The organism is Reichenbachiella sp. (assembly GCF_033344935.1).
Classification (GTDB): Bacteria; Bacteroidota; Bacteroidia; order Cytophagales; family Cyclobacteriaceae; genus Reichenbachiella.
In genome coordinates this window covers 3,862,843-3,920,513 of the sequence record NZ_JAWPMM010000001.1, presented here as the reverse complement: position 1 = coordinate 3,920,513, position 57,671 = coordinate 3,862,843, and the positions used below count along the sequence as shown (strand labels likewise).

Sequence of the window (57,671 nt, the reverse complement as noted above, 5' to 3'; positions counted from 1 at the left end):
TTGCTCCTTATCGAATGAATAGCTTCTCCATTGGACGCTATTTTGTTGCATCGCCTCAAAAAGACTGCTCCATTGAGAAGCTTGCACTGAATTTATGGAATCGTTGGCGATGCTTTCTTTACTTAAAAGGAATAGTGCCAAAGACGGGTTTTCTAGCTTTTGATAGGCATGCGCCAAATCTGCTGAAACGTTAGGGTAGTAGGATTCACGGGCGGCTTCCAAATATTTTGAAGCCAATAGCGGTGCATCCAGTTCTAAGCACCATTTACCCAGAAGTGCATTCCATTTTCCGGACTCGTCCTCATAAACCTCCTTGAGTTGATATATAATTTCAATCGCTTGGGCTATTTGACCATTCTGGTAAAGGTTCAGCGCTTTAACAATAGTCAATTCCTTTCTGAATGCGGCATTGTCAGGGGCATCCAGAAATGGGTCTATGAGTTGCAAAAATTCCGGGAGCTTATTTTGATAACAATAAAGCCCAAGATTTTTCAAGTAGCTGTATGTAAATAAATTAAGCGCTATCGAAGGCGGTTGGGTAATGAAGTAGAGGTTCGTTGTGTCATGGCTAATCAATTGATGCGCCAATGTATTACTCTGCAAATCAAACCTTTCTAAGTTTTGGTTATTGTCAGTTTTGACTTCCCATCCATGCATGCTGGCCACGGCTTTCTGATTAGCATCAATGACAGCTTGTTTCCATGATCCAGGTGTACTGTTTTCCAAATAATAAAGGGCTGAGTCTATGACATTGGTTTTGTTGTACAGCAGCGCAAGATTATTTTGTAATGCCCAGTTATTGGGAAATTCTTTTAATCCATCTTGATAGGTGAACAGTGCATCAAAAAATCGACTGCTGTTTTCAAACTCTTTGCCAAGCGATGCATAGGCAAAGCTGGTAGGATTGCTTTTTATTGAATTTTTGAGATAACTCAATCGTTTGAGTGGTTCGTTTTCTTGTTGAGCAAGCTGGTAATTACCATGATGGTTGTAGGTGTTTTTAGATACACTTTCTTGATAATAGTATTTGGCAACAGACTCATTTTCTAACGACAAATTCAAGTCGCCCAGACCATTGTAATACCCTGCCATTCCCAGATACAAACTGGAAAAGTGCGAGCGGAAGAAAAGCGCAGCCACAACAATTAGGCCCGCAATTCTCGATGAGATATAGGGGAAATTATCCTCCACATAGGCAAACTGGTGAACGGGCAGATTTTGTTGCAACTGGGTAATGAAATTGAAAATGATGTACAGGAAAAACATCAGTCCAAATCCAATGTGGCTATATAGAATAATGTTTCGCATGGATTCTATAAAAGCGTCATTGCCATGAAAAGATTGATAGGCCATCGTGATGAACGTCACAAGCCCTAATCCAAGGTATAGAAATGCCGTGTATGGATAATGCGGTAAAAATCGAGCATATAGGTTTTCTCGTGACTTGATACCCCAAATCCCTAATACCGAAGAGCAAGCGATCAACACAAACTCATTGAGGTAGTATATGTCCCAATCCAAATAATGTACTCTGTATAAATAGAGCACAATAAGATTGAGTAAATAAGCCGTGCTTAAAATGAGGAAATGAGTGGTGTTGTTGGAGGCAGATTTTGCATACGGTGTAGTCAGAGAGAGTATGGCGAATATAATTTCGTGCCCAATGATTAGGATAAAAGCCACACAAATCAATATCGCAGGCAAATAGGAAAACCGTGCAAGAAATAGTAAAGGAGTTTCATAAGTACTGCTAAAATGTATCAAACAAAACACCAAAGCCATTAATCCCGTGAATGTCAAAAACCTCAATCCCATTCCAATGTTTTCATTGATCGCATTGAAATAATAGGAGGCCGGAACGAACAGTAGCAATACTATAATGATCGCTGTCTGATTGTAAATGTCAAAGAAGCCGACGTTGCCTATACCACTGAGTACTACTAGCAATATCCAAAGTCCCACACCGATGTAATACCAGAACTTTTCAAGGTAAGTGGAGATAGTTAAACAGCCTATCAAACAGATGTAAAGAAGACCGAGATAGACGTAAGTGTAAGCTGAGGGTAGTATTTTTGATCCGCCAAACACTTTTTGGAAGATCAAGGGCAAGTCAGTGTTGATTGTGCTTTCTATAAACTCAGAATGATTGGAAAAAACAGGAAAGGATAAGTTTTCTATATAACCTGTCAACTTCCAATAATAAAATGGACTTAAGCCTCCCCATTCTATCGCCAAAAAGCTGATGATAAAAATCAGAAATACAGATAACAGTATTTTAAAAATGAGTTTGAATGAGGAATCCCATTCATTCCAGAAAGCAAATTTGTTCATAGATTACTTGAGTACCTTAGGTACAATGAAATGGCCTTGATCACTCTCAGGGGCGTTTTTCAATGCCTCATCTCCAGAGAAATAGTTATTGGCCTTGTCTTCTCTCAATTGAATAGGTTCTTCATTGACGTTGCCTAGTGGTTCAACATTCGATGTGTCCACTTCTTCTAGTTTCTCCACCCAATCGAGGATATCACCCAGGTCTTCACCCATCTTCTCTTGTTCTTTTTCGGTAAGCTCGAGCCTGGAAAGGTGAGCCAATTTTTGAACAGTTTTTTTATCTATTGCCATTTGAATTTACACTAAGCCCCAAATTTAACAAAAGATGTGTGTTGGGCGACTAGTCCTAAGAACAAAAAGGCATCTACTGATGATAAACAACGCTAACAGCAACCTCCACCGTCGTAGAAATAGGTGGATTCGGTAATGTGAATATCGTCTCTTTCCAAACTCGCTAAGGCTCCAGCCGTCTTATCACACACAGCTAGCGGTTGATTTTGTATCAAAACGTGTCCTTTTTTATCATCCAAGTATTCTTCTTTTCCATAGTAAATGGCTGCCTTGCCAGTAAAAACACAAGGGCCATCATCTGGCATGGGGTCTTTGATGGCGCAAACTTCGAGACTTTCTATAATGATGTTTTCATCAATGTCGTAGTGGTTAGGAGACAGGATTCTATAGGGTCTTTTGGCTCGGATTTCTACTGTACCAAATCCTACATCAGTCAGCATTTTTATGTAATCTTTCATGGGGATGGAGCCACTCAGGCAAAGTGCCCTGAGTTTTTCATCTTCTTTTAAATGCTCTGGCATGTATTGGTCGCAGATTGGATCAGACATCACCAATCGACCATGCGGCTTCAAAACCCGATACATTTCTTGAAGTGCCTTTTTGAGTTCGTCGGCTTTGAAGATGTTAAACAAACAGTTTTGTGCAGCTACATCAATCGATTCATCCGCTACTGGCAAATCCAAGGCGTCTCCTTTTTTCAACTCTACAAAATCGCTGCTAAACCAATCATTTTCCGCTTCGGCTTGCTTGAAGTTTTGTTTGGAGGCTTCCAGCATCTCATCTACGACGTCCACGCCTAGGACACCACCTTTTTTTCTGCTGAAGTAGGAAAATTGTAATAACTCCATACCACCACCAACACCTACATACAAGATGTTTGGATGGTTGACCAAGTCCCTCGGGTGGACCGTCGTGCCACAGCCATAGTTCATCTTTTGCATGATCTTCGGCATGCTGAGTCCTGGTAGTTGCCAGATAGGAGAGGTGGTGCAGCAAAGGCCTATGTCTGGAGTAAGTGCTGCGGCTTTATATACGTCTTTGGTGGTTTCTAAATAACTCAATGGATAATGATTAAATAAAAGTGAATAATAAAATAGTTGTCAAAGCCATACTTTTCACGTGTTTAAATGTTTCTCCTCAAGCCGGACAGGCTCTTACTTTTTGCATTGCCAAAAAAGTAAGCAAAAACGCTAGAAAATTTCAAAACTCACTTCGTTCAAACAGTGAAATTTTCAAATTGATTATGTACCTGCAATACCACTACGTGGTAACTCCCCCACAACTAGACCCTGCGCCAGCGGTACAGCCATAGCAATGATTGTTCAAGATAATTTCTCTTTTAGTTAGCAAGTCAACATTAAAATCTCTGATGTGGTTCGGAGCGCCGTGATTTAATTTGAGATCCAGCATCTGGTTGAAGTCGCAATCAAACAAATAACCATCCCAGCCAATGGATATCGTATTTCTACACATCACGCCATCTACGGCTGCAGGATTGAAGGCATCAATCAGCTTCTGCATGTAGTCTTCGTAGTTCTCTGAAGCCACTAGATAATCCAAAAATCTTGAGATCGGTAAATTGGTAATCGCATACAATTCGTTGAATGCGATATCATAACCATCCTTCAGCTTTCGTTTAAATTCTGCTTCTAAACCGGCTTGATCGGCTGGTAAGAACGCACCGGATGGATTGTATACCAAATTCAATTTCAAATCTGAATCAGCCAAGCCATACCCTACATTATTTAGCATTTTTAATGCTTGGATAGACTTTTCAAAGACACCTTCTCCTCGCTGTGCGTCTGTACGGCGAGCAGAGAAATGAGGCAATGAGGATACAACTTCAACTTTGTGTTTTTTGAAGAACAGTGGCAGGTCGTTGTACTTTTTGCTGGCTAAAATGATGGTGAGGTTGCAGCGGACGATGATGTGCTTGCCGCGCCTCGAAAGTTCCTCTACAAACCAGCGAAAGTCGGGGTTCATTTCGGGCGCACCACCAGTCAAATCAATGGTAGATATATCTGATTGGTCCAGCGCATCAAGACATAGCTGCATGGTCTCGCGGGTCATGATCTCTTTGCGATCTGGGCCAGCATCTACATGGCAATGTTTGCAAACTTGGTTGCACATTTTTCCCAGGTTCACTTGGAATATGTCAATGCTAGTGGGTTTAAAAGACGATTTGCCTAATTCTTCTAATCGGTGAGAAAAACTGACCTGTTCCAAATCTTCAAGAATAGCAATTTGCTTGTCTGTATGACTCAGCTGATGGTCTTGCCCCTGTAGTGATATTTTTCGCTCTTTTAGCATTAATTTAATTTACTGTTCAAAGTCTCAAAAGACATATTGACCGTCATCACGAGTGAAACGAAGTGATCTTAATCTCGATTACGGTATTATTGATAAGATTGCTTCACCGTGTTCGCAATGACGGAGCGTTTTTGAGGCTTTTTAATTCATTTCACATCGTCAAATCATCAATTTTATTCATCATCTGCACGCCATGCACCAGCAAAGCACCGCTTTTGATGGCCGCTGCCACATGAATGGCCTCCATCATCTGGGTTTCGTCAGCACCCTTTTCCAGCGAATCTGAAGTGTAGGCATCTATGCAGTACGGACATTGCACGGCATGAGATACAGCGAGTGCGATCAGCGACTTTTCTCTCTGCGTCAAGGCACCTTCTTTGAATACGTCGCCGTAGTAGTCGAAGAATTTCTTACCTAGTTCCGGTTGCAGTTCTGTGATATTGCCAAATTTCTTTAGATCCTTAGGATCGTAGTATGTCTTATCCATGTTTGTATTGGTTATTTGTAGGCAGGTGAAATTTAAAATCTTGAATTTAAAATTTCTATCCCAATAACCATTAGTGATGGGAAATAATTCCAATTATTAGTTGAAAGTCATCCCTAATTGTCATTTCGACGATAGGAGAAATCTTAACGTCATCATTTGCGGAATTGATTTCGATAAGATTTCTCTCTTCACCTTCCTCCGGTCGGATCGTTCGAAATGACAAAGAACTACGTCATGGCCCGGTGATAGTACTACTTATCTGTCTGATTTCTGCTTGGTTAATGTCATCCCGTAGCTTGCGGAGGGATCTCCTTAGTATATGGCAGGCTGCAAGCTTCTGAGGAGATTTCTCCAGTCATCCGACTGTCGTCGAATTCCTTGCGAAATGACAATTTGATTATAATCAATCAGAGTCCCTTTCAGGTGACTCTGAGGGTGTTGAAAAGAACCATGTCATAGCCCGGCGATAGTCCGGGCTATCTGTCTGCTTAGTGCAGAAGGAAGCGTTGCATTTGCGCTAACCGCTAGCAGATCACCCGAATGGCTCGTGTGATGACGGTAGAAGTGATTAGTTTCAGAAATTAATTCGCCCCTTTCATCTCCTCATACTTAAAACTAAGAAGTGAAAGCAAGTCCCCAAAACGATCGACCATGGTTTGGTCTTCCGGGTCGATGTTTCTTTCTGCGATTTTGAGGAGGAGGAAACCGTAGATGCCGTTGAGGCAGATTTGGATCTCGTCGCGGATCGCGCCCTTGGCGTGGCTCATGTTGTTTTCGATGAAGGGTAGGGCTTTTTGGTAGACACCGTAGTAGTTTTCGTCATCAGCTTTAAGTTGGTCGTGGAGTTTGCTGAGTGTAGCGACCAGCTCATTCACTTCCTGTAAATGACCTTTTTCTTCGATCCCCTGATCCTTCATTTTTTGCATGAATTCTTCGTAGTGGTTGACCTCAGCCAGTTTCTCTTTGTCAGAGATGGGGAAGAAATTAATCACCTGATTGCCAAACTTTTCCAGATCAAAATGATAGGCTCTCATCAAATCTTCTTTGCGATAGATGGAGATGATATACTCTGAAATATTGTTGGATTGCTCGGTCATAACTGACTTATTATTAATTAATGAAAAACTACCTGTTCATCTTTGAATCAGAATGCAAAACTGAACTAAACTTTATCTATTTTTGCATTCGTTTTTGAAAAAAATGGAGAACATAAGAAATTTCTGCATCATTGCACACATTGATCACGGCAAGAGCACCTTGGCGGATCGTTTATTACAGCACACCGGGACGGTTTCGGATCGAGACATGCAAGAGCAATTGCTCGATGACATGGACTTGGAACGTGAGCGTGGCATTACGATTAAAAGTCATGCCATTCAGATGGGCTACCACTTTGAGGGTAAGGATTATACCCTCAACTTGATCGACACCCCAGGTCACGTAGATTTTTCTTACGAAGTTTCTAGATCTATTGCTGCCTGCGAAGGGGCATTATTGATTGTAGATGCTTCTCAAGGTATCGAAGCACAGACTATTTCCAATTTGTATTTGGCACTAGAGCATGATTTGGAGATCATACCAGTGCTCAACAAAATTGACCTTCCAGGCGCTATGCCTGAGGAAGTGTCGGATCAAATCATAGATTTGATTGGGTGCGACAAAGAAGATATTATCCACGCCAGTGGAAAAACAGGAATAGGGGTTGATGATATCCTTGCCGGAATTGTGAACCGTATTCCAGCACCGAAAGGCAAAAAAGAAGAGCCGCTGCAGGCCATGATTTTCGATTCTGTTTTCAACTCATTTAGAGGAATCGAAGTAATCTTTCGGGTTTTCAATGGCTCGATCAAAAAGGGAGATAAAGTAAAATTTGTGGCGACTGGCAAAACTTATGATGCAGACGAAATCGGTATTCTCGGATTACAGCAGAAGCCTCAGCAAGAAATTTCAGCCGGAAATGTGGGCTACCTCATTTCTGGAATCAAGGTAGCGAAGGAAGTAAAAGTGGGGGATACCATCACTCACGTAGATCGCCCTACTCAGGAGATGATCAAAGGTTTCGAAGACGTGAAGCCGATGGTATTTGCGGGTATCTATCCTGTAGAAACTACGGACTACGAAGAACTTCGAGCATCTATGGAAAAACTTCAGCTCAACGATGCTTCGTTGATCTGGGAACCAGAGACATCAGCCGCCTTAGGTTTTGGATTCCGATGTGGATTCCTCGGTATGCTGCACATGGAGATCATTCAGGAGCGTTTAGAGCGTGAGTTTGATATGACTGTGATCACCACGGTGCCATCGGTGCAGTTCAAAGCGCAGATGACAGACGGATCGGAGATTTTTATCAATGCACCGTCGGAAATGCCTGACCCGAGTAGAATCAAAGACATTGAAGAGCCGTACATCAAAGCGCAGATTATTAGCAAGGCCGATTTTGTGGGGCCAATTATTTCTCTTTGTATGGACAAAAGGGGAACGATACAGAATCAGGTGTATCTGACTTCTGAGCGTGTAGAGCTGACTTTTGATATTCCGTTGTCTGAGATTGTATTTGACTTCTTTGACAAGTTGAAGACGATATCGAGAGGTTATGCTTCTTTAGATTACGAATTGACGGGCTTGAGACCTTCAAAATTGGTGAAGCTAGATATCATGCTCAATGGCGAGCCAGTTGATGCACTTTCTGCTATTGTCCACAGAGACAAGGCGTACGAATGGGGCAAGAGACTGTGTGAAAAACTAAAAGAATTGATTCCAAGACAGATGTTTGAGATTCCGATCCAGGCGTCTATTGGAAATAAGATTATCGCAAGAGAAACGGTGAAGGCAATGCGTAAAAACGTATTGGCCAAGTGTTATGGCGGTGATATTTCGCGTAAGCGTAAATTGCTAGAAAAGCAGAAGAAAGGTAAGAAGCGTATGCGTCAGGTCGGAAATGTAGAAATTCCGCAGGATGCATTTATGGCGGTATTGAAATTGGATTAAAGTCAAAATTCCTCATTGACCCAAAGCAAACAGGAAAACAAGAAAAGATGGCTACAATAATCGATGGTAAAAAGATATCTGCAGATATCAAATCAGAAATCAAAGCACAAGTAGACGAGCTCAAGGCTAAGGGCAAGCGAGCGCCTCATTTGGCTATTATTATTGTGGGCGATGACGGTGCCAGCCACACTTATGTAGGAGGGAAAATCAAAGCCTGTGCTGCTGTGGGATTTGAATATACGTTGATGCAGTTTGCCGAGAGCATCTCTGAAGAGAAGCTGCTCAAGCATGTGCATAACCTGAATACTGACGATGATATTGATGGGTTTATCGTTCAGTTGCCACTGCCTGCGCATATCTCTGTGGATAAAGTGACCGAAAGTATTTCTGCTGAAAAAGATGTGGATGGATTCGTTAATGAAAACTTTGGCAGTATTACCTCTGATCATCCGAAATTGATGCCAGCTACGCCTTTTGGTGTCATGGAGCTGTTGAAGCGATACGAGATTGAAACAGAAGGAAAAAATTGTGTGATTGTAGGTGCCAGTCGTTTGGTTGGGGCGCCTTTGGCTCTAATGCTTTCAAAAGAAGGAAATGCTACAGTCTCACTTTGCAACAAGTACACCAAAGACTTGGCCAATCACACGAGACAGGCGGATATACTAATTTCAGCTGTAGGGTTGCCAGGGTTGATCACCAAAGACATGGTGCAAAAGGGCGCTGTAGTCATCGACGTGGGAACCACACGAGTAGAAGATGCATCAAAGAAATCAGGTTTTAGATTGTCTGGCGATGTGGATTACGAAGAGGTGGAGGCAATTGCGAGTCACATCACACCTGTACCTGGTGGTGTAGGTCCGATGACCATCGCTTCTTTGATGATTAATACGCTACAAGCTGCCAAGAAGAACCTGCTGTAAGTTTGACCTTCATTCCCAAAATATCAGAGAAGCTACCCATTATGGAGATTTTTTACTCCATCCAAGGGGAGGGTTTTTATTCTGGTAAACCAGCCATATTCGTGAGATTAGGCGGATGTGATGTGGGCTGTGTCTGGTGCGATGTGAAAGAATCCTGGAATGAGGAGGATCATCCTTTTTTCACTATTGACGAAATCATAAAAGAACTCAGTCAGTATCCATGCAAAACTTTGATTATCACTGGTGGAGAGCCTTTGATGTATGATTTGAGTGCATTGACTTCCCGATTGAAATCAGAAGGCTATCGATTGCATATAGAGACTTCAGGCGCTTATCCGATGTCAGGTACATGGGATTGGGTTTGTTTTTCTCCAAAGAAGTTCAAAGCACCGCATGAATCTGTTTATAGTCAGGCGCATGAATTGAAAGCCATCGTTTTCAATAAGTCAGACTTTAAATTTGCTGAGGAGCATGCAGCGAGAGTAGAAGAAAAATGCATGTTGTATTTGCAACCAGAATGGGGCAAAGCCGATCAAATGACAGAAAAGATCATTGACTACGCCAAAGCGCATCCACAATGGAATATTTCATTACAAACGCACAAATACCTCAATATTCCATAATATCTTCGTTATTGCATAAAACGAGTCTTATGAGAATTGCCATTACCACCTTATTTTTCCTTACTTGCTTTACTGTATTTGGCCAATACACGAAGTATCACACCACCGACAAAAGGGCTGAGAAGTATTACGAAGAGGCTCGACAGTATCTGAAAAGAGCGCAGTTTCGAGAAGCTTTTGAGCCTTTGCAAGATGCCTTGGATAAAGATCCTAATTTTATCGAGGTTTGGTTGGCTATGGGTAGTGCCAATTATCGTTTAGGTAGATATGATGAAACCTTGGCGGCTCTTCAAAAGGCATTGGAGATTGATCCAGATTATCCTAAATCTATCTATGCTTATTTTCTGATTGGTGAGATTTACTTCAAACAAGCTAATTATGAAGACTCCAAGGCTTACTTAGGACATTATCTATCACGAGACGACACCGAGATCCAGAAGCGAAAGCAGGCAGAAGTGATGGTTGATAATTGTCAATTTGCTTTGTCTGCTATGGAAACTCCTTTTGAATACAATATTCAGATTTTGCCCGATCACGCCAATACATTCGCGCTACAATATTTTCCTGTGCTTTCTGTGGATCAGAAAAAAATCTACTTCACTCGTAGAGAGGGATTATCTGTTCAGCATGACGAGGATATCTTCTACAGCAATAAATTGGAAGACGGAAGCTGGTCAGTGCCTGTGTCGGTTTCGGAAAATATTAACTCCGCTTACAATGAAGGTGCGGCGTCTCTTTCTGCAGATGGGCGAATGCTAGTGTTCACTTCCTGTGATGGACGCAGGGGATTTGGAAGTTGTGATATATATGTTTCGTATAAGGAGGGTGATAACTGGTCAACCCCAGAGAATATGGGTAATATGATCAACTCTGCGGCATGGGAAGCTCAAGCTTCACTCTCAGCTGACGGACGCACGATATATTTTGTTTCTAATAGGCAAGGAGGGTTTGGTCGAAAGGATATTTGGTCTTCTTCTAAAAACAAGAAAGGAAAGTGGGAAGAGGCTGTAAATCTTGGAAAAAAAATTAACACAAATAAAGACGAAATATCGCCCTTTATTCATGCAAACGGTGAGTCGATTTATTACTCTTCAAACGGTAAAGTTGGGCTAGGTGGATTGGATATTTATATGAGTGAAAGGACTGATTCTATTTGGTCTGAACCGGTGAATTTAGGTTACCCTTTGAACGATGCGCATGACCAATTGTCGCTTTATATTTCCTCCGATGGAGAGAAGGGTTACTACACCATAGAAAAGAAAGATCGAGGCAACTTTGAAAGTAAATTATACAGCTTCGATCTACCAGATAGCTTTCGTGTTTCTAATCGGAGTTCCTATCTAAAGGGGACAGTAAGAGATGCCGAGTCGGGTGCTCCACTTCAGGCAAATATTAAGTTGTATAAATTGAATAATGAGAAATATTATTCTGAGCTTTTATCAGATAAGAAGACCGGAGACTATACGGTTGTATTATCTGAGTCTAACCAGTATGGACTCTATATTTCCTCTCCTGGCTATTTATTCCAAGATTTTTCATTTTCATTCGATGATATTAATGGCTTTGATTCGAATCTTTTGGATATCAATTTAGAGCCTGTTAAGGTGGGGAAAACTACAGTTTTAGGAAATATATTCTTTGACTTCAATGAGTTTTCTTTGCAGCGAAAATCTATGTCAGAGCTAAAGGAAGTTTATGATTTTCTTAAACAAAACCCTGGTGTGAAAGTGGAAATATCTGGTCACACTGATAATGTGGGGTCGGCCGAATACAACATGGAGTTGTCAACCAAAAGAGCCAAGTCTGTGTATGATTTTTTACGATTCAAAAGGATCAGTGAAGAGCAGATTTCATACAAAGGCTACGGGCAAGGCCATCCAATTGCCCCCAACGATAATTTGGAGAATCAATCTAAAAATAGAAGGATTGAGTTTAAAATCTTAGGAATATCTGGTGATTAAGAATAATAAATTTGGGTTTGCCGTTTTCACCCTATAATTCTCTTTTCTTATAGAAATGTCCGTGAAATAACGTTTCTATTTTTTTGTCTTAGCCCTGTAAGGGTAAAAATGTTACACGCTTTTATAGGCCCGTTAAACATATTTTATCATTTAAAACTAAGACAATATGAAAAAACTACTACTAAGTATCATGTTGCTGTCTGCACTCATAGGTGAGTCGTGGGCGCAAGATCGTACCGTGTCTGGAAAGGTGTCATCCAAAGATGACGGATCTACCTTACCGGGTGTTACGGTCATCCTGAAGGGAACCACGAACGGAACTACTTCGGATTTGGACGGTAATTGGAAATTGAGCGTTCCTTCAGAAGGAGGCATACTCGTATTTTCGTTCGTAGGTATGTCAGCACAGGAAGTGGAAGTTGGTAATCGATCTGTAATAGACATTTCAATGGAAACGGACGCACAACAATTATCTGAGGTTGTTGTTACCGCACAGGGAATTGAAAGAGATGTTAGGAGTTTAGGATACTCTGCTTCTCAGGTAAATTCAGAAGAGGTAACCCGAGGTAGAACCACAGATGTTATGAGTTCTTTACAGGGAAAGGTAGCAGGTGTTAATATCACAACAGCATCTGGTGCTCCTGGAGCGTCTACTAAAGTGATTTTGAGAGGTTATTCTTCTATTGGAGGGTCAAACAACCCATTATATATTGTAGATGGTGTGCCAATCAACAATAGTTCGAATAATTTCAATGCCACAACTTCTGCTACAGATGTAAACAGAAATCAGGATTTTGGTAATAGAGCCAATGATATCAATCCGGATGATGTGGAGTCTGTGACAATATTGAAAGGAGCGTCAGCTACAGCACTTTATGGATCTAGAGCTGCCAATGGTGTAATTGTAATTACCACCAAAAAAGGAAAGTCTCAAGATGGAGTTAGAGTAGCATTTTCAAGTTCCGCTACATTCACTCGCCCATTGAGATTGCCACAGCTTCAAAATGAATTTGGTCAAGGTTGGAGTGGTCACTATGCTTCTGAAGAAAACGGAAGTTGGGGACCAAGATTAGACGGAGAAGATAGATTGTGGGGTAATGTGGTAGATAATAGCCAGCAGATCAAGAGTTTCGAAGCAAGAGATAATTTGAAGGATTTTTATGAGACCGGTACTTCATATATCAATACTGTTTCCTTAAGTGGAGGTAATGATTTAGCAACTTATTACTTGTCTTACGGAAATGTAAAGCAAGATGGTATTGTGCCTGGAGATGCTGATGTGCTGGACAGAAACACAATATCGCTCAGAGGAACTTTAAAAGGTGATAAGTTAAGTGCGACCACTAGTATTAATTACTCTAATAAGAAACAAAGTGTAATTACTACTGGACAAGGTGGAGCAGGTACTACCACTTTTCAAGAATTAATTCAAGTCCCTAGGGATATGAGTATTGTTGACTTTAAAGATTATAATGATCCATTTTATAATTTGGATAATTTTTATACTCAGTATGCGCAAAATCCATATTATTCCATCAACGAAAATGGAAATTCATTCAATGAAGATAGAGTTTATGGAAAAGTTGGGCTAACCTACAAATTTACAGATTGGTTAAACGCAACTTATAGGGTAGGAGCCGATGTAGCCAATTCTCAAATTAAAGATTGGATTGCTATAGCTAATACCACACCTGGTTCGCCTAATGGAACGGTAACAGATATACCGGGACAGGTAATGGATCAAACCAGATTCGCAAAAGAAATTGACCATACTTTCATGGTCAATGCATACAAGAATATCACTAATGATTTCAGTCTTTCTGGACTTGTTGGCTTAAACAACAACGAAAGAGAACTTAGAAACCAGACTCAAACAGTTTCTGGATTGGATATTCCTGGTTACTATAATATTAGCAACAGTTCTGCTACTCCTGTAACTACAACTTTTAATTCTAAGAGAAGATTGATTGGCGTATATGGTCAGTTGGAGGCTTCTTATAAGGACATGTTGTTTTTAACTGCTGTAGCAAGAAACGACTGGTCTTCTACACTTCCAAAGAATAACAATTCGTTCTTTTACCCTGGGGTCAACGCAAGTTTTGTATTCTCTGAAGCAACTTCAGTTTTAGATGGAATTTTGTCATTTGGTAAGGTTAGAGCAAGTTGGGGACAAACAGGTAATGATGCATTGCCTTACGCTGTAGAATCTGTCTTGATCCCGGGTCAAGTACTCTTGCCATTTGGTAGTATTAATTTGCCATTCAATGGAGTGAATGCATTTGAGGTTTCAAATATTATTGGAAACCCATCTTTACAGCCAGAGATTACTTCAGAATACGAGATTGGCGCTGATTTGAAATTCTTCAATAATCGATTCGGAGTAGATATAGCTTATTATAATCGATCTACAACTGATCAGATATTGAGAGTAAATGTACCAGTATCTAGTGGCTATACGCAGCAAACTAAGAATATCGGGGAGGTAACCAATCAAGGGATAGAGTTGATGGTCACTATGACGCCAATCAAAACTTCCAATTTTACCTGGGATATCTCGTATAACTATACCAAAAATAAAAACGAAGTGGTCTCATTGACTGATGGGTTGGAATATTTGGTATTACACTCTGCCTATGGTATAGAAATGAGAGCTGTGCCTGGTAAACCAATGGGTGTGATCTATGGACACACAGAAGCTACAACTCCTGATGGAGAAATTATTGTGAATGGTGCAGGTATTCCTACAGTTGCTGACGACAAAGTGGAATACGGAAATGTAAATCCAGATTACACCATGGGGTTAGCTAATTCATTCAAATACAAAAATTTCCGGTTGAATGTGAATTTTGATTACAGACATGGTGGTATCATGTACTCATATACTCAACGTTTGACCATGTTCGTAGGTAATGCTACAAATACGTTGTACAATGAAAGACGTCCTTGGATTGTGCCTAACTCTGTTGTGGATAATGGCGATGGAACTTACTCTGAAAATACAACCGCTGTTGACATGAGTAATGTGAATAGTTTCCATAATCAATCGGATAACCAAAGCAGAAGTAGAGACCATATGCACAGCAAGACTTTCCTTAAACTAAGAGAAGTTTCATTGGGCTATTCTTTTCCAAAGGCATTCTTGGATAGGACACCGCTTTCTAGTTTAGATCTAAATGTAGTAGGTAGAAACTTACTATTGTTTACTCCTGATAGCAATAATCTGATAGACCCTGAGTCTACTACTTTTGGTAATGACTTACTCGGCGAATTTGGAGAATTTGGTGTGGGTCCAACTACTAGAAGTTTAGGTTTTAGCTTAAAGGCTACATTTTAATTAGGTCATATATTTAATGAAAATAATTATGAAAAATATTATAAATATAGGGCTTGCCATGGCCATGCTATTCATGGTGTCCTGTGAAGATTATTTGGATGTAAATACTGATCCAAATAACCCGACAGATGCAACGCCTGGACTCATATTTCCAGCAGCAACATTGTCTGTGGTGAGTGTGATTGGGGGGGATTATGCCATTACTGGCAATCTCTGGTCTCAGTTTTACACACAAAACAATGCGGCAAACCAATACAAATCAATTGATGGCTTTAATATCATCTCTACATTTCAGGGGGCTAGGTTCCAGGAATTGTATGCTGGTGCATTGAATGATTTGAAGTTTGTAAAAACAAAAGCGACTGAAAGTGAGGATTGGAGCTACTATGTGATGGCGACAGCCTTAGAAGCTTACACTTTTCAAATTTTAGCTGATTTGTATGATGAAGTTCCTTTTGATGATGCTTTGTTAGGTGATGAAGGAAATTTCTCTCCTGAGTATCGAAATGGACAAGCTATTTATGATTCTCTGATTGTAAGATTGGACAATGCACTAGCCAAGGATTTGAATGCTATTACAGTTACCAATCCTGGTTCGTCTGATTTGATATTTGGAGGAGATATGGACATGTGGATTCAATTTATTAACACGCTTAAATTGAAAATATACATGAGACAGACTGAAGCAAGACCATCGGTTGCAGAAAGTGGCATTAACGCTTTGTATAGTGCTGGAGTAGATTTTCTTGATGCTTCTGCAGCGGTAGACGATTTTGCTGATCAGGCGAATGCAAGTAATCCACTGTATGAGCAAGATAGACGTCAGCTGAATACAGAGAATAACCTGAAGGCTAGTACAACATTTGTCGATTTCATGACAAATAATGGGGACCCTAGATTAGTTCATCTTTTTGATGTTCCTGTAAACGGTGGAGCTATCACTGGAATGCGTCAAGGAGACTTCAATCTTCCTACAACAGATTTGGATCCTGATAATGTTTCCAGAGCAACTGTTACTGCCCTTGATCCTGTTTATTTCTTCACATTGTCTGAAAGTTTGTTTTTACAAGCTGAGGCAGCAGCTAGAGGTTATGGTACAGGGAATGCGACAACTTTATACAACGCTGCCATTACAGCATCCTTTGATATGTATGGTGAGTCGGCAGCAACTTTTATTGGAACTGGTGGGGCATATGAGTATCCAGCTGGAACTGAAGCTCAAAATGTTGAAGCTATCATGATGCAAAAGTGGGCATCTAATGCTAGAGTCAATGGTTTAGAAGCATGGTTTGATCATTTAAGAACAGGTTATCCAATTGAAAGTACAGATCCAAATTCTTTTGTTTCTGGTCAGTTGAATTATCCAGTAAACGGAGTTACAGGTGGAAGATACCCAAGAAGATATCTTTTCCCTGATAGAGAAGTGAGTAGAAATCCTAATACGCCAGCTCAAAAGGATATTCACACAGCTGTTTGGTGGGATCAATAATAGAATGGGAATCTTAAAAAGTATAAAAATGAAAAATATAATATATATAGGATCTCTTCTTTTAATTTTCGCCCTTTCTGGGTGTGAGGGAGATCTAGAAACGGAAGGCGTTTCAAGAACGACATATTTTGCAAACTTCGAGTTTGAAGGAGAGGAAGTGGAGTATACCACACCAGGAGCATTTACTGATCCAGGAGTGATCGCAACAGAAGATGGAGCCATGTTGGAACATACAACTAGTATATCAGGACTTTATACTGGTTATTCTGATTCTGATGTGGCGGTAATGGATATTTATTCATTTACGTATACAGCGATTAATAGCGATGGCTATCCTGGTAGCGCAGTAAGAACTGTCTATGCTATGAATCCAAACGAGGATATGACGGTTGGTTTGGAAGGCGTATATACAGCGTCGACTGTTCGAAATGATGGAAGTACGTCATCGGATATTGAAGTTTGGATTTCTAAAACAGGAACAAACACTTACACATTGTCTCATGCTTCCGGAGGATTTTATAGTGAAGGTTTTGGATATGGCGATGGGTACAGAGCTGGTGGAGCAACAGTCACCATCAATGACTTGGCTTCTAATGATTTCACCACTACTCAAGGTTTGTATCCCGCATGGGGAAACACCATAACGATTCAGAACTTTGATGTGAACGCAGGTACTAATACAATAACCTACGATGCCATTTCAGATTTTGCATCTGGTAGAACTTGGGTGGTTACATTAGTTCAAACGCCTTAATATTTAGTGTATTTTAAAATAGAAAATCATGAAAAATAAAGTATATAAATTGTTCGTAATTGTTATTTCAATGGGAATAATTACAGCATGTGAATTGGACGATCCTGAAATCGAATATACAGCTGTTACCGAATTATCAGGTGAATGGTATGTTCAATATGAATATCAAGAGACTGATGGATCTTGGACTAATCCACATTGGGGATACTATACAGTGATCACCTCGAATACAGCTGACAATTCTGAAGCCGAAATGCTGATTAACGATACCGAAGGATGGGGAACCATGTACAAAGTTACTGTTAATGGATTTAATTTTTCCGCTACTGAGGCATCAGAATTATCAGGTGGGTCAGCTAATGTAACTGTTACTAACGGCATAGTCATTCAAGATGGAGGACTTTCTACTAGCGGGGTGGTTACGGATAGTATTCACTTCGAGTTTGTTCAGCCAGATGATGACCCTACGGTTTACAGAGCTTCTGGAGTACGTAGAACAGGTTTCTTAGAAGATGAGCATTAATAAAAATTGAAATTCAAATAGTACAAAGGAGCTAAATAGATTTAGCTCCTTTGTTTTTCTAATTTATGTATGAGGTATTTTATTCTAATATTAATGTGTTTGATAGATACATTAACAGGTTTAGCACAAACTCAAAATGACAACGTAGTCAATGAAGAAGTTGGAATCCTTCACGAAAAGAAAATTGTAAAAATGCCAGTCGAAGGGTCTTACTACTTGACTGAAAGTGCTTCGCCTATGACCATTATTCAAAAAGACAGTTTAGTTCATCAAGACATTTATGGAATCTATAATATCAGAGACGACCGGTTTGAAATAGGAAGCATTGCCATTGCGGGTGAAATGGTATGGAAATTTGAGCAAGGTGAAAACATTTATATTCGTGCATCAACGCTCAAACCTTCATTAGAAGAAGGCGATGTTTTTTTTAAGGTGCTCCATGAAGGATTGTATGATTTATATGTAGCCAAAGAAGTTGTCTTCAAGCCAAGTAACTATAATCTGATTATGGATACGGGTAGTCGAAGTGATACTTACATAAAGGAAGACGTTTATTACATGTTTCAGGACCAGAAATTAGTAGTGAAATCTAAGTCGATAAAGAAGATCGGTAAATTTATCGCTGAGAGCAGACCTAGTAATAAATTGAAAAAGCCTAAAACGGAAGCCACTGTCAAAGAATGGCTAGCTCAAATGGATGAATAAGTTTTAGTTCTCCCTATTAAAACAAAAGCCTCTTTCTTCTGAGTCTTCTATGAAGTCAACTTCAAGTCCCATAAGATACATCACATGTTTTTTTTCTATGATTATAGGTACCTCTTGATGAGCATAAGAAATATCTGAGTCTTTGAGCTGGTCAAAACCTAACACATAGCCCATAGCTCCACAACCTCCTCCTTTGATACCGACCCTTAAAGCATACCCTTCTGGAATGCCTTTGTTAGACATGATATTTTTGACTTCTTCGACCGCCTTAGGAGTAATTGTAACTGGTTCCAGACTCATTTTTCTCTCTTCCATTTTTCTATGGCAAAAATACTTATTTTTGGATTACACAATCTAAAATTTAAGTATTGGAGGCACTAACAGATTTCGGAAAAATCATTCTACCAGCAGGGGCAGTTTTGTATGCCATGTTTCTTACCACTCGTATGTTTTTGAACAAGGAGTATGAAAAAAGACTCATCGATATCAAGATCAAAAACAACGATACAGTATTGCCTGTTCGCTTACAAGCTTATGAAAGAATTTGCCTCTTTTTAGAGCGCATAGCGCCTAAAAATTTGATCGTAAGATTAAACGTTGGAGAAATGACAGCTGGAGAATTTCAGCAAGTGCTTTTACATGAAATCCGTGAAGAGTTTGGACACAATCTGTCTCAGCAGGTGTACATGTCTGAAGAGTCTTGGAATCTGGTCAAAAATGCCATGGAAGAAATTATCATGTTGGTGAATGAAGCATCGGGCGACTTGGGAGAAGAAGCTAAAAGCATCGACTTAGCTCGAAAGGTTTTTGAAAAAGTGATAGAAAAGCAGGAGTTAGGCACGGATGTGGCTTTGTCATTCGTTAAAAATGAAATTCAGCAGGTATTTTAATTAGGGATATATGAGTAAGAAAGAAAATTTCAAAAAGTATCAAAAGAAAGCAGAAGAGGTCTTAAAAGACAACAAACGTGTACAGAGCTTGTTAGGCTCCACTCGTGAAAAATTGACTGAAGTGCTGGAGAACAACGATCGACTGAAGGAATTTTCTGAGAAAGTATACGTCATGATTCGCATGGTAAAAGCGCAACTATCAGGAGAGTATCGAGAATTTCCCTGGCGCACGCTGGCCATGATCGTAGGTGCTTTGATCTATTTTATTACTCCACTAGATCTAATTCCAGATGTCATTCCCATCTTAGGCCTGACCGATGATATCTCTATCGTTTACTGGATTTATAAAAGTGTGCAAGAGGATATAGAAAAATTCGAAGAGTGGGAACGAACCATTGAACTTACATGAATATCAAAAAACTGAATCGCTATGGAATCCTTGGCGGATTCATTTTGATTTTTTTGGCCTCACTTCATTTTTATCGCTCCTATCAAGCAGGGTCTCCCCGATGGTTTTATCTGGTCATGGCCTGTGGCATGGGTATCATCCTTTATAATACACTTTTTGGTAAGCGAACGAATAAGTAATCTTGGCCATTTGAGTTTTAAACTTTCATCCTTAAATATTAAACGCGCCAGCGTGCTACATCCTCCCTTATTTTTATAATTTTACGGCTTGTTTTATCTAGAGTAAAAAGCAGGTAGTTTAATGAAGGTTTCTCTGAATTGGTTGAAGGATTTTATTGAGTTGAAAGAAGACTCAAATGTTATCTCTGAAGTATTAACAGACACGGGGTTAGAAGTAGAAGGCTTAGAGAAATTCGAAGAAATCGAAGGCGGGCTGGAAGGATTGGTAATAGGCGAGGTATTGTCTTGCGAAAAGCATCCTGATGCTGATAAATTGAGCCTGACTACAGTCGACATCGGGGCGGACGAGCCCTCACCAATTGTCTGCGGCGCACCCAATGTAGCCAAAGGACAGAAAGTAGTCGTAGCTACCGTAGGCGCGACTTTATACCCGGAAGGAGGCGAGTCATTCAAAATCAAGAAAGCAAAAATTAGAGGTGAAGTATCCTTAGGAATGATCTGTGCCGAAGATGAAATTGGCTTGGGCCAATCGCATGATGGCATCATGGTTTTGGATACAGATTTACCAAACGGCACACCAGCTAGAGACCTGTTTAAACCCGAGACAGATACTGTCATTGAAATTGGACTAACACCAAATCGAGCAGACGGCACTTCCCATTACGGCGTAGCCCGTGATCTCAAGGCAGCCTTCAGAAGACCAACTATTTTTCCAGACTTAAGTGCATTCAAAGTAGATAATCAGTCCACACCTGTGGAAGTAGTGGTAGAAAATTTCGAAGCATGTCCAAGGTTCTCGGGATTAACTATTTCCAATCTTACCATAAAAGAATCACCAAAGTGGTTGAAAAACCGCTTGAAGTGTATTGGCCTGGCGCCGATCAATAATGTAGTAGATATCACCAACTATGTGCTTCACGGTTTGGGGCAGCCACTTCATGCTTATGACATGGCAGATGTGAAGGGCAATAAGATCATCGTGAAGACTTTGCCAAATGGCACGAAATTCACCACACTCGACGAAAAAGAAAGAGAGCTAACGGATAAAGACCTGATGGTTTGTAATGCCGAAGAAGGCATGTGTATCGGTGGTGTATTCGGTGGAATCAACTCAGGCGTAAAAGATAGTACGACTGCCATCTTCTTAGAAGCGGCTTACTTCTCAGCAGATTGGGCAAGAAATACGGCCACTCGACATAGTATCAAGACGGATGCCTCTTTTCGATTCGAAAGAGGTACAGACCCGAATATGACGGTGCATGCACTTAAATATGCGGCTATTTTGATCAAAGAATTGGCTGGTGGAGAAATCAGCTCAGACTTGATTGACATCTACCCAGAGCCAATTGCAGATTTTGAAGTCGATGTAAAGTACAAAAACATTGATCGGTTGATCGGCAAACAAGTGCCACACGACCGCATCAAAGAAATTTTGGAAGACTTGGATATCACGGTTTCCAATGAATCGGAAGAAGGATTCAAAACCACAGTTCCTCCTTACCGAGTGGATGTAACGCGTGAAGCCGATGTGATTGAAGAGATTCTTCGAATCTATGGTTACAACAATGTAGAGTTGGAAGAGAACTATGGGGCGGATTATTTGGCTGCTTTTCCAACACCAGATAAAGATAAAATTCAATCGAAGACGACAGACTTTTTAGCTGCTCAGGGATTCAATGAAATTATTAGCAACTCATTGACTAATCCTGAATATGTAACCAAAACGGAAATTTGGGATAGCAAGCTAAATGTGGAAGTACTCAATAAGTTGAGCGAAGAGCTGGGTGTGATGAGACAAACGATGGTCTTCTCCGGATTAGAGTCTTTAAAATACAATATCAACAGGAAACAGACCAACTTGAAGTTCTTCGAGTTTGGTAGGATTTATACCGCTGAAGAAGGTCAATACAAGGAGCACGAACAGCTAGCCTTGTTTTTGACTGGCGAGCAAATGGATGAAAGTTGGAATGTGGATAAAAAGTCGATTGATTTTTACAACATATCATCCACAGTTCATAAAATTTTAGATAAATTTAGCATTACTGAATTCGATTCCGTACCGACCAACAATCCTGTTTTCGACTATGGTTTAGATATCTCAAAAGATGGCCAGTTATTGGTATCCTTGGGAAAGGTGAACAGAAAGGTTCAGAAAGTAGCAGAAGTAAGCCAAGATGTATTCTACGCTGAGTTCAATTGGGCCAAAATGCTGAAAAAGTATGGTAAAAAGATACTATACAAACCAGTTCCTAAATTCCCAGAAGTTAGAAGAGACTTGTCGTTAGTGATTGACGAGCAAGTGAGTTTCCAACAAATCATGGAACTGGCTAAGAAAGAATCTAGAAAGTTGGTCAAAAGGATTAACGTATTCAGTGTCTATCAAGGGGAGAGCATTGGTGAAGGAAAGAAGTCTTACGCTTTGAGTTTTATCCTGCAGGATGAAAATAAGACACTCAACGATAAGGCGATAGACAAAACAATGAATGGTTTAATTACCTGTTTTGAAAGAGACCTAAACGCAATAATTAGAAAGTAATAATGTCAGACAATCCTCTACGCTCAGAACTCAGCCACCTAGAAAGAAAATTAGTTTTGTTGATCAGTGATCATCAAAAAATGAAAGAGGAGATTAAAGTGCTGAAAAAGGAGAATGGCGATTTGCGTGAGCAACTCGAACAGAAAGGCGAGGAAATATCCAGCTTTCAAAATCAAGATAAAATTAGTAAAATTGTGAATGGCATGGTAGTGAACAGCACCCATAGTGCTGCAGATTTGAGTGACATGCTGAATGAATATATAATTGAAGTTGATAAATGCATTGCTCAATTGAGCGAATAGAAAAAACTCAATGACAGAGTTATCAATAAAAATAAAAATAGGCAACAGAGAATACCCCATGAAGGTGGCGGCCAGTGAAGAAGCGACCATTCGTGAAGCGGGTAAGAAAATAAATGAAAAGCTAAAGTCTTTTCAAGATCAATTTGGTATTGATGATAAACAGGATTTATTGGCCATGGTAGCGATAGATAGCTTCGTTGAGAAGCTGAGAGCCATGGAACTGCGACAGACCACAGACGAAGTGGCAATGGATCAAATTTCTAAGCTTAACCGATTAGTCTCTGCTGAACTATAATATTCATTTCTGCTAAGCATTTTTTGCTTCCGTGCCATGATAAATATATATATCATGGACAACACACTACTTATAATACTTTCTTCCCTGGGTGGACTTGCCGTCGGGTTTGGAATCAGTAAATTTCTGGCTAAAAGAGCCGAAGGAAAACGCTTGTCAGAGGCCAAAGGACAAGCCGAAATGATCATCAAAGAGGCTACGATAAATGCAGAGAATGTCAAGAAAGAAAAGGCTATCGAAGCCAAAGAACATTTCTTAAAAAAGAAATCTGAATTTGAAGAAGAAGCGAATCGCAAGAAGAACCAAATCATTGCGAACGAAAATAAAGTCAAGCAAAGAGAAAGTCATATCTCCAAGCAGATAGAGCAAAACAAACGAGTAGAAGCCGAGCTAGAAAGCCAGAAGGAAAACCTGGATGCGCAAATGGAAATAGTAAAGCGCAGAAAAGAGGAATTGGAGAAAACCAAGCAAGAGCAAACGGCAATCTTAGAAAAGATATCAAACCTCTCAGCTGCTGAGGCCATCGACCAGTTGAAGGAGACACTAAAGGATGAAGCGCGTACCAAAGCTTCTTCTCATATCAAAGACATCATTGAAGAGGCTAAGTTGACTGCCACTAAGGAAGCAAAAAAGATAGTGATTCAAACAATTCAGCGTACGGCTACAGAGCATGCTATCGAAAACTGTGTTTCTATTTTTAATATAGAAAGCGACGACATCAAAGGTAAAATCATCGGTCGTGAAGGACGAAACATTAGAGCGCTAGAAGCAGCTACTGGTGTAGAGATCATTGTGGATGATACACCAGAAGCTATCATCATTTCTGGGTTTGACCCAGTAAGGAGAGAGATAGCCAGATTGTCTCTACATCGATTGGTGACAGATGGTAGAATCCATCCGGCAAGAATCGAGGAGATTGTATCTAAGACTACAAAAAATATCGAAGAGGAAATCGTAGAGATTGGCGAAAGAACAGTCATTGATTTGGGTATTCATGGCCTGCATCCAGAATTGATTAAGATGGTAGGTAGAATGAGATTCAGATCATCGTATGGCCAGAACTTACTGCAACACTCGAGAGAGGTAGCCAAGCTTTGTGCTACACTAGCTTCGGAGTTGGGGCTTAATGCGAAGCAAGCGAAAAGAGCCGGACTCCTACATGATATTGGGAAAGTATGGCCCGAAGAAGCAGAGCAACCGCATGCTATAGTGGGTATGGAACTCGCCAAAAAGTACAAGGAGCATCCAGATGTGTGTAATGCCATCGGTGCTCACCATGATGAGATCGAGATGACCACTTTGATTTCACCAATTATTCAGACCTGTGATGCCATCTCTGGGTCGCGCCCTGGTGCGAGAAGAGAGATCATGGAGTCTTATATCAAACGACTCAAGGACCTTGAAGCCTTGGCGCTTGGATTTGATGGGGTACATAAATGCTATGCCATTCAGGCGGGTAGAGAACTTCGTGTATTGGTAGATGCAGATAAGGTCACAGATAAATCCGCAAGCGATTTGTCATTTGAAATTTCTTCTAAAATCGAAAACGACATGCAGTATCCAGGTCAGATCAAGGTCACTGTTATTAGAGAAATGAGATCAATTAGTTACGCCAAGTAAGTGAAATAGTAAAAAGCGTTGTTTCAGGATATGTGCATGGTCAAGGTAGGCAATGTGCCTCACTTTTAAACCTTAAATTTTACATGCACCATTTTTCAAATCAATTCGCTTGGGTTTGTTGTAGCTTGCTCATTTTGTTTTCTAGTTGTAAAGACGACGCTCCTGAAATTCTGGGGACCTGGGTTTGCAACAGTGGATACACAGAAGAATGTGGCGAATTCTCCGATAGTTTCGATACCGAGTGTGATGGTTTTGAAGTGACCTTTCTGGGAGACGGTACTTATACCACAAAATATGAGTTTGAAGATGTCGCCTACGAAGATGATGGTACCTACGTGATATCTGGTGATTTTCTGATTCTAAATTTAGAAAGTGGTAATGAGGCTGCAGATAGGTTTACCCTGACTTCAAGCGAACTTCAAATCATTCAAGAGCAAGGCGAGGGCTGCCAATTGATTTGGGTGTATGATCGGCTATAAGCACAGCTAACCTGCTGAAATAGCAAAATTTTTTACAAAAGGGACTGCCTCAAAAGTCTCCATTTTCTAATAAATGTCACATTGAGGCTCTCGAAATGCCTGCCGACGTATAGCAGCAAGGCTTCGAGTGCGCGGGTGGCGAACCGCTCAGCCTGACAGTTTACCTGGCTTTTGAGACAGCCTCTGTTTTCTTGTCATAGTTTGTCACAATAAGTCACAGTTCAAATCTTTCCAAAAAATAGGCCGTAATCTAGCAAATCAAAACTCGAATACTTTCATCAAACGGATGATCGTCATTTACCCAGAATTGATAATAATTCAAAAACTCAACTTTAAAACCAATGTCTAGATTTATCAATTTTTCACTCCTGATCACAGGTCTTTTTATTTTTTCTTCATTTGTAGCAAGTGCCCAAGGTGCGCTGTCTGGAGTAGTCCATGACGCCAATGCAGGCGTTTCTTTTGCGAATGTGTTGTTATTGAATCCTTCAGATTCTTCGCTGGTCAAGGGTGCAGTTTCGGATGCAAAGGGAAGTTTCAAATTGGATGCTGCTACAGGTAACTATCTACTTCGAATTTCTTCCATAGGCTATCAGGAATACTTTGCTCCCATTCTGGTCAATCACGAGACCCAGGACTTAGGAGTGATCACCCTCATCGAAGATGCTGAGCAACTCGATGAAGTCGTGGTGGTAGCTCAGAAGCCAATCTTCGAACAGAAAATTGACCGAACGGTCATCAACGTACAAAGTAGTATTACAGCCAGTGCGGGATCAGCCTTAGATATATTAGAGAAGTCGCCAGGCGTAACGGTCGATCGATCCAACTATAGTTTGGCCCTAGCTGGCAAATCAGGCGTGAGAGTAATGATCAATGGAAAGATCAGCCGTATGCCCATGTCTGCCGCAGTGCAAATGCTAGAAGGTATGAATGCCGACAATGTAGAAAGTGTAGAGCTGATCACCACGCCTCCTGCGAAATACGAAGCCGAAGGAGATGCGGGTCTGATCAATATCGTATTGAAGCAAACCACAGATGCAGGCACGAATGGTTCATTTTCTTTATTTACTGGATATGGCGGAGGAGAAAAAGTAGGTGGCAGCGTCAACTTCAATCATCGCAAAAAAGGATGGAATATTTTCGGAAACTATTCGTATCGATTGGATCATACCGATCAGCTTAATGGCAACGACAAAATTATCCTCACCGATGCAGGAGACGAAACCCGAACGAGCACGGTCAGTCATCGCGATCCGATTACCTATTCGCACAATGCGCAGTTGGGATTTGATTATCAACTGACCAAGAAGACGCTGGTAGGCGCTGGTGTAACTTTCTTCGATAGAGATTGGAATATGGATGCAGTCAATAATGTGAACTATTTGATCAATGAAAACCCATCTTATCAATTGAATATGATCAATCACGAAGTGAACAAAAGCACCTATTTTGTTTACAATGCCAATGTTGAACATGTGTTTGATGATAGACATACGGTATCCGCCGAAGTGGATTATATCACCTTCGATTCATCTAACCCAACAGACTACCAGCAAAATTTTCAGGATCTGGATGGTTCCAATAGCAGTAGTAGCTTGCCCGATATTTATTCCAGTAAAGAAACCCCATTGAGCACGCTGGTGCCTAGAGTAGATTATACCTTTCAAATCAATGAAAACACGAAACTAGAAGCCGGAATAAAAGGAGCGTTCAATACCTTGGACAATGCGGTGCAGGTCGTTTATGTAGAAAACGGAGTGACTACTGTAGATACTGATCTCACCCGTGAGGTAAACATGACAGAAGATATCCTGGCCGCTTATAGTTCGATTAGTTTTAAACCAACCGAAAAGCTGGGGATCAATGTAGGATTGCGCTATGAACACACGACTACCGATTTGGATAGTCGTACGATGCAAAATGTAGTGAATCGAGATTATGGACAGTGGTTTCCGAGCTTGTTTATCAACAAAACCATCAACGATGACAATAGCTGGGTGCTTTCCTACAGTCGTAGAGTGACACGTCCCACTTTCAATGAAATAGCGCCATTCGTGATCTTTTTGGATCCTACCACCTTCTGGACAGGCAATGAATCACTATTACCTTCGATCACGAATAATTTCAAAGCGGAGTATCGATGGAAATCCACACTTTTCACCGTACAATACAGTCGCGACGAAGATGCCATTGTAGGCTTCCAGCCAAGGTTGGCAGACAATGGACGTACGCAGCTCATGTCGGCTGAAAATATGAAATACCGCGACAACTATAGCGCGAGTGTAACGCTGCCCATCACAGTCACGGATTGGTGGGAGATGCAATATACCGTGACGGGTATCTACAGCGTATCAGAAACTGAACAGTTGGATACGCCCGTAAGTATTGAGGCTTTCAATGTTCGGTTTAATGGGAGTAATACTTTCAAACTGCCTAAGAATTTTAACGTGGAGGTATCAGCTTACTTGGGCACGCCTTCTTATTTCGGGATATCCAAATACCAGTCCTATGCGATTGTAAATTTTGGAGTAGAGAAAAATCTAAAGGATGATCAAGGGTCTTTCAAATTTTCTGTCACAGATGCATTTAGCGGACGAGATTTCAGAGGGGAGACCTATGTGCCAGAGGAAAATATCAATTTACGAAACAGATTCCGTTTCGAAAACCAGGTTTTCAATATGACTTACACGCGCTCATTTGGCAATAACAAACTGAAGAAAAGAAGAAACAAAGCCGCCGCCTCAAGAGAAGAGCAGCAGCGAATTCAAAATTAATTTTAATAGGGTAGGGTAAACCAAGGTTTCCTCTTTTCACTATTGAAACAAGAGAATTTCAAACAGCATTAGAGAAAATTTAAAATAGATTTTTAGGTTAGGTAAACAGACTGCCTCAGGCAATTGCTTGGGGCTGTTGTGTTTTTAAATGTATGGTTCATTTATATTAGCAGTAAAGATGCAGTGCGAATAAAGTGCACTGGTCACTTTACACAAATGTTATAAGCAACTACTGCTTTTTAGCATCGATATATCCCAATTCAATATTCTTCTCATTGAACAACTTATATACATCAAAGGCATTCGCACCAGATTTTATCCAGTCTTTCACAATCTCAAGTGCGACAACTAAATCTGAAGAAATATATGCCTGTCTACCATCACTTCCTCTATATCCATCAGGCCCTTTTGCCTTTCCTCGGTTAAGGAATATGTTTTTTTGCTCGTAAATGAATTTTCGTGCCTTTTCATTTTCTTTTCCTTTTGGCAAATACTCCATCAACAAACGTCTAATACTGTAGTATAACCTGTATGACTCATCAGGGTTTTGGAGGTCTTTGGCAAACTTCTCCTCAACCCCATCAAGAAACGAAAAATCGCGGGTGTGCATACCTAACTGTATTTCCTTTCCTGAATCTGCAGCTCGAAGAATTTTGTTTATCTCTTCCTTTTTCTTGAGTTTTTTCTTTTTTTCTTCGTCTTCTTTTTTCTTGCTCATTTCGAATTATTTTGACGTTAATACCTCTTTAATTTTTTCAGCATGCTCAACTATTGAATCCTCATCCCAACTACTTAGCTTTAAATTTCTAACAGCTGGATCCGACTTTGTAATGTAACTTCTGAATTTTGGATAGTAGTTTTCATGCTCATGCAAGTACAACCCATAGATAATAGACTCATGAACTTTCCATTGCTTGGCGTAATCTTTAACAACACCATCAGAAAAAATGAATGGTTGTACGATTGCCAATTTTTCTTGAGTAAGAAGATAATCCCTTGCGAATTGATCAGCTTCTTCCTCAATTAAAAAAATATCAGGCTCTCCAGTAAGATGATAAGTCGTGGTTTGAATTGTCTCGAGATCAAATAGGACATGGCACAATTCGTGTAACAATGTGAACCAAAGAGTGTCGTATCGCTTGTTGAAGTCCGTAAGCACAACACATGGTTTCCCATTTACGATAAAAGTACCTCCACGTATTTGCGTCTTAGTGAGATACGACTGAATAATTACTGTAACTCCTATATTGAATAGGGCTTTAACGACTGTTGTTAAGCCATTTTCTACTTGACGAGTGTAAGGTCTCATTTTAGCTATTAAATCGAGTAATGAATCCCTGTTATACTCGTTCGGGTTGTCAACTTTCTGAAATTGGAGATAGGCTGACTTCACCCAGAACTCCATCATTTTATCGTGGGTGCTTTTTTTGGTACGACTGAATAATGCGCCACTTATTTCAGACTCATATTCATAAATATTCTCAAGTCCAAAAAACGCCAATATCCTTTGCTCAATCTCATCAAAATCAATAAGGCTTTTTATAAAGCCCGATTTTTTCAATCCTTCTAAATCAAAGTGTTTGACTATGTAGGCTGACTTTCTACTTGATTCTAGCTCGTTGACACTTTCTGATGAAATCCCACTTATATAAAGTTTTATTACCTCATTTAAATCCAATCCGAGAAATTGATTAATCTTTAATAGTGTTAAGACATCAACTTTTTGGGCCTCCCCCTCAAGAATTCTTTGAAGTGATTTACGTTGAATCCCAATGATCTGACTTAACTGTCTTTGAGAAACTCCATGTTTTTTACATTGTTCTTCAAGTAGGTCAACTAAGGTTGTACTTTTCTTAGAAGCGAGATAATCGTAGATCTCGGTTAATGATACATTTGATTTTTCTTCCTCAGAATTCATTGGCGTAAATTTACGCCACTAAATTACATCATTAAAATATATAATCAAATATGTGGGGTAAAAAAGCTGATAATGTTCTGTATGAAAATCATGCGTGAATAGTATTAGGGTAAGTACTTCTGCATTCTGAAAGGCCCGCCAATTCGCAGAAATGGCCTATTGAGAACTAAAAAAAGTAATAGCCCATTTCGCAGCGTTGGCTATTTAGTAGACGAAACATTATCTTCACTAAAACGCACGATTCATACAGTGGCGTCACATACCCCAAAAAAATGAAAAAACTAAAAACTGCCCTTGCGATCTGTTTTTTTGTGTTCAGTACTAATAGCTGCACGCAAAAGGCCAAACAAACCGAAGGACCGGAGGAAGAAAAAAGAACCTCCATCGAGATGGTGACGGACCTTGGTACGATCGTATTGGAATTATACAACGAAACCCCGAAACATCGAGATAATTTCATCCAACTGGCCAATGAGGGGGTGCTGGATAGTGTGCTGTTTCATCGAGTGATTGAAAATTTTATGATTCAAGGTGGAGACCCAGATAGCAAAAATGCACAGCCTGGAAATACCCTCGGCAATGGCGGTTTGGACTATCGGGTTGATGCAGAATTCAATACCGCGCTATTTCATAAGAAAGGAGCCTTAGGAGCAGCGAGAGACGGGAACCTCGCAAGAGCTTCCAGCAGCACACAGTTTTATATCGTTCAAGGCAAAGTCTTCAACGATAGTTTGCTCGAAGTAGCCGAAGGGCGAATTAATGGCTGGCTAAAACAGAATGCATTCAAAAATGACAGCAGTAATCAAGACATTGTGTCAGAGTTGCTTAAAGCTGAAGAAGCAGAGGATTGGACGCGCTATGCGCAGCTAAATAACAGTATGAAGGAGTTGATGGAAGATTACCAAAACTTTGAAAAATACAGCATACCTGAGGTACATCGAGAGGTATACAAGACACTGGGTGGCACGCCGCATTTGGATCAAAACTACACCGTGTTTGGTGAAGTAGTGCAAGGACTGGAAGTCGTAGACGCCATTGCTGCAGTTTAAACCGGTGCGATGGATAGACCGGTCAATGATGTTAGAATTCTAAAAGTCTCTGTTCTAAATAAGTAGTAAAAATCGTAGAGCGCTATGAGTGAAATGAATCCTGAAGTAGATTGGTTTTTTGAGAAGTCTACACCGTGGCAAGCGGAGTATAGACAATTGAGAAAGATGGCATTGGATTGTGGTTTGACAGAGGAACTCAAATGGGGCTGTCCGTGCTATACCTTTCAGCGGCAAAATGTAGTGTTGATCCATGGGTTCAAGGATTATTGTGCTTACTTATTTCACAAGGGTGCGCTGCTTAAAGATACCAATAAATGGCTCGTCCAGCAGACCAAGAACGTTCAGTCTGCTCGCCAAATTCGATTTGCCAATGTCGATGACATCGAGAAAAATGAAGCGGAATTGAAGGCCTATATTTTCCAGGCCATCGAAGTGGAACGTGCCGGACTGAAGGTGAAAATGAAAGAGACCTCAGCCTACGAAATGCCGGAGGAATTAGAAGAAGCACTCAACGCAGATCAGGAATTCAAGGCGGCCTTTGAAGCATTGACACCTGGAAGACAAAGAGGCTATCTGCTCCATATCTCACAGGCCAAACAGTCCAACACACGGGTGTCAAGAATAGAAAAGTGCAAACCAAAAATATTTGAAGGCAAAGGCTATAATGAACGTTGACTTAGCCTTCCCTCAAAAATCCTAGTAAAGTTTCATACACCAACTCCAATTCCTCATCGGTAATGACATAAGGAGGGAGAAGATAGATCACATTGCCCAGCGGACGAATCAATACGCCTCTTTCGAGGAAGTACGGGTAGATCTTCTTACGGGCTTCGCTATCATACCCAGTCTCTCCAAATCCCTTCAAATCGAACGCTACAATGGTTCCTGTCAATCGAATGTTTTCGATATTGTCGAAGGTTTTGAGCTGTTCTATAAAAGCTTGGTGCTTGTTGTGAATGCGCTGGATGTTGTCCTTGCATTCCTGCGCTTGAAATAACTCAAAGCTGGCATTGGCTGCCGCACAAATCATGGGATTGCCAGTATAAGAATGACCATGGAGTAGCGCTTTCTCCAAATCCTCACTCTGGAATGCATCAACTATTTTTTTGTTGCAGGCTGTGATACCAAGCGGCAAAGAACCACCGGTAATGCCTTTGGAAATGCACATGATGTCCGGATTCGCTTCGATCTGGTCAGTGGCAAAATTGGTGCCTGTACGTCCCCAGCCGGTCATGACTTCGTCGGCAATACATATAATGCCTTTGGATTGAGCGAGGGCTACTAGTTTTTGAAGCATTTCTGGTGAATACATTCGCATGCCACCGGCTCCTTGAACTAAAGGTTCAAAAATGAAGGCAGCACATTTTTCGTCGCTGGTTAATTCATCAAAGTGAGCCAATACTTGTTCGAAGTTTTCTTCGGTCGGGAAGTCAAGCGATTCGATGTCAAACAAAAAAGGAAAGAAAGGTTTGGTAAAGCCACCTCTAGCACTCACAGACATAGCACCGAATGTATCACCGTGATAAGCGCCGTCTAGTGCAATTACTTTTGTTCTATTTTCTTGTCCTAGGTTGCACCAGTATTGAAAGGCCATTTTCAGTCCTACTTCGATAGATGTACTTCCATTGTCTGAAAAGAAGACCTTTGAGAAGTTATCTGGTAAGATGGTCATTAGGTTTTTAGCCAATTTCACTGCGGGCTCATGGGTGAAGCCTGCGAAGATTACATGTTCGAGCTCCAGCGCTTGTTTATGAATAGCATTGGCAATGTGCTCATTAGAATGGCCGTGGATATTAACCCACCATGAAGACACCGTATCAATGATCGTTTTGCCACCGTGCGTAAAGAGACGTGCTTTCTTTGCGGATTTGATCGGAATGTATTCAAAAGGGCTAATCAACGGAGCAAATGGATGCCAGATCAAATCCTTGTCGGCTTGTTTGATTTCAGCGTTGGTCATAGGTTGATGTTTTTTAATTGTGATTGAATGGTTGATGAATTGATTTCTTCCAACGGATCGATCCGACCTAAGCACGGCAATTGTGAATGTTGAAGGATGAAACGTTCGGTTTCTGGGTTCGGTGTGTCATTGAAAATGATACCTGCTACGCTAAAACCATTTTGCTTGAGGTAGGCAATAGAGAGCATCGTGTGATTGATACTACCGAGGTAGTTTCTCGATACCAAAATAACTTCAGCATCAAATTGTTTGGCTAGGTTAATGACAAATTCGTCGTCATTGATTGGTACAAGCAATCCCCCCGCGCCTTCGATGATCAAAGTATTTTCAGTTTTAGGAACCGATAATTGTTCGGCTCGTAGGTCAATATCTTCCAATTTGGCTGCCGCATGAGGAGACATAGGCGCTTGTAAGATGATGCCTTCAGGGTGAATGATCTGGTCAGCACTTACCAGACTTCGGACAGTATCTGAGTCAGTAGGAAATCCTGCTTGAATTGGTTTCCAGTAGTCCGCCTTTAGTTTTTCTACTAAAATGGCGCTGGCAATGCTTTTGCCTGCGTCAGTATCTATTCCGGTTACAAAATATTTTTTCATGCGTGCTTAGCTAATTCGTTGATTAATTCGGCAATTTCTTCTTCCGTATTGTGTGTATGAATGGAGATGCGCAGCCTTTCAGATCCTTCTTTCACCGTAGGGGATAGGATAGGACGTACGTCAAATCCACTTTTTTGTAAAGATTCGGCAATGGATTTTACTCTGGCATTGCCCGGTACCACAATAGGTTGAATGGGTGTATTGCTTTCCATTCTGAGCATATTTTCATTCTTCCCAATTTTCTGATTGAAGAGAGAGTTGAAATAGAAAATCTTCTCTTTACTGATTTTCTGTAATTCGATGTTTTCCGAAAGATGACCAAAAGCGGCGTCTATAGAAAACAAGCTGTGCAAGGGTAACGCCGTGGTATAAATAAAAGGCCTTGCAAAATTGATGAGGTAATTGATCAGCTCCTTTGATCCACAAACGACCGCACCATGAACACCCATCGCTTTGCCAAAAGTGTGCACTCTGGCAAATAGATTCTCCTCCAATCCTAAAGCGCACAATTTTCCCGAACCAGCTTCGCCATAAAGGCCTGTACTATGCGCCTCGTCTACGATGATTTTTGCTTCGTATTTCTCCGCTAATTCGATGATATCACCAAAAGGAGCCAGGTCGCCATCCATGGAATACACAGATTCAATGATGATATATACATTGCCAGTGGCCTGCTTGAGCTTTGCTTCCAGGTCTTCACAATCATTGTGACGAAAGGGGAATCTGTTGGCTTTACTGAGAAAGGCTCCCTCCTTGAGACACACATGAGAAAGACTGTCATAAAGAATAGTGTCTCCACGCTGGGGAACACAAGATATGAGTGCCAGATTGGCTACGTAGCCTGAGTTGAAAAGCAAGGCGGCTTCGGTTTTGAACAGGTGAGCTAACTTATTTTCTAAGTTTTGTGCGGTAGCTGAATTGCCGGCTAATAGTCGTGATCCGGTAGAGCCGTTGATATTTACTTCTTTACTGTAATCGTAACTTTTGATTCTTTCAAAAAGTGTTTTTGACCTGCTTAGTCCCAGGTAGTCGTTGGATACAAAATCCACTAATCCATTGGTGGCTAGTAACTTTCTTGTACTGCCAGCTCGGTCTCTTTCCTCAAGCTTTTGTGAAATATGATTAGTCATACAGGTGTTTTGCAAATCTTTAATTTTCTGCCTAGTCAGCCAAAGGAAAATCGAGTTTCTTTTGGGGGAAGGCATTATATTAGCGGTCTTATCAAAAACATCTAATAAAAGACTTATGAAAAAAATTACATTACTACTCGTTGTTGGAGCATTATTTATGGCCAATGCTTCTCAGGCTCAATTGACCGTTGGATTAAAAGGCGGATTAAATTTTGCAACTGCTGACGTCACTGGCGTTGATGTAGATAATAAAACTGGCTATCACTTTGGCGCTTATGCCGTGGTGAAAGCTGGACCAATTGGTATTCAACCAGAGGCTTACTTTTCTGTTCAAAACTTAAGCTCCGATGCAGGAGATTATGATTTGAGCTATCTGCAAGTGCCTGTGCTATTGAGACTGGGCATATTAAAAGTGTTGTATTTAAATGCAGGCCCTCAGTTTGGAATCAATTTGAAAGCAAAGGATGAAGATGGAGATGATTTTAAAGATAGTTTAAAAGGCATGGATACTTCGATCGCTCTAGGTGCTGGATTGGATTTGCCAATGGGGTTAGGCGCCCAGTTGAGATGGGTGAAATCTTTAGGAAATGTTTCTGACGTGGATGGATTCGATTGGAAAAATTCCATGATTCAGGCTTCCGTAACTTTTGCTTTGATAGGTAAGAACTAAAACGTAGTCATAAAAGCATTTAAAAGGCCATTGTACTTAGTGCAATGGCCTTTTTTTGATCATACCTCCCTTAGTGTCTTTGATAGGGTATTGAATAACAAAAGCAGAAGGGTCTATCTTCTCTACTTCCAGCAATATTTTAGAAATCTCCATTCTGGTAATGGCACAGAAAAGGATTTTTCTGTCTGGTAAGTTTTCACCTTTTTTGCCATAACCACCATCTGCCTTAAAAGCGGTCACGCCACGTCCAAGGTCATTAGCTATAGTCTCTTTGATCTGCTGAGCTTCATCTGATACAATCATGACACCTATATACTCCTCGATTCCATTGATGAGAAAATCAACTGTTTTTGATGCTGCGAGATAGGTAAGCATAGAATACATGGCCGTTTCAAGGCTTACTAGCAAAATGGCCACGATGAAAAGCAAAACATTGAATAAGGCAATAGCATCGCCGACGGTTAGGCTGGACTTTCGACTGACAGACACGGCCAGTACTTCCGTTCCATCGATCACCGCGCCGCCTCGGATTGAAAGCCCAATTCCACTACCTAAAAAGAATCCACCAAATACAGATATCAACAATTTGTCGGCGGTAAAAGCTGGTATTTCAATGATATGCACCAAAGTAGATAAGGCAATAATGGCGAGGGTACTCTTTATTGCAAATTGAGGAGAAATTTGTTTGTATCCCATGGCTATAAATGGGGCATTCACCAACAAAATGAGCAGGGATAAGTCCAGAGGAGTCACTAAATCAAAAAGCAGCGCCACACCCATGGCACCCCCATCCAGAAAGTTATTGGGCAACAGAAAGCCTTTGAGTCCGACGCTCGCCATACAAACCCCCGTGACGATAAAGAAAAAATCTTTGATCTTGCTTCGAAGGATGATTCGTTTCTCTAATGCCTTTTGGGCTATTTCAGAAATCTCATTGTTTTCAATGTATTGCATAAGTCTAAAATACACTTTTTGAATTGAGAATGATAGGTTGATGTGGTAATAAAGTTATGGATCAAGAATAAGAGGAAATAGAGGCTGAGTAGAGATGGTGCTTTTCTGTTAATTCCCTAGCTTGTGCTCTGAACCCAAAGTTTAATTTTTATCCATGAATAGATTCTTGCCAGTAATTGCGTCTGCTTTGTTGTTGTTTAGTTGTACCCCCGAAGGCAAGCGTACCTGGAGCTCTTCGCAAGATTACGATCGTAAGTTTGAGAAAGTACTGATCATGGGATTAGTCAATGACGTTACTTTAAGAAGTGATATTGAATCAGATGTCGTATTAGCTGCCGGTAAAAGTAACCTTAAAGCAGCTAATGGTATGTCTATGTTTCCACCAGAACTTGGAAAACCTTTTGAAGATATTGAACGGGTTAAAGCCAGGCTAAGAGAGAAAGGGTTTGACGGAATAATTACTGTTTCGTTAATTGATATTCGAGCGGAGCGATATAGAGAAGCGCAGGTTTCTTACAAACCACTGGTTTATTATGATCGGTTCCGAAACTATTATTACAGGACATATGACTTGGTGTATCGTCCTGGATACTATTCAGCCTATTCCAAATATTTTATCGAGACCAATTTTTATGAACTCAAAGGGGGAACCTTGGTATGGTCAGGGCGTTCTGAAATATTTGACTACGGCGAGTTAGAGTCGTTTGCGCCACAATTTGCCAAACGTTTGTTTAAAGAATTGGTAAAGGAGCAGGTAATCGCCCAAGATTAGAAGAACATCATATTCCAACCAAATTGACCTGCATTCCGGAGAGTTGCGCAATGTCCTCGCCCTGTTCCAGTGCATCTTCGTCTTCAATATTGTAATACCAGTTGACGATGATGTTTTTACCAGTCAATTTCATCTCTTTGAGGTGAATCATCGTTTCAAGCAGGCACTTATAGGTTGAGGTGTTGAAGTATTCCAGCTGGATGTTGACATTTAGTTTGGGATAGATGCTTTTTTTGAAATTGACCAATACTTGATACAATTCACCAAAGACCTCTCTGGCGTTGACCAAAGTTGAATTGCCCCTCATTTCCAGAATTTCCCCTTCGGGGTTGAAATAGATATAGGGAGTTGTGTGCGAAGGAGTAGAAAGAAATTTCTCCATGGCTTACTTTATTCTAAAGCCCATGACCAGCATATCGTCTGTCTGAGGGGTGTCTTGTTTCCAATCTTGAAGCTCTTTGTCCAAGAGGTTTTTTTGAATCATCATAGCCTTTTGCACGATCATCCCGAGATACATTCTGAATCTTTTAGGTAGATATTTCTTGTGCTCTTTTCCTCCAATTTGATCTTTGAATCCGTCCGAATAAAGGTAAAAAGTGTCGTTGCTAGACAAATTGAAAGAATGCTGAGCAATTTCCTGTTCGCTGAGACTGTCGTTGCTAAAATTTCTACCAAGTAATAATTTATTGCCTTTGGTTAATGACCATTCGTTGTCCTTATAAAGCAATAAAGGAATGCCAGCTCCTGCGTATTTCATAATATTATAAGTAAGGTCTATCGTGCAAATAGCCATTTCCATACCTTCCTGAACGGCTTCATTGTCAGAAAAGTCCTGACTTAGTGTACTAATAATATCGTTGTTGACTTTAGTTAATAATGCAGAAGGGTTGTAATCTGTAGTGTACTGGATGGCGTTGTTGAGTGCGTTGATGCCAAGCATCGATAAAAAGGCTCCCGGCACGCCATGTCCGGAGCAATCTGCACAGGCGATAATCAGATGATTTCCAGTATTATTTTTTACATGCTTAAACCAATAGAAGTCACCGCTTACAATGTCTTTAGGTTTGTAGTAGACAAAATAGTCCTGAAAGAAATCCGAAAGTAGCTTCTCGTCAGGCAATATGGCATTTTGAATTTTTTCGGCATAGCTAAGACTTGAGTGTACCATGGTATGCTGTGTCTTGATCTCTTTGTAGGCACGATTGATGGCATTGGCTTGGGTGATGATTTTGCTTTGATGCTTTTGAATCTCCTGGTTTTTTTCCAATAGCTGTTTGGTGATTTTCTTCTCATTGTTTTCTTTGGTTTTCAATTTCTGAGAAGTCACATTGAATTGCCGAATGAGATAACCGATTTCATCTTTATTGTCACCTTCAATTTGCACATCGTAATTACCCTTTGAAATTTCCACTGCGGCCGATCTCAATTTTTTAAGCGGTTTGGAAATGACCCTGGCCAAATAGATCGTGAGTCCTGACGACAGGAGAAGGATAACTATACCTACAATTAAAATTGTGGTACGCATTTCCGACAAAGAAGCAAAGGCATGTTCCTTGGAGGTGTTGATAATGAATAACCAGTCTTTCCCTGGAAAACTGAGATACCCTTCTTGTCTGTGAAAGAAATAAAGATTGTTTTTTGTAGAAAAGCGACCTTCTTTTTTCTTCTGTTCTAAAATGTCTTCAGGGATAATATCAGGATACTTGGCAATCAATACTTTTTCGGGTTCATGATTGGAATAGAGAATGTTTAGATTTTCATCCAACAAATCCATTTTCACTTGCTTATTGCTTTCGACACCTTGCGACTGATTGCTTATTACAGCGTATAGATTCTCAATCAGCACCCGTCCGACAAATACACCAATGGGCTGGTTGGCGCTGTTTCTTACCACAGAGGCAAAGTGAAGTACGACTCGTCCTACTGATTCAGATTTGGATATATCCATGATGGCCTCGGTGTTGTCATTGATGTGTGTCCAGTAGAGTCGAAGCCCGTGTTGTTTACCCACAGAGAGTCCCTTGCTATCTGCCAGTCGGAAGCGGTTCATATCGAAGAAAGAGAAACTATAGTAGAGCTCATTGGCATGCGAAATTTCACTCAGTGTTCTGTTGACTTCGTCTAAGTCCGGGCTTTCTTCTCTGAAGGCTGGAAGTTTGGCGAAATTTTTTACATCGTTTAGTCGTTCGTAAATGAATCTATCAATGTTGTTGATACTGATTTCTGCTTTTTGTGAGTGTTCGGCGAGGATGCTTTCGCTGAGATTTTTTTCGACGGAATTTTCTACAAATAGAAATATGGTTGCAGATGTGAAGAGTACTAGAGATAGCCCTAGAAGTACAAATTTTAAATACAGATTCATAGCTTAATTATTTCAAGAAACAAATCTAGAAAGGGCAGATGCTCAATTTTAATAAGGAGAGTCAAGGATTTATTAACAAGCAGACAGTGAGGTTGCCAAAGAATAAACCAGGGGTAATAAATAGGGCTTCATTGATAATCTAAATTTAATGAAGTGGCTTTGGGAAATAGTTTTTTGCTTTTCATTGGGGTTTTACGAATCTTAGTGGTCATTAGAGTTGCTATTCAAAAACCAAAAACCATGAAGAAATTATTATTCTTAGCTGCCTTGATGTTTGTAAGTGATATTATCGAAGCACAATCTAGAAAACGGCCAAGTTCACGATCAAGATCTCAAGTTAACGTCACCTCTGAATATGGTATTATGGGAGGTATCAATTTCAATGGTCCAAAAATCAATGCGCTCAATACCGGAGGAAATGAATTATCAGATGTAGGAGAAGGGAACTTTGGATTTCATATCGGGCTTTATTCCACCATTGACTTCGAATTGTTTGCCATTCAGCCCGAGGTCTATTTTTCTCAGCAAGGGGGAAAGTTTAAAGTGAATGCTACTCAGGAAAATGAATTTAAATTGAGTTTGATTCAGATTCCTTTGCTCGGTAGATATAATTTTCTAGAATACTTTCATGTGCTAGCCGGCCCGCAGTTTGGTATTCCTATACAGGCGGAAGTTTCATTTTCAGGTGGAACAGGAATCGACGTAAAAGATCAGATTAAGGGTTTGGATGTATCAGCTGTGATTGGCATTGGAGTGACCATTCCAGAATATAAAGTGAATGGTTCTTTGAGGTGGTCGAAAGGCTTTACGGAAATGATAGAGGAGCCAGGTACGACTTCCGGAAGTGTTACGTCCTTAAAAAATTCTATGATACAAATATCTGCCTCCTATGTGATAGGGGGATAAAAAAAGGGGCTTCTGCCCAGAAGCCCCTTTGAATCTTTTTACTGTGTGTTTATCAGTAGTGTATTAGATACTCAATATTTTGGTCAATCTAATCAACTCTTCATTGAGTGGTTTTGACTTAGAAATGGCCAACTTTAGATTGGTATAAGTGATCTTGTTGTCAATTACACCTACCATCACGTTTTTCTCTCCATTCATTAGTCCTTCTACCGCAGCTAAACCTAGTCGCGAGGCAAGAATTCTGTCGAAAGCTGTAGGTCCACCGCCTCTTTGGATATGACCTAAACTCGTCACTCTAATATCCATTTTAGGTGTTTCTGCTTTCACTCTTTCGGCGATTTGCAAGGCACTTCCCTGTTCATCTCCTTCAGCAACTACTACAATAGAGGAAGTTTTTTTATTGTCCCTGCCATCCTTAAGTTTTTTGATCACGTCGTCGATAGTCGTGGAGGTTTCAGGTACCATGACCATTTCAGCTCCACCACCAATGCCAGACTGAATAGCAATGTAGCCACTGTGACGTCCCATCACTTCGATGAAGAATACTCGATCATGAGAAGCGGCTGTATCTCTAATTTTATCAATGGCATCCAAGGCTGTGTTTACAGCTGTATCAAAACCAATGGTGTAATCTGAACCATACAGGTCATTGTCAATGGTGCCTGGAGCTCCCACTACCGGAATGCCAAATTCATCGTAGAACAAATTAGCACCTGTGAATGTACCATCACCACCAATGGCGATTAGTCCCTCAATTCCGTGCTTTTTGAGATTCTTATAAGCTTTTTCTCTTCCTTCTTTGGTTCTGAAGTCTTCGCTTCTTGCGGATTTTAAGATTGTCCCGCCCGTTTGTACAATGTTACTCACGGAGTACGACTCCATTTTCTGTATTTCGCCGCGGATCATCCCGTCATAGCCATATTTAATCCCGTATACTTCGAGATCCAGATAAATGGCACTTCTCACTACAGATCTAATGCAGGCATTCATGCCCGGTGCATCGCCCCCTGAGGTAAATAATGCGATTTTTTTCATAAGGTATTTACTAAAATTTTATACTTAACCTTTATACCGTTTTTGGGTGTTGTGATGTTTTGGGCATTCAAAGTAAGTCATAAAAAACTAAAATTTCATCAATAATTTGCTTCAAATCTGTGATTTCGTTTACTCAATGTATCAAATCATTTAAAATTTCACATTTTGAATAGATACCAATCAATTTTGGTTTATTTAGCGATTCATAGTTTGATGAGATATGCCCCAGAAGAAAGTACTGATAATCACTTATTATTGGCCACCTAGTGGAGGTGGAGGGGTACAACGCTGGCTCAAGTTTGTCAAATACCTACCTCAGTTTGGATGGGAGCCTATTGTATTTACTCCTGAGAATCCAGAGTTCGATCTAAAAGACCCGTCTCTTTCAAAAGATGTGAGTTCGGTCCTTGAAGTGCTTCGGTTTCCGATCTGGGAACCTTTTGGCATCTATAAGAAGCTTTTCAAGAAAAAGGAAAAACTCAAACAAGGCATAGTCATAGAAAAAACCAAAATGTCTTTTTTGGATCGATTGAGTGTTTGGATAAGGGCTAATTTGTTTATTCCTGATCCACGCAGATTTTGGGTAAATCCTTCCGTCAAATTTTTAGCTCCTTATATCGAACAGCATAAGATTGATGTTGTGATTACTACCGGTCCACCACATAGTATGCATTTGATAGGCCTGGAGTTAAAAAAAAAATGTGAGGTTAAGTGGGTGGCTGATTTTCGAGACCCGTGGTCGGACTGGGACTTGTTGGAGAAATTGGGAGTAAAAGGATGGTCCTTAGCTCTCCACCGGAAATTGGAGAAGAAGGTACTTATGGACGCTGATCATGTGTTAGCAGCCAGTGATGGTATTTTGAAATCACTTGGTGAAAAATGTGCTTTGAATAAGGCCGACGTAATTACCAATGGATTTGATGAAGATGATTTACCAAAGCTTGACACAAGTTCCGAACAAGATAAGTTCAGAATCACTCATTTGGGTTTGCTCAACGAATTGAGAAATCCTTCAGTATTATGGGATATTCTAGAAGAATTGTGTGTGGACATTCCTGCTTTCCAACAAGACTTGGAGCTGGTTTTAGCGGGAATGATAAGTGAGTCGATTTTGGAAAGAATAAGAAAATCAGAGTCACTGGCCGGGACGCTCAATCAGCTCGAGTATATCTCACATCAGGAGGTTTTTAGGTATTATCAGAATTCGTCACTCTTGCTCCTTTTGCTCAATCCTCAGGATAAAGATCAACTGATTATCCCAGGTAAATTATTCGAATATTTTGTAGTACGGAAGCCTGTTTTGGCTATTGGAAAAAGACCAAGCCAGGTAAATGATTTGCTTATTTATACACAAACCGGAGAACTGTATGAGCCTCATGAAAAAAGTAGGATAAAAGAAATGGTTATATCACAATATGAACTTTTCAAACAAGGAAAAACGTCCATACCAACAAAACACACCTCACAATTTTCCAGAAAAAACCTGACAAAGGAATTGTCTAAGTTGCTGGATGAAATAATTATTTATTCTTAAACATAAATCTTTAGAGATTAAACTAAATTGTGCGTTTGTACCGAGAGGTAATAATGGAGTTATGGGGAAACTGTTAATATTTTGCTTTGGTTTTTGGCTGGCCATGTTGGGCGGTCTGGTAGAGACTAAAGGGCAAGATCAATCCAAGGCTGAGCAATTTTTGCTTGCATCCTTTAAGACTACCAACTCAGATTCTGCTTTACTGTTACTTGATTCTGCAATTCAACAAGCCAATAAAGAAGAAAACTCGGATGTTCTTATTGAATCCTTGATTGAAAAGGGAATTGTCTACGAGCAAGGGCAACAAGGGGATAGTAGTGACTTTTATTTTAATCTGGCGTTAAACCAAGCTCAGACTGCTGAATTGACTCCAATTATTCTCGCTAAGGTTCATCATCAATATGGAAACCATATTGGAAATCAGGATGAATATTTTAGGGCACTCAGTCATCTGGATACTGCAGCTCGTTTGTATTTGTCGGTTTCTGATTCGGGGTCATACGGAGATATGCTATCTCGCCAAGGGGCACTCCATGACAACAATGGGAATCAAGGGAAGGCTTTGCGTATGTACCTTGAAGCTTCAAAAGTCTACGAGGCAACTAAAGATAGTTCAGTATTTGCTGGAGTTATAAACAACGTCGCGATCATTTATAAGAAGCTTGGAGACATCGAGGGTGCTTTGGAATATTATAACAAGAGTATTGATATGCTCAGTAAAATGAATGATACGTTAGGTATATCAATTAGTAAGCTTAACAGAGGGGTGCTGTATAAAGATTTGGGTAGATACGATGAGGCCCTTTCCGAAGTGTATTATAGCCTCAGTACTTTCAAAAAAGTAAAAATGAATAGAGGCATCGCCATTGCTCATCACAATTTGGCTGAAATATACCTGACGATGAATCAAACTGATTCTGTATTGTATCATGTAGATGCGTCACAAGCAATAGCCATTGATTTACAGTATTGGACTGTGGTAGTGAGTAATCAGATCGTTTTGGCCAAGGCTTTAAAAAGTATGGGTAGGGCCGATATATCAAACAAATCAGCGTTAAGAGCTTATGATTTGGCCGTCGAGCATGGTTTTTTGGAGAAGCAGGAGGAATTGACGGCTTTACTTGCTCAGAATTACGAAGATCTGGGTGATTTTGGATCTGCACTTATATATTATAAGAAATACAAACAGGTAAAGGATAGTTTATTAGGAAAAGATTCCCAAGAACAAATCAATAGGCTTCGAACTGAGTATGACTTAGAGCAAAAAGAAGAAGACATCAAGGGGCTAGAGACCATTAACTCATACCAAAAGTCTTTGGCAGAGAAGGAGCATAAAATTAGTCAGTTTCTTACCGTAGGAATTTTTCTTTCACTGTTGGTAATTGCCTTGTTTTTCTATCTCTATCGAAGGCAGAAAGATCTATCCACTATTTTATCCGATCAAAAGATGCAGTTGACCGGATTGAACAAAGAAAAGGATGACCTAATTGCTATGGTAGCCCATGATCTAAGAAGCCCTTTAAATAATATTAAAGGACTACTTTCTCTCATTAAAGATTCGGATGGGGCAGAACAAGAAAAAATGGTTGAACTGGCTAATGAATCTACGGATGTGTTGAGGACCAGAATCAATCAAATATTGGACGTAGAGGCGATCAATGTAGGAAAGATCAATTTAAAGATTGAGAGAATTAATGTATCCGATATTCTCACCAAGCTGGTTCATCATATTACCCCAGAGGCGGAACAAAAGCAAATTTCTTTTTATGCTCACTCTCAAAAGCACCTGGGCTGTATGGCTGACCAAAACTACCTACTTCAAGTGTTAGAAAATCTATGCGCCAACGCGATTAAATTTTCTAAGCAAAAATCTGAGATATACGTGAAGGTGAGTGAAAATAGGGACAAGTTAAGGTTCGAAGTTCAAGATCAAGGTCAGGGAATTCCTAAGACTGAGATGAAAAAATTATTTGAACGATACGCCAAAATATCTATTCGACCCACTGAAAATGAATCGTCTACCGGACTTGGCTTGCCCATCGTAAAAAAGTACGTGGAAGCTATGAAAGGAAAAGTGTGGTGTGAGAGTGAAGTGGGAGTAGGTAGTTCATTTTTCATAGAACTACCAATGGCTTAGAACAAAAAAAGCCGACCCAAGCGATTGAGACGGCTTTCAATTAGACTCGATAAGCTTAATCTTCTTTCTTGCCGAGCATAAGCATTTCCGCCAGATTGATTTCTGTGATGTATTTGGTTACACCATCTTTTTCATATTTACGATTGACCAATTTGCCCTGAATCGCGATTTCGCTTCCTTTTTTTAGATGGCCGTCGATTATCTCGGCTTTCTTTCCCCAGGCTACTATGTTGTGCCATTGGGTATCTTCTACTTTCTCACCTTTGTTGTTGTAATAGGTTTCATTGGTTGCCATTGAGAAGGCAGTCATTTTCTTGCCGCTGTCGAAAGTTCTCAATTCTGGATCGTTGCCTAATCTGCCAATTAATTGCACGTTGTTTTTTAAAGTAGTCATAATTTTAAAAGTTAAGTTTTAATAATGTTTCACCTGATGGCAGATGAATTTGTCGATTGACTTGGCAAATATGAAGTGGGTTCAAAACGCTAGCCGGTTTTTAAGCACTTGTAACCGTTTGTAGTCGTTTATTATTGGATATCTATCAGTATTTCAGTACTTTAAAAATATGAACGAAAATACCGACCAACGCCTTTGTTCAGAATGTGAACGACCTCTATTTGGCCGCACGGATAAGAAGTTTTGCTCCGATGCTTGTCGCAACTCTTATAATAACCGGGTGAATGCTGACGCGACCAATTTTGTGAGAAATGTAAACAATTCCCTGCGAAGGAATCGAAGGATTCTTTTGGAATTAAAGAATGGAGAAGGCTCCAAAGTGCATCGGGATCAATTACTCAGAGCAGGATTCGATTTTGATTATCATACCAATATTCGGGAGACACAAGCCGGAGATATGTTTTACTACTGCTATGATCTAGGCTATCAGGTTTTAACTAATGGCGAGGTACTTTTGGTTGCTAAACCTGAAGATTAAAAGGTAATGGATTGACCCGCCTTGTCAAAAATAACCGCATTAGGCATAAATTTTTTGATTTTATCCAAAGACTGCTGACTGTAGTTTTCAGGTATGTGAATAGCTACCACTTTTTTAGCACCAATATGCTGTCGGATCACTTCAGCCCCATAGAAGCTGGTCATGTACCAGAAGGGTACAAAGGCAACATCTATTTCTTCATATTCCAGTTTTAACTCCTCAAAACGATCTGGATCCATATTGGCATCTCCCAGATGAAGTACCTTCTTGCCATTGAAGTTTACCAAGAAAATCAGATCCTGAATTCTAGCGTTACTTTTTCCGGCATGCTTGGCATAGGCGGCCTTGACGGTAAGTCCTTCCTGATCATAGCTTTTCCATGACCGTGAAAGCGGGAAGGTGAGCGTTCTATCATGGATGCTTTCAAAATTGTCCATCACCACTTCAATAGAGTCAACTACCTGAGGAGTTGCCAGACAATTTAGTTTCTTGTTGGTGAATAAAAGCTTGCCAATTTGAGTGGGACTAAAGTGATCGGGATGTGCATGGGTAGCGAGAGCAAGTGAAAGGTTATTGTAGGGAGGCCTACCCGCCACCATGGCATCCAATTGCGAACTCTGGGGTGTTAGAAACTTTCCTCTTCCATCTTCAAAAAATGCATCAATCAACACTTTGTTTTGGCCTACTTGTACCAGCACACCACTATTCGCTATGTAGGTTGCTTTTTGAGCCGAAAGCGTGAAAGATAGGAAGAAGAAAAACGCTGAAAATGTACTTCTCAGAAGTTGCATGCAAGAATTAAGTTTACTTTAACATTGGTTTGTTTGGAGGCAAAAGTAAAATAAATGGATTTATTATTAATTCTGAAAAGTAGAACCTTACTAAAAATCCACACTTTGACCTTCTTTCATAAATACAACGGCATTAGGGAAGTTATCCCTAATCTTTTTTAATGTTTTTGGGTCTCCCACTTTTGGGTAATGGATGGCAACGAGCTTATTGGGTTTTATTTGATTCTTAATAATATCAATGCCTGGAGGGTAGGCCAAGAACCAATAAGGAATCAAGGCGACATCTATTGGAGGTTTGGATAAATGAAGCGGGGTGAAGTGGGAAGGGTCCATCTCGGCATCCCCTAAGTGTAAAATTTTCTTTCCGTCTACCTTGATCAGGTAGATTTGATTATCTACCGCATAATTCTGTTTGCCCCCATGACGTACATAGGCAGTGTGAACACTAACTCCTTTTAGAAATAGCGCTTCCCATGTTGGGTTGGTATCTAGGCCATTGAGCCTGGGAGCTAATGATTCAAAGTTGTTGGCCATTTTGACAATGGAATCTACTGCTTGATTTGGGCAGATGAGTTCGGTTTCTGGGTGTGATCTTAAAAAGGTGCCGACCATTTCGGGGTTGAAATGATCGAGATGAGCATGGGTGACTAAAAGTAGGTCAATGATTTGATAGGGGGTCTCTTTAGCGTTCAAATGACGGATGGTTTGTACGCTTGGTGAGGAATAAGTCTCATAGTAATTATCAAAAATGGCATCTATCAAAATGCTTTTATGCTCAGTCTGTATAAAAATACCTTCATTGGCAATGTAAGAAATTGAGTGTTGAGAGAATGCTGTAAATGGGAATATGAACAGCAGGAGAAAGATTTTGAGATTCGACATGGGAATAAGTTTGAGTTTGAAAAGTAATTTACTCAAAGTGCTCAAGCTATTATTTGTAATAAGTCTAAATAAGAACTAGTTTTGCTGCGTGATCCACGAGATATATCATACGACGAATGGAAAAGTGCTTCAAAACGATAAGGACAATCGTTTTTACTTGGAGTATAAAGGCAAGGAGTATCGTATGGCCGTTTGTGCTCTCATAGCATTTAAAACGAAGCTGGATCAGTTGAATATTGAAGAAATGCTTTTGAGTGATGCCTCACTTAATGACATTGAAATCATCCCCCTTTGCAACAAAGAGCATCTCATGGTGTTGACCTTAGATGAAATTATCGAAATGAAGGACCTCATCCCCGGGACTTTAGTGATGCTTGAACTCAACAGTATTGTACAACAGCGCATTGTTAGAGCTCTTGTTTAATACAAATCCTTGTAAAGCCTAAATTAGACTAGTTCTAAATTTCTTTTTGCCCGAACTATTTAAGCTCTATTTAGTTACCTATAGTATATATTTATCTTGAAATGAAGATGCTATGGTATACATGCCTGCATTTTCATGAACATAAAAGACAAAGACATGAAAGATCTAATGAGACAAAAAGTAGCTGTTCAGGACAATGTCATGAGCATGCTCAATAAACAAGTGAAGTTGGAAGCACAATCATCAGCAGCTTATTTGGCGATGGCAGCCTGGTGTGATCAGCATGGATTTGACCATAGTGCGCATTTCTTCTATGAGCAAAGCAACGAAGAAAGAGCACACATGTTGAAGTTGTTTCACTACATCAGCGATATGGGAGGCCAGCCATTAGTGGCGACTATTGAGGCACCACAGAATGATTTCAGTTCGTTAAGAGAAGTTTTTGAATTGGCTTTAGAGAGCGAAATCAATGTAACCGAATCAATCAATCAAATTGTGGCAGCCTGCAGAAAAGCAAATGATTTCGCAACAGAGAACTTCATGCAGTGGTTTGTGAAAGAGCAGGTAGAAGAAGAGTTTGTGGCAAGAAGAGCGTTAGAGTTCTTTGATATGCTGGGAGATGATCCTGCTTCTTTATTATTGATTGACGAACGAATTTTGAAAATCAAATACACTGAAGAGTAAAAAATATTCCCCTTAATAAAGGTGAACCCAGCTTGATAAATCAGGCTGGGTTTTATTTTTTATATAACCCAAAGCTTTTGAAGTCAGCTATTCTAGGATGAGAAGGTTGTAGTAATCAAAAAGTTTTGTCATGTCCTTTTGGTCAGAGAGATTGAGTTTGTGAGTTTTGATATACGTCGACACGTCCTTTTGGAAATCAAGATCAAGCTGCTTGATCATTTCTTTTTTGTCGTTGCTCAAAGAAAACACTTGTTTATCTATTAGAATAAAGAAAGCTGGATATTCCGTTTCTTCATAATCACTAAATTTTAATCCCTCTCTATACAGCAAAGTTGTCTTGCCTTCCGATAAAATCTGAAAAAGATATTGCCGGTTGTTGAGCCCAAACGAACCGGAGTGATACAATTCTACATCACCAGTGGTTTCATCTATAACAGCCACTTTTTCTATCTGACTAGGAGGAAAGTGAATAATGTCATTTCCAGAACGAAGAATGGCATCCTCATATGCAAGATTGACGTCCGTGTCACCGTACATCATTTGACCATTACTTATGATATATTCACTTTTGTCTGTATTGTCTGCATTTGATTCTCCTTTAGAAAATGGAAAGGAAAATAGGTGTAGAATTAGAAAAATGAATTTCATGAGCTGGGAGCTTTAAGTTTTACTCAAATCAACGCATTATTCTGACAAGCTTTCCTACAGATACTAGAACTTAATGATATGATAAACAGTTTCTGGCTGCTGTTTATATTGTATTTACGAAAGGTTAACTAATTCGTAACTTGAGAAGTAATTACTATTTTACTATCTGCCTTTTGGCCATTGCTACTTCTTCTACTGGTAGTAGGCAAGACTTATTTTCACAAACATAAATCAGCGTCTGCCTTTCAGAGAACTTGCCATCTAGTAATTCCAACGAGCCTTCTGAAGACCCGCCTAAGAGAATTTTATTGGGAATAAATGGTTTAGCTAAGCCCAATTTTTTACTCTGAGCGTCTACACCTACAACTGCTACTTCAAAGTGCCGTTGTCCCATCAATCCATACAAACGAGCCCAATTGCTATAAAAGTAAGGCTGCTCAGAAATCTCCTTTTCCATATTGGCTACCATTTGAATGGCTCGATCCAGATCTTTTTGGTTGTAATAGAACTGACCTAATAAATAAAGCGCTTCCGCCATAGCAGAATTGGACGCTGGGATTACATTGTCTGACAGTTCCATTTTTCGGGCTATCAATTTTTCATCCTGATCGGAAGTGTAGAAAAACATCTGGGTTTGTTCATCAGAGAAATGCACTATCACATATTCTTTTAGCTTTTTAGCTTGCTCCAACCATGACTCATCAAAAGTGGCTTCATATAATTTGGTAAATGCTAAAATGGAATAAGCATAATCATCCAGAAAGCCATTAATCGTTGATTGGCCGTCTTTGTAGTTTCGTAGTATGGCCCCTGAAGGTCGAATTTGGTTGGTTTTGATGAATTCACCAGCTTTTACAGCTCGGTTTAAGTATTCCTCATCTTGAAGTGCAAAATAGGCGTCCACCAAACCAATGATCATCAAGCCGTTCCATGAAGTCAGTGTCTTGTCGTCCAAACCAGGGCGAACTCGACCATCTCTGACTGTCATCATTTTAGATTTAGAGGTGCTAATAATGTTTTTGACGACAGATTCAGAAAGATCAAATTTTTCACTGAGGGCTACAATTGAGGTTTTTCTTTCTAAAATATTGTGTCCTTCAAAATTGCCTTTTTTACTTACTCCATAATAGGTTTTAAACAGCTTGGCATGTTCTCCCAAGGTTTGGTCAATTTCTTCTTCAGACCAAACATAGAATTTGCCTTCTTCTCCTTCGCTATCAGCGTCTAGCGAAGAGTAAAACCCTCCAGATTCATCCGATAGCTCACGATTACAAAAAGTAATTGTCTCTCTAACGGCCTGCGCGTATTTTTCATCACCAAATACTTGATAGGCATGACTGTACAGGCTGATCAGCTGCGCATTGTCATAGAGCATTTTTTCAAAGTGAGGTACGGTCCACGTTTCGTCTACGGAGTATCGAGCGAAGCCACCACCGAGATGATCATATATGCCACCATTGGCCATGCCATCTAACGTGACTTGTAGGGCTGTTTTGATTTCTTCATCAGATTGATAATAATTTTGAGCTAATAAGAACTCATAGATGGCAGGCATAGGAAACTTTGGAGCCCCTTCTCTACCACCATATTTTTTGTCAATTGAAGAAACCACTTTCGCTCCGGCAGATGTGTACTTGGAAGAGTCGAAGGGTGCTCCTGACTCATTCAATTCAGGCACCTCCAGTTGATTAATCCCTTCGGTGATTTTTTCTGCTTGCTCTAGCATCTTGCCTGGTTGGGTTCGGTACATTTCGGCGAAGTAGTCGACCACTTTACCCCAATTTTCTTTTGGGAAGTAGGTGCCGGCAAAAACCGGTCTGCCATCAGGGAGTGCAATCACATTAAGCGGCCATCCGCCTCGTCCGGTCATGAGTTGTGCAGCGTCCATATAGATTTGATCTATGTCCGGGCGTTCTTCCCGGTCTACTTTGATCGAGATATAGCTGGTATTCATCTTGGCTGCAATGGTTGAATCTTCAAATGACTCATGTTCCATTACATGACACCAGTGACAAGCCGCATAGCCAATGCTTATAATCATTAGTTTGTCCTCACGTTTGGCCAGATCCAGTGCCTCTTCACCCCAAGGAAACCAATCTACCGGATTGTGTGCGTGTTGGAGTAAGTATGGACTCGTTTCAGATATTAAATGATTGGTATGTTTATGTTCTTGTCCCATGTTTTGTGTACAGGCGTTTATAGATAAAACTACCATTAATAAGATTACAAGTCCTCTTTGCATATTAGTCTTCTACAGTGATCAGGAAGTAATTCTTCTTGCCTTTTTGAGCAAGTAGATATTTATCATTCAGTAGTTTGAAATCAACAGCCTGGTTTTCACTTTCAAGTTTTGTTTTGTTGATACTTACACCGCCTCCTTTGATCATACGACGAGCTTCACCTTTTGATGGGAAGACAATGCCGTTACTTTCTTCAGAAAGTAAATCCGTAACATTCTGCGAATTAGCATAAGTGCTCTTAGAAATGTTTGTTTGTGGCACGCCTTCAAATACAGATAAGAAGGTGTCCTCATCCAAAGACTCCAAGTCCTCGGTGGTGGATTTCCCGAATAGAATACCAGAGGCTTTAATAGCCATGTTGTAATCTTCCTCCGAGTGAACCCTGATGGTAATGTCTTTCCCTAGCTCTTGTTGAAGTTTCCTCATGTGAGGAGCCTCATTGTGTTCGGCAATCAAGGCGTCAATTTCTTCCTTTTCTTTTAAAGTGAAGATCTTAATGTAATTGGTCGCATCTTCATCAGAGGAGTTTAACCAGTATTGGTAGAATTTATAAGGGGAAGTCAGTTTTTTGTCCAACCAAACATTTCCGCCTTCGGTCTTTCCGAATTTGGTGCCGTCCGCTTTTTTAATCAACGGAGTAGTAATGGCCCAGGCTTCTCCTTGTCCCTTCCTTCGGATCAGTTCAGTACCTGTTACTATGTTGCCCCATTGGTCAGAACCACCCAATTGTAATTTACAATTTTTGTTGTTGTACAACCACCAGAAGTCATAGCCCTGCACCAGCTGGTAGCTAAATTCTGTAAAGGACATGCCAGTTTCCAAACGACTTTTTACTGAGTCTTTGGCCATCATATAATTCACAGAAATGTGTTTTCCCACATCTCTAATAAAATCTAGAAAATTAAAATTCTTAAACCAATCGTAGTTGTTGACCATTTCGGCCGAATTGTCGCCACAATCGAAATCTAGAAATTGTTCTAACTGTTTTCGAACGCAAGCTAGATTATGGTTTAATGTATCTTCGTCTAGTAAGTTTCTTTCCGCAGATTTTCCGGAAGGATCACCCACCATACCTGTAGCCCCACCTACTAAGGCGAAAGGTTTATGTCCAGCCTTTTGGAAATGAACCAAGGTCATGATTTGCACCAAACTACCAATGTGAAGTGAATCTGCAGTAGGATCAAAACCTATATAGGCAGAAGTCATTTCTTTATTCAGTTGTTCTTGTACTCCGGGCATCATATCATGGATCATACCCCTCCATTTCAATTCTTCGACAAAATCCTTAGTCATTGTAATCTGATAAATTTTCAATAAGTCGACAAAGATATAGGGTTCAAGGATTTTTGAATATGCTTCTTATAATAATCCCAAAAAATAAATTTCTAACGCAAAATTTGTAAATTGACGAAAGGAATGAGACGGGTTATTATTGAACCTTCATTTCTAAGTTTGAAAGTGAGGCTTCAGGTTCACTTCAGACATGATGAAGCATATTTGAAAGATTGACACTATTACGATGAGAATGCAAAGAACACACCTATGGCTATGGATGTTAATGATTGCTTTCACCACTGATGGGCTAGCCCAACGAATGGATATTAATGCCAGTCCGGCAGAACGAAAAAGGATATCAGAAGATTATTATCAAAAAGGAAATCAAGCAGGAAGTCGAGGCCAGTTTTCACTAGCCGTGTTATACTATGATAGTGCGCTCCGTTTGTATGGTGGTTCTACAGAGTACTTTTTTGCTAGAGGACAGGCTAAGGAGCTCGCTGGTAATGATATTGGTGCACTCACAGATTTTGAAGCTGCTTTGCGTGTAGACCCACAGAATTACACAGCGATATTTAAGCGGGCATTGATTTATCACAAACAAAAAAACTACAAACAAGCCGCTCAGGATTTTACTTTTTTGATTAACAATGTTGAGACTTTTGAAACTCAAGCCATTGTATTCAAGGGTGCCTCTTACGATGAAAAAGGAGAGATGATTTTTTCTGGCATTGCTACCTTGGAAGACATGAAAGCCGATGTGTATTTGGCCAGGGCTTTGACTTATGAACAAATGGGGTTTAATACGCCTACCATGTTAGATTTTGACAAAGCCATCGAGCTCAATAATCACGAGCCTAATTATTATGTACACAGAGGGCTTTTCAAATTGAACAAAGAAGACAAAGAAGGAGCCGAAGCTGATTTTAGAAGTGCGCTCGAGATCGATCAGTATCATAGACTGGCACTTTATAACCTTAGCTTTTTAGTAGATGATGAGGAAAAGGATGAGATCAACAAAATTCTCTATGGAGTAGGAGATTTCGCTATGGCCTATTCTCGACGGGCCTTTGAAAAGTATCAAAAAGGAAAATATGAGGAGGCTTTGTTGGATTACGATTCTGCCTTGATGATTAAACGCGACAATGCCAATGATCTCATGAATCGTGGTATGGTAAAAGCCAAATTGGATAGACATAAAGAGGCAATTAAGGATTTCGAAACTTCTGTTTATACTGACAATACATTGGTCAGAAACTTTGTACTCATCGGAAATTCTTATCAGGAACTAAAAAATTACCCTCAGGCCGTTACTTACTATCAGCGCTATTTGAGGTCTGAAACCGGGGATGGTGTCGTTTATTACAACATGGGCCTGGCGTTCATGAAAGCAAAAAAAGACGAAGAGGCCTGTCAGGCACTTCGTACGGCCTATGACCTGGGTGAAGAAAGAGCTGAACCGCCTTTGGAGCAGGTGTGCTTTAAATTGAAGTAAGCTAATATTTGCATCAACTGATACATTTTTTGTATTCACCAATTATTTTGTACTTTCGAGGTCAAACTAATTATTCAATTTTTTTAAAAGGAATTTAAGAGAGGTTTAGATAGTTACCTTTCTTAACTTAAAACAACTTAACCATGTATCATAAACCTAACCTCAGGAGGGGCGTGTTCGCCCTGGCCATGTTATGCGTATTTAATTTGGCAAACGGACAATCATTGAAGTCAAAGGCTGACGAACAACCGAAAGGCCATGCACTTTATAAACAATCCAAACTTTTTGATAGTAGAACGGGCTCGGCAGAAAGTAAACCCACTGCTGTTGGTGATCGTGCTACTGATAGATTTACTTTTGAATATAATCGAACTCGGAATCCATACACGGGAGATGTACCTCAAGGGATTTCAGAACTAGAACAGAAGTTTGCTGAACATATCGCTGAAGGCACCGATCTCAAAAAATCAGCCAGTGAAGATGGAGGAAGGTTTCGACAGTATTCCTACTGGAGCAATAGGGGACCGTTTAATGTTGGAGGACGTACAAGAGCTCTTGCAATTGACATCACAAACGAAAATGTAATTCTGGCCGGAGGAGTTTCTGGTGGACTGTGGAGATCGACAGATGCTGGTGCTAGCTGGTACAAAGTCACATCCAGAAGACATGCACCAAGTATCACCTGCATCGTGCAAGACCCACGGCCAGGGAATCATCATATTTGGTACTACGGGACGGGAGAACGTTCGGGTAATTCTGCCAGCGAAGGAGGAGCCTTTTATTCCGGGACTGGAGTTTACAAATCAGTCAATGGAGGTCGATCTTGGAAGCTCTTATCTGCAACGGATGATGATGCGATTGGGTCTTATGGTCCTTTTGACATTACTAATTCAATTGCCATTAACCCGACCAACGGAGATTTGTACGTTGCTACTTTCAACGGACTGCATCGATCTAAGGACGGAGGAAGCACTTTTGAAGAAATTTTGACCGGAGGGTTTGACGCTAGAACAGAAGTAGCAATTACTTCTTTTGGAAAAATATATGCTACCATAGATTATAGTGGTGTACCAAACGCTGGTCTTTTCACCTCCATGGATGGAGACAATTGGACGAGTATTACACCTTCTGATTTTCCCACCTTCTTTGGAAGAACAGTGATGGGTATTGATCCATCCAATGAAAACAAAGTATATTTCTTAAATCATGATGAACTTGGGCCACAAGGTTTATACCGTTATAATGCAGTATATACCACAGCTGGCGCTTGGACAAACTTAAGTGCCAACTTACCAACCAGTATTGGCGGCCCAGTTGGGAATTTGAATTTCCAAGGCGGATATAACATGGTTGTAAAAGTTCATCCAGGTGATTCTAATATTGTTTTTGTTGGAGGAACGAATCTATACCGATCTACAACCGGATTTACTACACCCGCAGGGCAAGAAAGCTGGATTGCAGGATATTCTCCAATTAACAATGTAAGCGTGTATCCAGATCAGCATCCGGATCATCATGAGCTAGTTTTTTATCCATCGAACCCGAATAAAGTACTGTCTGGAACTGACGGAGGGGTTTTTCTTGCAGAGGATATTACTACTTCAATTTCAGCCGCCGAACCAGTGGATTGGACTTCATTAAATAACGGTTATATAACTACACAGCCATACGCGGTAGCCTTTGACCCAGAACCTAACAGCGACGACCTATTGGCCGGATTTCAGGATAACGGTACTTGGTTTACATCTTCAACAGATAAGACCGAGCCATGGATTGAGGATTTTGGAGGTGATGGCTCATACAATGCTATTGCTGATGGTGGAGATACAAGATATGTGTCTTCTCAGTTTGGAAACATCTATAGACTCAACTTTGATAGCCTTGGTGAATTTGAATCATTTACGAGAGTAAAGCCAGCCGGCGCAAATAATCTGGATTTTGTTGCTCCCTTTGTTTTAGATCCCCATAATGATAACATCATGTATTTGCCTGATGGTAATAGAATATGGAGAAATAATGACTTGGATGGAATTCCGCTTTTTAGCAATGCAACCACTACAGTAAATTGGGTGAATCTGCCTAACTCAGATACACCTGCTGGGACGACCATAACTTCATTGGATGTGTCCACTTATCCTGTAGCCAATAGGTTGTACTATGGGACTAACAGTGGAGGAGTCTATAGAATGGACAATGCCAACATAGATAATCAGTCGGTAGTTGATCTAACAACAGGAAAAGATTTGCCTCCGGGATATGTCAATGACATTTCAGTTGACCCATCAAATTCAGATAGAGTGATTATTACTTTCTCTAACTATGGGGTACAGAGTTTGTTTTTGACTGACGATGCAGGTGAGACCTGGACGAATATTAGTGGTAATTTGGAGGAAAATGAAGATGGAAGTGGTAATGGGCCTTCTGTAAGAAGTACTGCTTTTTTCGGAGGAAGTAACTCACGTTTTGGTTCAAAGTTTCAAAAAGTATTTGCGGCAACTAGCACTGGACTTTATTATACCCTTCGGTTGAATGGAAACGATACCAGGTGGTATAAAGAGCCATTTGTAATTGGACACGCAGTGGCTGATGAAGTGAAAACAAGAAAAGATGGGTTTGTAGCTGTAGCTGCTCATGGAAATGGATTGTTTAGTGCAAAGTTTCCAATCGTATTTAATCCTTTGCCAGAGTCTAAGTTAACTGTAGCTTATTTGCTAGAAGATTTGAAAGTAGATGAAAATAGCGCGGATGTGACCGTAGATATTGAAGACCTGTTTGTGCATTCAAGAGGTAGATATATAGATGTTACCTTGACTAATTCGAACCCAGGCTTGGTGACTGTGATAGATAATGGTAATAGTCTTACCCTATCTTTTGCTGCTGATACATTGGGCTCGGCGACCATTGGTTTGATTGCTACAGCCGGTGGAGAACAGGTGGCCGAAGGGTTTACTGTATTCATATCTAAACCTACCCTTTATGAACAACTAGGTGCTGGAGTTTCTTCATTGCCTTCTCAAAATTTTCTTGACTTTGGGGCAATTGCTCAAACTGCGGACGATTTTGTAGTTCCAATGGGA

General features: G+C 40.3%; 52 protein-coding genes (2 of these 52 only partly in view). 30 read left to right on the top strand and 22 right to left on the bottom strand.

Features of this window, described 5'->3' with window-relative positions; all coding sequences use genetic code 11:
* From R8N23_RS16740 to R8N23_RS16715, 6 genes are all read right to left on the bottom strand, one after another.
* Window positions 1-2,331, bottom strand: partial view of a hypothetical protein gene (locus R8N23_RS16740; protein WP_318172762.1) — the 5' portion only. It extends 357 nt beyond the left edge of the window; only the first 2,331 of its 2,688 coding nucleotides appear in the window; it begins with the start codon at window positions 2,329-2,331; the stop codon falls past the left edge of the window.
* Between the two features lie 3 nt (window positions 2,332-2,334).
* Window positions 2,335-2,622, bottom strand: a complete 288-nt coding sequence (gene gatC, locus R8N23_RS16735) for an Asp-tRNA(Asn)/Glu-tRNA(Gln) amidotransferase subunit GatC (RefSeq protein WP_318172761.1) — start codon at window positions 2,620-2,622, stop codon at window positions 2,335-2,337.
* 92 nt (window positions 2,623-2,714) lie between these two features.
* Entirely contained in the window at window positions 2,715-3,683 is a 969-nt protein-coding gene (gene arsM, locus R8N23_RS16730) for an arsenosugar biosynthesis arsenite methyltransferase ArsM (RefSeq protein ID WP_318172760.1), read from the bottom strand.
* A 199-nt stretch (window positions 3,684-3,882) separates the two neighbouring features.
* A complete protein-coding gene (gene arsS / locus R8N23_RS16725; RefSeq protein WP_318172759.1) occupies window positions 3,883-4,932 on the bottom strand; it encodes an arsenosugar biosynthesis radical SAM (seleno)protein ArsS in 1,050 nt (349 codons plus the stop codon).
* Window positions 4,933-5,083: 151 nt separating this feature from the next.
* Window positions 5,084-5,419 (bottom strand): arsenosugar biosynthesis-associated peroxidase-like protein, encoded by a 336-nt coding sequence (locus R8N23_RS16720; RefSeq protein WP_318172758.1) that lies wholly within the window; start codon window positions 5,417-5,419, stop codon window positions 5,084-5,086.
* Window positions 5,420-6,000: 581 nt separating this feature from the next.
* Window positions 6,001-6,516, bottom strand: coding sequence for a DUF4924 family protein (locus tag R8N23_RS16715; RefSeq protein ID WP_318172757.1), 516 nt, complete (start codon window positions 6,514-6,516; stop codon window positions 6,001-6,003).
* Between the two features lie 103 nt (window positions 6,517-6,619).
* On the opposite strand from R8N23_RS16715, the gene lepA reads away from it, so the two are divergent.
* From lepA to R8N23_RS16670, 9 genes are all read left to right on the top strand, one after another.
* Window positions 6,620-8,407, top strand: a complete 1,788-nt coding sequence (gene lepA, locus R8N23_RS16710; RefSeq protein ID WP_318172756.1) for a translation elongation factor 4 — start codon at window positions 6,620-6,622, stop codon at window positions 8,405-8,407.
* A gap of 47 nt (window positions 8,408-8,454) precedes the next feature.
* Window positions 8,455-9,327: a bifunctional 5,10-methylenetetrahydrofolate dehydrogenase/5,10-methenyltetrahydrofolate cyclohydrolase gene (locus tag R8N23_RS16705; protein ID WP_318172755.1), complete on the top strand. Its 873-nt coding sequence runs from the start codon at window positions 8,455-8,457 to the stop codon at window positions 9,325-9,327.
* A 41-nt stretch (window positions 9,328-9,368) separates the two neighbouring features.
* Complete coding sequence (locus tag R8N23_RS16700) at window positions 9,369-9,950, top strand: 7-carboxy-7-deazaguanine synthase QueE (RefSeq protein WP_318172754.1); 582 nt, start codon at window positions 9,369-9,371, stop codon at window positions 9,948-9,950.
* A gap of 29 nt (window positions 9,951-9,979) precedes the next feature.
* Complete coding sequence (locus R8N23_RS16695; RefSeq protein ID WP_318172753.1) at window positions 9,980-11,911, top strand: OmpA family protein; 1,932 nt, start codon at window positions 9,980-9,982, stop codon at window positions 11,909-11,911.
* A 166-nt stretch (window positions 11,912-12,077) separates the two neighbouring features.
* The gene (locus R8N23_RS16690; protein WP_318172752.1) at window positions 12,078-15,245 is read left to right on the top strand and encodes a SusC/RagA family TonB-linked outer membrane protein; all 3,168 of its coding nucleotides are present in this window, start codon (window positions 12,078-12,080) and stop codon (window positions 15,243-15,245) included.
* 28 nt (window positions 15,246-15,273) lie between these two features.
* Window positions 15,274-16,734: a SusD/RagB family nutrient-binding outer membrane lipoprotein gene (locus tag R8N23_RS16685; RefSeq protein WP_318172751.1), complete on the top strand. Its 1,461-nt coding sequence runs from the start codon at window positions 15,274-15,276 to the stop codon at window positions 16,732-16,734.
* Window positions 16,735-16,762: 28 nt separating this feature from the next.
* On the top strand, window positions 16,763-17,488 hold the full coding sequence (locus tag R8N23_RS16680; protein WP_318172750.1) for a hypothetical protein: 726 nt from the start codon (window positions 16,763-16,765) through the stop codon (window positions 17,486-17,488).
* 28 nt (window positions 17,489-17,516) lie between these two features.
* Window positions 17,517-18,011, top strand: coding sequence for a lipid-binding protein (locus R8N23_RS16675; RefSeq protein ID WP_318172749.1), 495 nt, complete (start codon window positions 17,517-17,519; stop codon window positions 18,009-18,011).
* 99 nt (window positions 18,012-18,110) lie between these two features.
* The gene (locus R8N23_RS16670) at window positions 18,111-18,716 is read left to right on the top strand and encodes a hypothetical protein (RefSeq protein WP_318172748.1); all 606 of its coding nucleotides are present in this window, start codon (window positions 18,111-18,113) and stop codon (window positions 18,714-18,716) included.
* Between the two features lie 3 nt (window positions 18,717-18,719).
* Here R8N23_RS16670 and R8N23_RS16665 read toward each other — a convergent pair whose 3' ends face one another.
* Window positions 18,720-19,031: an iron-sulfur cluster assembly accessory protein gene (locus R8N23_RS16665; protein WP_318172747.1), complete on the bottom strand. Its 312-nt coding sequence runs from the start codon at window positions 19,029-19,031 to the stop codon at window positions 18,720-18,722.
* Window positions 19,032-19,084: 53 nt separating this feature from the next.
* On the opposite strand from R8N23_RS16665, the gene R8N23_RS16660 reads away from it, so the two are divergent.
* From R8N23_RS16660 to R8N23_RS16620, 9 genes are all read left to right on the top strand, one after another.
* A complete protein-coding gene (locus R8N23_RS16660; protein ID WP_318172746.1) occupies window positions 19,085-19,606 on the top strand; it encodes a hypothetical protein in 522 nt (173 codons plus the stop codon).
* A 10-nt stretch (window positions 19,607-19,616) separates the two neighbouring features.
* Window positions 19,617-20,015, top strand: coding sequence for a YkvA family protein (locus R8N23_RS16655; RefSeq protein WP_318172745.1), 399 nt, complete (start codon window positions 19,617-19,619; stop codon window positions 20,013-20,015).
* On the top strand, window positions 20,012-20,194 hold the full coding sequence (locus tag R8N23_RS16650; RefSeq protein WP_318172744.1) for a hypothetical protein: 183 nt from the start codon (window positions 20,012-20,014) through the stop codon (window positions 20,192-20,194). The genes R8N23_RS16655 and R8N23_RS16650 overlap by 4 nt, the downstream gene beginning before the upstream one ends.
* 121 nt (window positions 20,195-20,315) lie before the next feature.
* Window positions 20,316-22,730 carry a phenylalanine--tRNA ligase subunit beta gene (gene pheT / locus R8N23_RS16645; RefSeq protein ID WP_318172743.1) on the top strand — a complete coding sequence of 805 codons (2,415 nt, stop codon included), beginning with the start codon at window positions 20,316-20,318 and terminating at the stop codon, window positions 22,728-22,730.
* 2 nt (window positions 22,731-22,732) lie between these two features.
* Window positions 22,733-23,032: a hypothetical protein gene (locus R8N23_RS16640; RefSeq protein WP_318172742.1), complete on the top strand. Its 300-nt coding sequence runs from the start codon at window positions 22,733-22,735 to the stop codon at window positions 23,030-23,032.
* Between the two features lie 10 nt (window positions 23,033-23,042).
* Window positions 23,043-23,327 carry a cell division protein ZapA gene (locus tag R8N23_RS16635; RefSeq protein WP_084373781.1) on the top strand — a complete coding sequence of 95 codons (285 nt, stop codon included), beginning with the start codon at window positions 23,043-23,045 and terminating at the stop codon, window positions 23,325-23,327.
* A gap of 54 nt (window positions 23,328-23,381) precedes the next feature.
* Window positions 23,382-24,947: a ribonuclease Y gene (gene rny / locus R8N23_RS16630; RefSeq protein WP_318172741.1), complete on the top strand. Its 1,566-nt coding sequence runs from the start codon at window positions 23,382-23,384 to the stop codon at window positions 24,945-24,947.
* 83 nt (window positions 24,948-25,030) lie between these two features.
* On the top strand, window positions 25,031-25,426 hold the full coding sequence (locus R8N23_RS16625) for a lipocalin family protein (protein WP_318172740.1): 396 nt from the start codon (window positions 25,031-25,033) through the stop codon (window positions 25,424-25,426).
* A gap of 341 nt (window positions 25,427-25,767) precedes the next feature.
* Window positions 25,768-28,200 carry an outer membrane beta-barrel family protein gene (locus R8N23_RS16620; RefSeq protein WP_318172739.1) on the top strand — a complete coding sequence of 811 codons (2,433 nt, stop codon included), beginning with the start codon at window positions 25,768-25,770 and terminating at the stop codon, window positions 28,198-28,200.
* A 229-nt stretch (window positions 28,201-28,429) separates the two neighbouring features.
* On the opposite strand, the gene R8N23_RS16615 is transcribed toward R8N23_RS16620, so the two are convergent.
* Both R8N23_RS16615 and R8N23_RS16610 read right to left on the bottom strand, forming a co-directional pair.
* Window positions 28,430-28,918, bottom strand: a complete 489-nt coding sequence (locus R8N23_RS16615) for a hypothetical protein (protein ID WP_318172738.1) — start codon at window positions 28,916-28,918, stop codon at window positions 28,430-28,432.
* A 6-nt stretch (window positions 28,919-28,924) separates the two neighbouring features.
* Window positions 28,925-30,118, bottom strand: coding sequence for a helix-turn-helix domain-containing protein (locus R8N23_RS16610; RefSeq protein WP_318172737.1), 1,194 nt, complete (start codon window positions 30,116-30,118; stop codon window positions 28,925-28,927).
* Between the two features lie 272 nt (window positions 30,119-30,390).
* Between R8N23_RS16610 and R8N23_RS16605 the strand changes: the two genes are divergently transcribed.
* Both R8N23_RS16605 and R8N23_RS16600 read left to right on the top strand, forming a co-directional pair.
* On the top strand, window positions 30,391-31,167 hold the full coding sequence (locus R8N23_RS16605; protein WP_318172736.1) for a peptidylprolyl isomerase: 777 nt from the start codon (window positions 30,391-30,393) through the stop codon (window positions 31,165-31,167).
* A 93-nt stretch (window positions 31,168-31,260) separates the two neighbouring features.
* Window positions 31,261-31,842 carry a YdeI/OmpD-associated family protein gene (locus R8N23_RS16600; protein ID WP_318173580.1) on the top strand — a complete coding sequence of 194 codons (582 nt, stop codon included), beginning with the start codon at window positions 31,261-31,263 and terminating at the stop codon, window positions 31,840-31,842.
* Window position 31,843: 1 nt separating this feature from the next.
* On the opposite strand, the gene R8N23_RS16595 is transcribed toward R8N23_RS16600, so the two are convergent.
* From R8N23_RS16595 to R8N23_RS16585, 3 genes are read right to left on the bottom strand one after another with little or no spacing between them, the layout of a single operon-like run.
* The gene (locus R8N23_RS16595; protein ID WP_318172735.1) at window positions 31,844-33,127 is read right to left on the bottom strand and encodes an adenosylmethionine--8-amino-7-oxononanoate transaminase; all 1,284 of its coding nucleotides are present in this window, start codon (window positions 33,125-33,127) and stop codon (window positions 31,844-31,846) included.
* The gene (gene bioD / locus R8N23_RS16590) at window positions 33,124-33,723 is read right to left on the bottom strand and encodes a dethiobiotin synthase (protein ID WP_318172734.1); all 600 of its coding nucleotides are present in this window, start codon (window positions 33,721-33,723) and stop codon (window positions 33,124-33,126) included. Before bioD ends, R8N23_RS16595 begins: the two co-directional genes overlap by 4 nt.
* Window positions 33,720-34,853, bottom strand: coding sequence for an 8-amino-7-oxononanoate synthase (locus tag R8N23_RS16585; protein WP_318172733.1), 1,134 nt, complete (start codon window positions 34,851-34,853; stop codon window positions 33,720-33,722). The genes bioD and R8N23_RS16585 overlap by 4 nt, the downstream gene beginning before the upstream one ends.
* 115 nt (window positions 34,854-34,968) lie before the next feature.
* On the opposite strand from R8N23_RS16585, the gene R8N23_RS16580 reads away from it, so the two are divergent.
* Complete coding sequence (locus tag R8N23_RS16580; RefSeq protein WP_318172732.1) at window positions 34,969-35,523, top strand: porin family protein; 555 nt, start codon at window positions 34,969-34,971, stop codon at window positions 35,521-35,523.
* Window positions 35,524-35,559: 36 nt separating this feature from the next.
* Here the strand turns inward: R8N23_RS16580 and R8N23_RS16575 are convergent, their stop codons facing one another.
* Window positions 35,560-36,477, bottom strand: a complete 918-nt coding sequence (locus R8N23_RS16575) for a YitT family protein (RefSeq protein WP_318172731.1) — start codon at window positions 36,475-36,477, stop codon at window positions 35,560-35,562.
* Window positions 36,478-36,631: 154 nt separating this feature from the next.
* On the opposite strand from R8N23_RS16575, the gene R8N23_RS16570 reads away from it, so the two are divergent.
* Window positions 36,632-37,249, top strand: a complete 618-nt coding sequence (locus tag R8N23_RS16570) for a hypothetical protein (protein ID WP_318172730.1) — start codon at window positions 36,632-36,634, stop codon at window positions 37,247-37,249.
* A gap of 7 nt (window positions 37,250-37,256) precedes the next feature.
* On the opposite strand, the gene R8N23_RS16565 is transcribed toward R8N23_RS16570, so the two are convergent.
* Both R8N23_RS16565 and R8N23_RS16560 read right to left on the bottom strand, forming a co-directional pair.
* Entirely contained in the window at window positions 37,257-37,631 is a 375-nt protein-coding gene (locus R8N23_RS16565) for a DUF1987 domain-containing protein (protein ID WP_318172729.1), read from the bottom strand.
* Window positions 37,632-37,634: 3 nt separating this feature from the next.
* Window positions 37,635-39,611, bottom strand: coding sequence for a SpoIIE family protein phosphatase (locus R8N23_RS16560; RefSeq protein WP_318172728.1), 1,977 nt, complete (start codon window positions 39,609-39,611; stop codon window positions 37,635-37,637).
* A gap of 240 nt (window positions 39,612-39,851) precedes the next feature.
* On the opposite strand from R8N23_RS16560, the gene R8N23_RS16555 reads away from it, so the two are divergent.
* A complete protein-coding gene (locus R8N23_RS16555) occupies window positions 39,852-40,517 on the top strand; it encodes a porin family protein (protein ID WP_318172727.1) in 666 nt (221 codons plus the stop codon).
* 63 nt (window positions 40,518-40,580) lie between these two features.
* Here R8N23_RS16555 and pfkA read toward each other — a convergent pair whose 3' ends face one another.
* Complete coding sequence (gene pfkA, locus R8N23_RS16550) at window positions 40,581-41,552, bottom strand: 6-phosphofructokinase (RefSeq protein ID WP_318172726.1); 972 nt, start codon at window positions 41,550-41,552, stop codon at window positions 40,581-40,583.
* Window positions 41,553-41,772: 220 nt separating this feature from the next.
* On the opposite strand from pfkA, the gene R8N23_RS16545 reads away from it, so the two are divergent.
* Together R8N23_RS16545 and R8N23_RS16540 are read left to right on the top strand one after the other, a co-directional pair.
* Window positions 41,773-43,086 (top strand): glycosyltransferase, encoded by a 1,314-nt coding sequence (locus R8N23_RS16545; RefSeq protein WP_318172725.1) that lies wholly within the window; start codon window positions 41,773-41,775, stop codon window positions 43,084-43,086.
* 61 nt (window positions 43,087-43,147) lie between these two features.
* Window positions 43,148-45,223 carry an ATP-binding protein gene (locus R8N23_RS16540; protein WP_318172724.1) on the top strand — a complete coding sequence of 692 codons (2,076 nt, stop codon included), beginning with the start codon at window positions 43,148-43,150 and terminating at the stop codon, window positions 45,221-45,223.
* Between the two features lie 55 nt (window positions 45,224-45,278).
* On the opposite strand, the gene R8N23_RS16535 is transcribed toward R8N23_RS16540, so the two are convergent.
* A complete protein-coding gene (locus tag R8N23_RS16535) occupies window positions 45,279-45,617 on the bottom strand; it encodes a single-stranded DNA-binding protein (RefSeq protein WP_318172723.1) in 339 nt (112 codons plus the stop codon).
* Window positions 45,618-45,786: 169 nt separating this feature from the next.
* Here R8N23_RS16535 and R8N23_RS16530 point away from each other — a divergent pair, with 169 nt between their 5' ends.
* Entirely contained in the window at window positions 45,787-46,155 is a 369-nt protein-coding gene (locus tag R8N23_RS16530) for a hypothetical protein (RefSeq protein ID WP_318172722.1), read from the top strand.
* Here R8N23_RS16530 and R8N23_RS16525 read toward each other — a convergent pair.
* Together R8N23_RS16525 and R8N23_RS16520 are read right to left on the bottom strand one after the other, a co-directional pair.
* On the bottom strand, window positions 46,152-46,946 hold the full coding sequence (locus tag R8N23_RS16525) for an MBL fold metallo-hydrolase (RefSeq protein ID WP_318172721.1): 795 nt from the start codon (window positions 46,944-46,946) through the stop codon (window positions 46,152-46,154). The genes R8N23_RS16530 and R8N23_RS16525 overlap by 4 nt on opposite strands.
* 90 nt (window positions 46,947-47,036) lie before the next feature.
* Window positions 47,037-47,828, bottom strand: coding sequence for an MBL fold metallo-hydrolase (locus R8N23_RS16520; RefSeq protein WP_318172720.1), 792 nt, complete (start codon window positions 47,826-47,828; stop codon window positions 47,037-47,039).
* Window positions 47,829-47,916: 88 nt separating this feature from the next.
* Between R8N23_RS16520 and R8N23_RS16515 the strand changes: the two genes are divergently transcribed.
* Window positions 47,917-48,252 carry a hypothetical protein gene (locus tag R8N23_RS16515; protein ID WP_318172719.1) on the top strand — a complete coding sequence of 112 codons (336 nt, stop codon included), beginning with the start codon at window positions 47,917-47,919 and terminating at the stop codon, window positions 48,250-48,252.
* A 156-nt stretch (window positions 48,253-48,408) separates the two neighbouring features.
* Entirely contained in the window at window positions 48,409-48,936 is a 528-nt protein-coding gene (locus R8N23_RS16510; protein WP_318172718.1) for a ferritin, read from the top strand.
* 87 nt (window positions 48,937-49,023) lie between these two features.
* On the opposite strand, the gene R8N23_RS16505 is transcribed toward R8N23_RS16510, so the two are convergent.
* From R8N23_RS16505 to tyrS, 3 genes are all read right to left on the bottom strand, one after another.
* Window positions 49,024-49,584 (bottom strand): hypothetical protein, encoded by a 561-nt coding sequence (locus tag R8N23_RS16505; protein WP_318172717.1) that lies wholly within the window; start codon window positions 49,582-49,584, stop codon window positions 49,024-49,026.
* 154 nt (window positions 49,585-49,738) lie between these two features.
* Window positions 49,739-51,763, bottom strand: a complete 2,025-nt coding sequence (locus tag R8N23_RS16500; RefSeq protein ID WP_318172716.1) for a thioredoxin domain-containing protein — start codon at window positions 51,761-51,763, stop codon at window positions 49,739-49,741.
* 64 nt (window positions 51,764-51,827) lie between these two features.
* On the bottom strand, window positions 51,828-53,117 hold the full coding sequence (tyrS, locus tag R8N23_RS16495; protein ID WP_318172715.1) for a tyrosine--tRNA ligase: 1,290 nt from the start codon (window positions 53,115-53,117) through the stop codon (window positions 51,828-51,830).
* Window positions 53,118-53,349: 232 nt separating this feature from the next.
* On the opposite strand from tyrS, the gene R8N23_RS16490 reads away from it, so the two are divergent.
* A complete protein-coding gene (locus tag R8N23_RS16490; RefSeq protein ID WP_318172714.1) occupies window positions 53,350-54,594 on the top strand; it encodes a tetratricopeptide repeat protein in 1,245 nt (414 codons plus the stop codon).
* A 143-nt stretch (window positions 54,595-54,737) separates the two neighbouring features.
* Window positions 54,738-57,671 carry the 5' portion of a T9SS type A sorting domain-containing protein gene (locus R8N23_RS16485; protein ID WP_318172713.1) on the top strand. The gene runs 744 nt beyond the window's last position, so only the first 2,934 of its 3,678 coding nucleotides appear in the window; the start codon lies at window positions 54,738-54,740; the stop codon falls past the right edge of the window.

What these genes read in the sequence shown, in the direction of transcription:
- R8N23_RS16665 (WP_318172747.1), bottom strand. Translation starts at nt 19,031, where the DNA reads ATGGAAGAGAGAAAAATGAGTCTGGAACCAGTTACAATTACTCCTAAG.
- R8N23_RS16605 (WP_318172736.1), top strand. Translation starts at nt 30,391, where the DNA reads ATGAAAAAACTAAAAACTGCCCTTGCGATCTGTTTTTTTGTGTTCAGT.
- R8N23_RS16650 (WP_318172744.1), top strand. Translation starts at nt 20,012, where the DNA reads ATGAATATCAAAAAACTGAATCGCTATGGAATCCTTGGCGGATTCATT.
- R8N23_RS16690 (WP_318172752.1), top strand. Translation starts at nt 12,078, where the DNA reads ATGAAAAAACTACTACTAAGTATCATGTTGCTGTCTGCACTCATAGGT.
- R8N23_RS16680 (WP_318172750.1), top strand. Translation starts at nt 16,763, where the DNA reads ATGAAAAATATAATATATATAGGATCTCTTCTTTTAATTTTCGCCCTT.
- R8N23_RS16705 (WP_318172755.1), top strand. Translation starts at nt 8,455, where the DNA reads ATGGCTACAATAATCGATGGTAAAAAGATATCTGCAGATATCAAATCA.
- R8N23_RS16530 (WP_318172722.1), top strand. Translation starts at nt 45,787, where the DNA reads ATGAACGAAAATACCGACCAACGCCTTTGTTCAGAATGTGAACGACCT.
- R8N23_RS16720 (WP_318172758.1), bottom strand. Translation starts at nt 5,419, where the DNA reads ATGGATAAGACATACTACGATCCTAAGGATCTAAAGAAATTTGGCAAT.
- R8N23_RS16595 (WP_318172735.1), bottom strand. Translation starts at nt 33,127, where the DNA reads ATGACCAACGCTGAAATCAAACAAGCCGACAAGGATTTGATCTGGCAT.
- R8N23_RS16620 (WP_318172739.1), top strand. Translation starts at nt 25,768, where the DNA reads ATGTCTAGATTTATCAATTTTTCACTCCTGATCACAGGTCTTTTTATT.
- R8N23_RS16615 (WP_318172738.1), bottom strand. Translation starts at nt 28,918, where the DNA reads ATGAGCAAGAAAAAAGAAGACGAAGAAAAAAAGAAAAAACTCAAGAAA.
- R8N23_RS16625 (WP_318172740.1), top strand. Translation starts at nt 25,031, where the DNA reads ATGCACCATTTTTCAAATCAATTCGCTTGGGTTTGTTGTAGCTTGCTC.
- rny (WP_318172741.1), top strand. Translation starts at nt 23,382, where the DNA reads ATGGACAACACACTACTTATAATACTTTCTTCCCTGGGTGGACTTGCC.
- R8N23_RS16560 (WP_318172728.1), bottom strand. Translation starts at nt 39,611, where the DNA reads ATGAATCTGTATTTAAAATTTGTACTTCTAGGGCTATCTCTAGTACTC.
- R8N23_RS16715 (WP_318172757.1), bottom strand. Translation starts at nt 6,516, where the DNA reads ATGACCGAGCAATCCAACAATATTTCAGAGTATATCATCTCCATCTAT.
- R8N23_RS16575 (WP_318172731.1), bottom strand. Translation starts at nt 36,477, where the DNA reads ATGCAATACATTGAAAACAATGAGATTTCTGAAATAGCCCAAAAGGCA.
- R8N23_RS16505 (WP_318172717.1), bottom strand. Translation starts at nt 49,584, where the DNA reads ATGAAATTCATTTTTCTAATTCTACACCTATTTTCCTTTCCATTTTCT.
- R8N23_RS16510 (WP_318172718.1), top strand. Translation starts at nt 48,409, where the DNA reads ATGAAAGATCTAATGAGACAAAAAGTAGCTGTTCAGGACAATGTCATG.
- R8N23_RS16675 (WP_318172749.1), top strand. Translation starts at nt 17,517, where the DNA reads ATGAAAAATAAAGTATATAAATTGTTCGTAATTGTTATTTCAATGGGA.
- gatC (WP_318172761.1), bottom strand. Translation starts at nt 2,622, where the DNA reads ATGGCAATAGATAAAAAAACTGTTCAAAAATTGGCTCACCTTTCCAGG.
- R8N23_RS16555 (WP_318172727.1), top strand. Translation starts at nt 39,852, where the DNA reads ATGAAGAAATTATTATTCTTAGCTGCCTTGATGTTTGTAAGTGATATT.
- R8N23_RS16500 (WP_318172716.1), bottom strand. Translation starts at nt 51,763, where the DNA reads ATGGGACAAGAACATAAACATACCAATCATTTAATATCTGAAACGAGT.
- R8N23_RS16545 (WP_318172725.1), top strand. Translation starts at nt 41,773, where the DNA reads ATGCCCCAGAAGAAAGTACTGATAATCACTTATTATTGGCCACCTAGT.
- pfkA (WP_318172726.1), bottom strand. Translation starts at nt 41,552, where the DNA reads ATGAAAAAAATCGCATTATTTACCTCAGGGGGCGATGCACCGGGCATG.
- R8N23_RS16685 (WP_318172751.1), top strand. Translation starts at nt 15,274, where the DNA reads ATGAAAAATATTATAAATATAGGGCTTGCCATGGCCATGCTATTCATG.
- bioD (WP_318172734.1), bottom strand. Translation starts at nt 33,723, where the DNA reads ATGAAAAAATATTTTGTAACCGGAATAGATACTGACGCAGGCAAAAGC.
- R8N23_RS16565 (WP_318172729.1), bottom strand. Translation starts at nt 37,631, where the DNA reads ATGGAGAAATTTCTTTCTACTCCTTCGCACACAACTCCCTATATCTAT.
- R8N23_RS16540 (WP_318172724.1), top strand. Translation starts at nt 43,148, where the DNA reads ATGGGGAAACTGTTAATATTTTGCTTTGGTTTTTGGCTGGCCATGTTG.
- R8N23_RS16655 (WP_318172745.1), top strand. Translation starts at nt 19,617, where the DNA reads ATGAGTAAGAAAGAAAATTTCAAAAAGTATCAAAAGAAAGCAGAAGAG.
- R8N23_RS16520 (WP_318172720.1), bottom strand. Translation starts at nt 47,828, where the DNA reads ATGTCGAATCTCAAAATCTTTCTCCTGCTGTTCATATTCCCATTTACA.
- arsS (WP_318172759.1), bottom strand. Translation starts at nt 4,932, where the DNA reads ATGCTAAAAGAGCGAAAAATATCACTACAGGGGCAAGACCATCAGCTG.
- R8N23_RS16490 (WP_318172714.1), top strand. Translation starts at nt 53,350, where the DNA reads ATGCAAAGAACACACCTATGGCTATGGATGTTAATGATTGCTTTCACC.
- R8N23_RS16585 (WP_318172733.1), bottom strand. Translation starts at nt 34,853, where the DNA reads ATGACTAATCATATTTCACAAAAGCTTGAGGAAAGAGACCGAGCTGGC.
- R8N23_RS16580 (WP_318172732.1), top strand. Translation starts at nt 34,969, where the DNA reads ATGAAAAAAATTACATTACTACTCGTTGTTGGAGCATTATTTATGGCC.
- pheT (WP_318172743.1), top strand. Translation starts at nt 20,316, where the DNA reads ATGAAGGTTTCTCTGAATTGGTTGAAGGATTTTATTGAGTTGAAAGAA.
- lepA (WP_318172756.1), top strand. Translation starts at nt 6,620, where the DNA reads ATGGAGAACATAAGAAATTTCTGCATCATTGCACACATTGATCACGGC.
- R8N23_RS16700 (WP_318172754.1), top strand. Translation starts at nt 9,369, where the DNA reads ATGGAGATTTTTTACTCCATCCAAGGGGAGGGTTTTTATTCTGGTAAA.
- R8N23_RS16635 (WP_084373781.1), top strand. Translation starts at nt 23,043, where the DNA reads ATGACAGAGTTATCAATAAAAATAAAAATAGGCAACAGAGAATACCCC.
- R8N23_RS16535 (WP_318172723.1), bottom strand. Translation starts at nt 45,617, where the DNA reads ATGACTACTTTAAAAAACAACGTGCAATTAATTGGCAGATTAGGCAAC.
- R8N23_RS16525 (WP_318172721.1), bottom strand. Translation starts at nt 46,946, where the DNA reads ATGCAACTTCTGAGAAGTACATTTTCAGCGTTTTTCTTCTTCCTATCT.
- tyrS (WP_318172715.1), bottom strand. Translation starts at nt 53,117, where the DNA reads ATGACTAAGGATTTTGTCGAAGAATTGAAATGGAGGGGTATGATCCAT.
- R8N23_RS16695 (WP_318172753.1), top strand. Translation starts at nt 9,980, where the DNA reads ATGAGAATTGCCATTACCACCTTATTTTTCCTTACTTGCTTTACTGTA.
- R8N23_RS16640 (WP_318172742.1), top strand. Translation starts at nt 22,733, where the DNA reads ATGTCAGACAATCCTCTACGCTCAGAACTCAGCCACCTAGAAAGAAAA.
- R8N23_RS16610 (WP_318172737.1), bottom strand. Translation starts at nt 30,118, where the DNA reads ATGAATTCTGAGGAAGAAAAATCAAATGTATCATTAACCGAGATCTAC.
- R8N23_RS16570 (WP_318172730.1), top strand. Translation starts at nt 36,632, where the DNA reads ATGAATAGATTCTTGCCAGTAATTGCGTCTGCTTTGTTGTTGTTTAGT.
- R8N23_RS16600 (WP_318173580.1), top strand. Translation starts at nt 31,261, where the DNA reads ATGAATCCTGAAGTAGATTGGTTTTTTGAGAAGTCTACACCGTGGCAA.